The 57671-nt window shown below is 45.7% G+C and carries 55 protein-coding genes, 1 tRNA gene and 3 pseudogenes (1 of these 59 running past the window's edge); 15 read left to right on the forward strand and 44 right to left on the reverse strand.

Annotated features, from left to right (window positions below):
- From AC1DLI_RS21120 to AC1DLI_RS21140, 5 genes are all read right to left on the reverse strand, one after another.
- Positions 1-685, reverse strand: a 685-nt coding sequence (locus AC1DLI_RS21120; protein WP_477606130.1) for an alpha-amylase family glycosyl hydrolase, incomplete at its 3' end; no start/stop codon positions are given.
- A gap of 195 nt (positions 686-880) precedes the next feature.
- Positions 881-2503, reverse strand: coding sequence for a glycoside hydrolase family 5 protein (locus AC1DLI_RS21125; RefSeq protein WP_477606131.1), 1623 nt, complete (start codon positions 2501-2503; stop codon positions 881-883).
- Between the two features lie 24 nt (positions 2504-2527).
- Positions 2528-3385, reverse strand: coding sequence for a carbohydrate ABC transporter permease (locus tag AC1DLI_RS21130; RefSeq protein WP_477606133.1), 858 nt, complete (start codon positions 3383-3385; stop codon positions 2528-2530).
- A complete protein-coding gene (locus tag AC1DLI_RS21135; protein WP_477606135.1) occupies positions 3385-4269 on the reverse strand; it encodes a carbohydrate ABC transporter permease in 885 nt (294 codons plus the stop codon). The genes AC1DLI_RS21130 and AC1DLI_RS21135 overlap by 1 nt, the downstream gene beginning before the upstream one ends.
- A gap of 33 nt (positions 4270-4302) precedes the next feature.
- Positions 4303-5625, reverse strand: coding sequence for an ABC transporter substrate-binding protein (locus AC1DLI_RS21140; RefSeq protein WP_477606137.1), 1323 nt, complete (start codon positions 5623-5625; stop codon positions 4303-4305).
- A gap of 355 nt (positions 5626-5980) precedes the next feature.
- Between AC1DLI_RS21140 and AC1DLI_RS21145 the strand changes: the two genes are divergently transcribed.
- From AC1DLI_RS21145 to AC1DLI_RS21160, 4 genes and pseudogenes are all read left to right on the forward strand, one after another.
- A complete protein-coding gene (locus AC1DLI_RS21145; RefSeq protein ID WP_477606139.1) occupies positions 5981-6835 on the forward strand; it encodes an ABC transporter ATP-binding protein in 855 nt (284 codons plus the stop codon).
- Positions 6828-7481, forward strand: a complete 654-nt coding sequence (locus AC1DLI_RS21150) for an ABC-2 transporter permease (protein WP_477606141.1) — start codon at positions 6828-6830, stop codon at positions 7479-7481. The genes AC1DLI_RS21145 and AC1DLI_RS21150 overlap by 8 nt, the downstream gene beginning before the upstream one ends.
- Positions 7481-7846, forward strand: a complete 366-nt coding sequence (locus tag AC1DLI_RS21155) for a GntR family transcriptional regulator (protein ID WP_477606143.1) — start codon at positions 7481-7483, stop codon at positions 7844-7846. The genes AC1DLI_RS21150 and AC1DLI_RS21155 overlap by 1 nt, the downstream gene beginning before the upstream one ends.
- Before the next feature lie 351 nt (positions 7847-8197).
- A pseudogene (locus tag AC1DLI_RS21160) lies at positions 8198-9634 on the forward strand (MDR family MFS transporter).
- Between the two features lie 290 nt (positions 9635-9924).
- Here the strand turns inward: AC1DLI_RS21160 and AC1DLI_RS21165 are convergent.
- From AC1DLI_RS21165 to AC1DLI_RS21180, 4 genes and pseudogenes are all read right to left on the reverse strand, one after another.
- Positions 9925-10170, reverse strand: a pseudogene (locus tag AC1DLI_RS21165) (SDR family oxidoreductase); the annotation flags it as partial.
- Between the two features lie 147 nt (positions 10171-10317).
- Positions 10318-10737 (reverse strand): annotated as a pseudogene (locus AC1DLI_RS21170) (SDR family NAD(P)-dependent oxidoreductase).
- Positions 10738-10775: 38 nt separating this feature from the next.
- A complete protein-coding gene (locus AC1DLI_RS21175) occupies positions 10776-11216 on the reverse strand; it encodes a nuclear transport factor 2 family protein (protein WP_477606145.1) in 441 nt (146 codons plus the stop codon).
- An 85-nt stretch (positions 11217-11301) separates the two neighbouring features.
- On the reverse strand, positions 11302-11991 hold the full coding sequence (locus AC1DLI_RS21180) for an SDR family NAD(P)-dependent oxidoreductase (RefSeq protein ID WP_477606147.1): 690 nt from the start codon (positions 11989-11991) through the stop codon (positions 11302-11304).
- Between the two features lie 162 nt (positions 11992-12153).
- Between AC1DLI_RS21180 and AC1DLI_RS21185 the strand changes: the two genes are divergently transcribed.
- Positions 12154-12759: a TetR/AcrR family transcriptional regulator gene (locus AC1DLI_RS21185; protein WP_477606149.1), complete on the forward strand. Its 606-nt coding sequence runs from the start codon at positions 12154-12156 to the stop codon at positions 12757-12759.
- A 238-nt stretch (positions 12760-12997) separates the two neighbouring features.
- On the opposite strand, the gene AC1DLI_RS21190 is transcribed toward AC1DLI_RS21185, so the two are convergent.
- The 11 genes from AC1DLI_RS21190 to AC1DLI_RS21240 all read right to left on the reverse strand — a co-directional run bounded on the left by AC1DLI_RS21190 (position 12998) and on the right by AC1DLI_RS21240 (position 22135).
- Positions 12998-13525 carry an SDR family NAD(P)-dependent oxidoreductase gene (locus tag AC1DLI_RS21190; protein WP_477606151.1) on the reverse strand — a complete coding sequence of 176 codons (528 nt, stop codon included), beginning with the start codon at positions 13523-13525 and terminating at the stop codon, positions 12998-13000.
- Positions 13492-13701 (reverse strand): SDR family NAD(P)-dependent oxidoreductase, encoded by a 210-nt coding sequence (locus tag AC1DLI_RS21195; protein ID WP_477606153.1) that lies wholly within the window; start codon positions 13699-13701, stop codon positions 13492-13494. Before AC1DLI_RS21195 ends, AC1DLI_RS21190 begins: the two co-directional genes overlap by 34 nt.
- 58 nt (positions 13702-13759) lie before the next feature.
- Entirely contained in the window at positions 13760-14335 is a 576-nt protein-coding gene (locus tag AC1DLI_RS21200) for a cyclophilin-like fold protein (protein ID WP_477606155.1), read from the reverse strand.
- A 180-nt stretch (positions 14336-14515) separates the two neighbouring features.
- Positions 14516-15649, reverse strand: a complete 1134-nt coding sequence (locus AC1DLI_RS21205) for an MFS transporter (RefSeq protein ID WP_477606561.1) — start codon at positions 15647-15649, stop codon at positions 14516-14518.
- 22 nt (positions 15650-15671) lie between these two features.
- A complete protein-coding gene (locus tag AC1DLI_RS21210) occupies positions 15672-16175 on the reverse strand; it encodes an SDR family NAD(P)-dependent oxidoreductase (RefSeq protein ID WP_477606157.1) in 504 nt (167 codons plus the stop codon).
- A 247-nt stretch (positions 16176-16422) separates the two neighbouring features.
- A complete protein-coding gene (locus tag AC1DLI_RS21215; protein ID WP_477606159.1) occupies positions 16423-17502 on the reverse strand; it encodes an alkene reductase in 1080 nt (359 codons plus the stop codon).
- A 97-nt stretch (positions 17503-17599) separates the two neighbouring features.
- Positions 17600-18298, reverse strand: a complete 699-nt coding sequence (locus AC1DLI_RS21220) for an SDR family oxidoreductase (protein ID WP_477606161.1) — start codon at positions 18296-18298, stop codon at positions 17600-17602.
- Positions 18299-18589: 291 nt separating this feature from the next.
- Positions 18590-19168 carry a TetR/AcrR family transcriptional regulator gene (locus AC1DLI_RS21225; protein ID WP_477606163.1) on the reverse strand — a complete coding sequence of 193 codons (579 nt, stop codon included), beginning with the start codon at positions 19166-19168 and terminating at the stop codon, positions 18590-18592.
- Between the two features lie 160 nt (positions 19169-19328).
- Positions 19329-20114, reverse strand: coding sequence for an SDR family oxidoreductase (locus AC1DLI_RS21230; RefSeq protein WP_477606165.1), 786 nt, complete (start codon positions 20112-20114; stop codon positions 19329-19331).
- Complete coding sequence (locus AC1DLI_RS21235) at positions 20111-21121, reverse strand: NADP-dependent oxidoreductase (RefSeq protein ID WP_477606167.1); 1011 nt, start codon at positions 21119-21121, stop codon at positions 20111-20113. Before AC1DLI_RS21235 ends, AC1DLI_RS21230 begins: the two co-directional genes overlap by 4 nt.
- A 12-nt stretch (positions 21122-21133) precedes the next feature.
- Positions 21134-22135: an NADP-dependent oxidoreductase gene (locus tag AC1DLI_RS21240; protein WP_477606169.1), complete on the reverse strand. Its 1002-nt coding sequence runs from the start codon at positions 22133-22135 to the stop codon at positions 21134-21136.
- A 252-nt stretch (positions 22136-22387) separates the two neighbouring features.
- On the opposite strand from AC1DLI_RS21240, the gene AC1DLI_RS21245 reads away from it, so the two are divergent.
- On the forward strand, positions 22388-22936 hold the full coding sequence (locus AC1DLI_RS21245; protein ID WP_477606171.1) for a TetR/AcrR family transcriptional regulator: 549 nt from the start codon (positions 22388-22390) through the stop codon (positions 22934-22936).
- Between the two features lie 822 nt (positions 22937-23758).
- Here AC1DLI_RS21245 and AC1DLI_RS21250 read toward each other — a convergent pair.
- The gene (locus AC1DLI_RS21250) at positions 23759-24034 is read right to left on the reverse strand and encodes a hypothetical protein (RefSeq protein ID WP_477606173.1); all 276 of its coding nucleotides are present in this window, start codon (positions 24032-24034) and stop codon (positions 23759-23761) included.
- A gap of 93 nt (positions 24035-24127) precedes the next feature.
- Between AC1DLI_RS21250 and AC1DLI_RS21255 the strand changes: the two genes are divergently transcribed.
- A complete protein-coding gene (locus AC1DLI_RS21255; RefSeq protein WP_477606175.1) occupies positions 24128-24688 on the forward strand; it encodes a site-specific integrase in 561 nt (186 codons plus the stop codon).
- Positions 24689-24853: 165 nt separating this feature from the next.
- Here the strand turns inward: AC1DLI_RS21255 and AC1DLI_RS21260 are convergent, their stop codons facing one another.
- From AC1DLI_RS21260 to nrdR, 3 genes are all read right to left on the reverse strand, one after another.
- On the reverse strand, positions 24854-25222 hold the full coding sequence (locus tag AC1DLI_RS21260) for a DoxX family protein (protein WP_477606177.1): 369 nt from the start codon (positions 25220-25222) through the stop codon (positions 24854-24856).
- Between the two features lie 322 nt (positions 25223-25544).
- Positions 25545-25620 (reverse strand) — tRNA-Ala (locus AC1DLI_RS21265).
- A gap of 43 nt (positions 25621-25663) precedes the next feature.
- Positions 25664-26146, reverse strand: a complete 483-nt coding sequence (gene nrdR, locus AC1DLI_RS21270; RefSeq protein WP_308999348.1) for a transcriptional regulator NrdR — start codon at positions 26144-26146, stop codon at positions 25664-25666.
- A 142-nt stretch (positions 26147-26288) separates the two neighbouring features.
- Here nrdR and AC1DLI_RS21275 point away from each other — a divergent pair, with 142 nt between their 5' ends.
- Positions 26289-26507 (forward strand): alpha/beta-type small acid-soluble spore protein, encoded by a 219-nt coding sequence (locus tag AC1DLI_RS21275; protein WP_169085206.1) that lies wholly within the window; start codon positions 26289-26291, stop codon positions 26505-26507.
- 108 nt (positions 26508-26615) lie between these two features.
- On the opposite strand, the gene AC1DLI_RS21280 is transcribed toward AC1DLI_RS21275, so the two are convergent.
- The 14 genes from AC1DLI_RS21280 to AC1DLI_RS21345 all read right to left on the reverse strand — a co-directional run bounded on the left by AC1DLI_RS21280 (position 26616) and on the right by AC1DLI_RS21345 (position 43493).
- Complete coding sequence (locus AC1DLI_RS21280) at positions 26616-27182, reverse strand: lytic transglycosylase domain-containing protein (RefSeq protein WP_477606563.1); 567 nt, start codon at positions 27180-27182, stop codon at positions 26616-26618.
- On the reverse strand, positions 27179-27775 hold the full coding sequence (gene coaE / locus AC1DLI_RS21285; RefSeq protein WP_477606180.1) for a dephospho-CoA kinase: 597 nt from the start codon (positions 27773-27775) through the stop codon (positions 27179-27181). The genes AC1DLI_RS21280 and coaE overlap by 4 nt, the downstream gene beginning before the upstream one ends.
- Before the next feature lie 15 nt (positions 27776-27790).
- Positions 27791-28507 (reverse strand): MntP/YtaF family protein, encoded by a 717-nt coding sequence (locus AC1DLI_RS21290; RefSeq protein ID WP_477606182.1) that lies wholly within the window; start codon positions 28505-28507, stop codon positions 27791-27793.
- Positions 28508-28660: 153 nt separating this feature from the next.
- Entirely contained in the window at positions 28661-29491 is an 831-nt protein-coding gene (gene mutM, locus AC1DLI_RS21295; protein ID WP_477606184.1) for a DNA-formamidopyrimidine glycosylase, read from the reverse strand.
- Between the two features lie 48 nt (positions 29492-29539).
- A complete protein-coding gene (polA, locus tag AC1DLI_RS21300; RefSeq protein ID WP_477606186.1) occupies positions 29540-32218 on the reverse strand; it encodes a DNA polymerase I in 2679 nt (892 codons plus the stop codon).
- A 102-nt stretch (positions 32219-32320) separates the two neighbouring features.
- Positions 32321-33547, reverse strand: coding sequence for an EAL domain-containing protein (locus AC1DLI_RS21305; protein WP_477606188.1), 1227 nt, complete (start codon positions 33545-33547; stop codon positions 32321-32323).
- Positions 33544-35076: a GGDEF domain-containing protein gene (locus AC1DLI_RS21310; RefSeq protein ID WP_477606190.1), complete on the reverse strand. Its 1533-nt coding sequence runs from the start codon at positions 35074-35076 to the stop codon at positions 33544-33546. The genes AC1DLI_RS21305 and AC1DLI_RS21310 overlap by 4 nt, the downstream gene beginning before the upstream one ends.
- Before the next feature lie 245 nt (positions 35077-35321).
- On the reverse strand, positions 35322-35981 hold the full coding sequence (phoU, locus tag AC1DLI_RS21315) for a phosphate signaling complex protein PhoU (RefSeq protein WP_477606565.1): 660 nt from the start codon (positions 35979-35981) through the stop codon (positions 35322-35324).
- 51 nt (positions 35982-36032) lie between these two features.
- A complete protein-coding gene (gene pstB / locus AC1DLI_RS21320) occupies positions 36033-36788 on the reverse strand; it encodes a phosphate ABC transporter ATP-binding protein PstB (RefSeq protein ID WP_308999341.1) in 756 nt (251 codons plus the stop codon).
- Between the two features lie 44 nt (positions 36789-36832).
- The gene (pstA, locus tag AC1DLI_RS21325; protein ID WP_477606192.1) at positions 36833-37708 is read right to left on the reverse strand and encodes a phosphate ABC transporter permease PstA; all 876 of its coding nucleotides are present in this window, start codon (positions 37706-37708) and stop codon (positions 36833-36835) included.
- A gap of 1 nt (position 37709) precedes the next feature.
- Positions 37710-38573 (reverse strand): phosphate ABC transporter permease subunit PstC, encoded by an 864-nt coding sequence (pstC, locus tag AC1DLI_RS21330; protein WP_477606567.1) that lies wholly within the window; start codon positions 38571-38573, stop codon positions 37710-37712.
- Between the two features lie 189 nt (positions 38574-38762).
- Complete coding sequence (locus AC1DLI_RS21335; RefSeq protein WP_477606194.1) at positions 38763-39764, reverse strand: PstS family phosphate ABC transporter substrate-binding protein; 1002 nt, start codon at positions 39762-39764, stop codon at positions 38763-38765.
- 99 nt (positions 39765-39863) lie between these two features.
- Positions 39864-41117, reverse strand: coding sequence for a methyl-accepting chemotaxis protein (locus AC1DLI_RS21340; protein ID WP_477606196.1), 1254 nt, complete (start codon positions 41115-41117; stop codon positions 39864-39866).
- Between the two features lie 306 nt (positions 41118-41423).
- Positions 41424-43493, reverse strand: a complete 2070-nt coding sequence (locus AC1DLI_RS21345) for a beta-galactosidase (RefSeq protein WP_477606198.1) — start codon at positions 43491-43493, stop codon at positions 41424-41426.
- A 134-nt stretch (positions 43494-43627) separates the two neighbouring features.
- On the opposite strand from AC1DLI_RS21345, the gene AC1DLI_RS21350 reads away from it, so the two are divergent.
- From AC1DLI_RS21350 to AC1DLI_RS21370, 5 genes are all read left to right on the forward strand, one after another.
- Positions 43628-44476, forward strand: a complete 849-nt coding sequence (locus AC1DLI_RS21350; RefSeq protein ID WP_477606201.1) for an AraC family transcriptional regulator — start codon at positions 43628-43630, stop codon at positions 44474-44476.
- Between the two features lie 133 nt (positions 44477-44609).
- Entirely contained in the window at positions 44610-45797 is a 1188-nt protein-coding gene (locus tag AC1DLI_RS21355) for a M20 family metallopeptidase (RefSeq protein ID WP_477606203.1), read from the forward strand.
- Positions 45798-45836: 39 nt separating this feature from the next.
- Positions 45837-46589, forward strand: coding sequence for a threonine/serine exporter family protein (locus AC1DLI_RS21360; protein WP_477606569.1), 753 nt, complete (start codon positions 45837-45839; stop codon positions 46587-46589).
- Positions 46590-46624: 35 nt separating this feature from the next.
- Positions 46625-47053: a threonine/serine exporter family protein gene (locus AC1DLI_RS21365; RefSeq protein WP_308999352.1), complete on the forward strand. Its 429-nt coding sequence runs from the start codon at positions 46625-46627 to the stop codon at positions 47051-47053.
- Positions 47054-47089: 36 nt separating this feature from the next.
- Complete coding sequence (locus AC1DLI_RS21370) at positions 47090-48031, forward strand: phosphotransferase (RefSeq protein WP_477606205.1); 942 nt, start codon at positions 47090-47092, stop codon at positions 48029-48031.
- A 10-nt stretch (positions 48032-48041) separates the two neighbouring features.
- Here AC1DLI_RS21370 and AC1DLI_RS21375 read toward each other — a convergent pair whose 3' ends face one another.
- On the reverse strand, positions 48042-48893 hold the full coding sequence (locus AC1DLI_RS21375; RefSeq protein ID WP_477606207.1) for a lipoate--protein ligase family protein: 852 nt from the start codon (positions 48891-48893) through the stop codon (positions 48042-48044).
- A 201-nt stretch (positions 48894-49094) separates the two neighbouring features.
- Between AC1DLI_RS21375 and AC1DLI_RS21380 the strand changes: the two genes are divergently transcribed.
- Positions 49095-49961, forward strand: coding sequence for an AraC family transcriptional regulator (locus AC1DLI_RS21380; protein ID WP_477606209.1), 867 nt, complete (start codon positions 49095-49097; stop codon positions 49959-49961).
- A gap of 29 nt (positions 49962-49990) precedes the next feature.
- Here AC1DLI_RS21380 and AC1DLI_RS21385 read toward each other — a convergent pair whose 3' ends face one another.
- The 3 genes from AC1DLI_RS21385 to AC1DLI_RS21395 all read right to left on the reverse strand — a co-directional run bounded on the left by AC1DLI_RS21385 (position 49991) and on the right by AC1DLI_RS21395 (position 53660).
- Positions 49991-50713 (reverse strand): response regulator, encoded by a 723-nt coding sequence (locus AC1DLI_RS21385; protein ID WP_475747642.1) that lies wholly within the window; start codon positions 50711-50713, stop codon positions 49991-49993.
- 115 nt (positions 50714-50828) lie between these two features.
- Positions 50829-52604, reverse strand: coding sequence for a two-component system histidine kinase PnpS (pnpS, locus tag AC1DLI_RS21390; protein ID WP_477606212.1), 1776 nt, complete (start codon positions 52602-52604; stop codon positions 50829-50831).
- Between the two features lie 72 nt (positions 52605-52676).
- Entirely contained in the window at positions 52677-53660 is a 984-nt protein-coding gene (locus tag AC1DLI_RS21395; protein ID WP_477606214.1) for a bile acid:sodium symporter family protein, read from the reverse strand.
- 110 nt (positions 53661-53770) lie between these two features.
- Here AC1DLI_RS21395 and AC1DLI_RS21400 point away from each other — a divergent pair, with 110 nt between their 5' ends.
- Positions 53771-54913 carry a YfbR-like 5'-deoxynucleotidase gene (locus AC1DLI_RS21400; protein ID WP_477606216.1) on the forward strand — a complete coding sequence of 381 codons (1143 nt, stop codon included), beginning with the start codon at positions 53771-53773 and terminating at the stop codon, positions 54911-54913.
- A gap of 746 nt (positions 54914-55659) precedes the next feature.
- On the opposite strand, the gene AC1DLI_RS21405 is transcribed toward AC1DLI_RS21400, so the two are convergent.
- Together AC1DLI_RS21405 and AC1DLI_RS21410 are read right to left on the reverse strand one after the other, a co-directional pair.
- Positions 55660-57324, reverse strand: a complete 1665-nt coding sequence (locus AC1DLI_RS21405) for a glycoside hydrolase family 3 protein (protein WP_477606218.1) — start codon at positions 57322-57324, stop codon at positions 55660-55662.
- On the reverse strand, positions 57308-57671 hold the end of the coding sequence (locus AC1DLI_RS21410; protein ID WP_477606220.1) for a response regulator transcription factor. The gene runs 1280 nt beyond the window's last position; only the last 364 of its 1644 coding nucleotides appear in the window; its start codon lies beyond the right edge, outside the window; it ends in the stop codon at positions 57308-57310. Before AC1DLI_RS21410 ends, AC1DLI_RS21405 begins: the two co-directional genes overlap by 17 nt.

Here is a 57671-nt window from a genome sequence, read left to right on the forward strand (position 1 = left end):
GATCTACGCTTCCGCGATTCATTACCCAATCCATAATGACCTTCATTCCATTTCCATGCGCCTTAGCAATCAGTGCCTTTAAATCTTCAGCTTTGCCCAAACTGCTGTCAATGGAATAATAGTCTTTCACCGCATAGGGATCGCCGTATTTCCCAATTCTCTTTTCCACGCCAACTTCATGAAACGGCATAATCCACAGCGTATTAACTCCGAGTTCTTTCAAGTAATCCATTTTATCCGCAAGGCCATTAAAGCCGTTATCATTAAAGGCCCTAATATGCAGCTCATAAATAACTGCCTTTTTTAACCACTCAGGGCTTTCGATAGCTTGAAAATTTTCATACATATGTCCTGGACTTTGTTCTGTAATGTTGGTTGTTCTTATGAGTACATCTCCATTTTCGGTTACCGTAATGGCCGAATTATTCTGCCCATCCTCGGAAATATTCGGGTTGAGAGGATCTGTTACCCACTCTTTATCATCCACAGCGATTTTGTATAGATGCCTTCCTTTCGGTAAGCTCAGCTCAAGCTCCCAGCAATTGCTCCCCTTTTGGTCCATTTTATGTTTGGTATGATCCCAGGAATTAAAGGTTCCTGCTACTGAAACAACCTTAGCCTGATTGTCTGATTGATAAAGAAACTTTACTCCTTGCTGTCCTTTTGCCGGAAAGTCCTGTCTCATATTATTCTCCTTCATGAAGGTTTTCGTTATAATGCCATACCTCATCAATTAAAAATAACATGTAAAGGGGACAAAACCTGTCACCTTTCCGAGGGTTGAGAGATTCTTTTTTGGAATCTCCCACCTATCCAGACAAAAAAAACCTCCGCTTGGAGGTTTTTTGATGCTATTGGTGCAATTACGACCTCTTTCTTTTTAAACGGGTACTATTCGAAGCCATTGAATGGCAACAGGCTGTCCTTTTGCCTTCAATACTAACCGATGTAGACCATCATTAGCACTGAAATGTTTGTGAAGTTTAATTGAGCTCCAGTAATCTCCACATGTACCGGCTACACCGATAAGGGCATCATCTACAGTAACTTCGATTAACCCCAATTCTGCTGTTTGAACAAATAATTCTAAGGTAAACTCCAATGTGGAACGGAATGAAGGAACAGTAAATTCATAAGCAAGCCAGTCATTCGGAGCAAGCTGTACATATAAAAGCTCATCCGGCTGCCATTCTTCACCCTTCATATGTTGAAAATGAGGTTTATCTTTTTGTTCTTTAACAAATCGGATATCTGTTCCGTCATTTACTCTAAAACCAATCTTCTTATCACATGGTTTCCCAATGCCGAAACTTGTACCCTCACCTTTGTAACCATAAAAAATTGCAGGAATACGAACTGGAGGCCTACGGAATAAAGCATTAACGACTTCTGGTCGATACACACAATGTTCAAACAACATATTGTTTAGGTATTCCCACAGGATCCTCTCTGCCGTTTCCGCATTCGGTTTAATGCCGCCCTCCAAATAGTCAATGAGCAACTGCCAGTCATATGGCTTATTTACAGAACAAGGAGAATTAGTACAGTCCATCTTTTTCCATGTCCAGAAGTTCCAGGATATATTGTGATCTTCATATAGTCGAAATACTCCTGCAAACCAATCGCAGTTGTTCTCACCGCCTTCGCCCATGAAAATCGGTACGTTCCACTCATCCTGTTTATCCAAAAATGTCTGAATACTTTCCGTATCCGGGTTATTCCAATATTTATGGAATTGAAGCATGAGATTGTCATCAAACTTCTCATCGAAAATGGACCAATTGGTAGCCCAATGCGCACCTTCTAAAATAATCATATGCCTGTCATCCACTTCTCGGATGGCGTTCACAATCTCTTTATAAAGCGGCATAACTTGATCGTTATATTCCGAAAACCATTGCGGAAGCGGCTCATTCAGCAGGTCATATCCTGCGACGATCCATTCATCTTTATAGCGTTCCGCGAGCATTTTCCATAAGGCAACCGTTAACCGTTTATTCTTATCATCCATGAACAGTTCCGGCTTATCATGTTCAGAGTCGTCGATATTCGTCCCCGTTTGTCCACCGGGAGCACCATGTAAATCAAGGATGACATAAAGCGAATGTTCACGGCACCAGTCAATAACTCTGTCAATAATCTCGATACGTCCTTTGATTAGACGCAGCGGTTCTCCATCCTCGATAAGGAATCTAGCGTTAATAGGTACACGAATGGAGTTGAATCCTTCAGCCGCTATTTTTTGTATATCTTTTTCCGATGTATAATTTTCGTAATACATATCCCAAAACTGTGCGGCTTTTTCTTCTCCGACTAATTCTTTAATCATACGTTCGATTCGGCGAGGACGGTCACCTTGATCAGGAAACCGCCACATATAGCCTTCTGGCAGCATCCAACTGCCGAAGCCGACGCCTCGAAACAGGATTTCTTGACCGCTGCCGTTAATGATTTTTTTTCCGGAGGCTTTTACGAAACCTTGTACTTCTATGGATTTTCCCATTGTCTCAATCCAAATCCTTTCCTATTAGCCTTTAATTGCACCTTCTGCTATACCGCTTAAAATATATTTTTGCAGGAGCAGATACAAGACAATAATCGGCAGCATCGTCAGCACCAAAGAGGATAGAATAGCCGACCAGTCGTTGTTATACTCGCCAAATAGCATGTTCGTAGAAATCAACAGTGTATAATATTTGGAATCGGTTAACATAAGCAGCGGTAAAAGAAAATCGTTCCACATCCACAGAGCATTTAATATAGCTACTGTTGCCGTTATTGGCAGAAGTAATGGCAAGATAATAGAAAAGTAAAGCCGAAATTCACCGCATCCATCCATCAATGCTGCTTCGTCCAGATCCCTAGGAATTGATTTTACGAATCCATGGTACAGAAATATCGCGAGAGCTACCCCCAAACCAATATAAATCAATCCCAGACCGTATGAAGTTCCTTGCACTTTCAGTTCCTTAGCGATTTTGACCAGTGAAATGATTATGGAATGAAACGGGATTAATGACGATAAGACAAATAATCCAAACAGAAAACTGCTTAACTTCCCAGGTGTCCTCGACATCTTATATCCGGCCATGGAAGCAAAAAGAATGATCCCTGCTACCCCGATAATCGTAACGACAATTGTATTTACAAAACTGTTCAAATAATCGATCTTTTGGTATGCATCAATATAGTTTCCAAAGTCTAATCGGGTAGGAAACGACATGATATTCGTCAGCATTTCCCCATCCGGCTTAAAAGAATTTAATAGCGCCATGTAAATGGGGAAAAGCGTGAAAATAGAAGCCATAATTAAAACGAGAAAAATAAAAGCATTTCCGGCCCCGCGTCCGATCGATCTATTGCTCGATTGCCTCTGTGCCGCCATTATGCCTCTACCTCTCTTCTCTTCATAATTAATAATTGGATGAGTGTAATTAAGAGGACCATCAAGAAAAGGATAATCGCTTTTGCGCTGGCATATCCGAAACGCTGGTTGAAACGAAAGGCTTCTTCCACTATGTTTATCGCGATGACCTGCGTTGACCTTCCCGGCCCTCCTCTGGTTAATGCAAATACAGCGTCAAACACTTTAAATGAAGTGCTAAGCGCTAAGAAAATACCGATTGTTAGCGCCGGATATATCATGGGGAACGTAACATGACGAAAGATCTGAACGCTACTTGCCCCATCAATAGCAGCTGCTTCTTTCAATTGCACGGGTACACCTTGTAGAGCGGCTATATAGATAACCATCTGATAGCCTACCCCGCCCCATAATGAAAGGATGATGATGGAATAGAAGGAATAGGTCGGATCGCCAATCCAGGATTGGTCTAGAAAGTGGATACCGGTAGACTCAACAAAAGAAGGCAGCACTTTCGTAAAGATGAACACCCACATGAATCCGCCGATGATCAAGCTGAGCATGTTCGGCATAAAAAATATGGTTCGAAACCATACTTTGCTCTGCCGCCTGGATTCCACAAAGACTGCTAAGAGCAAAGCGATGACATTTTGCAGCACAACCATATAGATCACATATTTCAATGTAAACCCTATTGATTTCATGAAATAAACATCCTTCAGTGCCTCGGTATAATTGGAGAATCCCACCCAGTCATAGGTGGGATCCAATCCATTCCAGTCCGTCAAGCTGTATAACACGCCCCCGATTGTAGGGGCGATGGTAAATACAGCATAGAATAATAATGCTGGAAATACGAAGGCGAGAAGGATGACCGTTTGCTTGTATTTTTTTGAATAATTCATAATCCGTCACTCCCGGTCACCTGTTTGTCATGCCTATTGCGCTGCTTTAATTGCAGTTGCCCATGCCTTATCCATCGTGCTGATGAATTGCTCCTTGGTAACCTCTTTAACGAAATAGCTTTGCAGCAATTTGGCCTGTTCGTCTGTAACACCATTAGGCAGTTTGAGATCTTGGTACGCCTTACCTTGTGCCACATAATCGGAAGCTTCATTTACCCAAGGGAATACTTCATATTTGTGAACGCTCGATACTGGATTGAACTTCAGTTCTTGGAACAATGCCGACGAATCTTTCTCATCCAAGAGATAGTTCAAGAGATCAAGCGCCACTTCTTTATTCTCGCTGGTTTTCGATACAGCAAGCGTTGTGGAGGTCGACAAGTTGATCATCGTTCCAGCGGCATTGTTGCTAACCGGGAGTGGAGCTACGCCAAACTCAAACTCAGGATTTACTTTTAGAAGCGTTTCTGCATTCCATGGTCCTTGTATCCACATCGCAGCTTTTCCGTTTGCAAATTCAGTGGAACCCGCTTCATTGCCTACTTCAAAGGGTTTATCTGTTCCATTTGCATTAATGAGATCGATAATATTGAATATCCCTTGAACATCTGCATAAGAAGCTTCGCCTTTGTTCATTTTTTCGATCCAATCCGGATTTTCAGAGGAAATGATTCCACCAAGAGAAAGAGCTGTCATTAGTTGAGGCACCCAAGACTCTTGGAAAGCGAGCAAGAATGGCTTTATTTTAGCCGCATTCAATTTATCTACAGCTGCTTTCATTTCATCAAGCGTTTGTGGAGGCGTGATTCCTACATCGCTAAAGATTTTTTTGTTGTACAAGTACCCCCATGCCAAGCTCTCAAGTGGGAGAGCCACAACTTTGCCATCAAGCGTAACGGTATTTTTCACGCTATCATATAAGGTTGCAATTGCCGGTTGACTCGTAAGATCTTCCAGATAACCAGCTTTTTCATACGTTGTAAGATCGTTGGCATGTATATCAAAGATATCGGGTGCATCATTAGAAGCCAGGCGCGCTTGAAGAACTTGCTTAGCCTGGTCCGGATTCGGCATTTCGAGATCGACCGTAACATTGATATTTTTCTCTGCTAATTCTTTGGCTTTAAACTGTTCAAAATACTTTTCAAATTGATCCTTGAAACGCGGTGATCCTATTTGCACTTTCAGTTCGACTTTCTGTGCCTCTGCCTTCGGTTCTTCCGTATTTCCGCCAGCAGCTCCATCATTGGTAGCCTGGGCAGTTTCTCCATTGTTTTGCGTGTTGTTAGTGCTGCAAGCCGTAATTGACAACATCAACATTACGCTAACAAGTCCCAGATAAAACGCTTTCTTCATTGTGTTTATCCCCCTTCAATGATTAGTACACCCTTAGTATAGGGTAAGTTTGAAGGAGGATCATTAGAGCCAATTAGCAACTATTGTTGCACAATATTGATAACGCTTACTTATCGATAGACACTCGAATTTCTTTCGATTTGAGGTGTATTCATAACACGTGGCACACCCCATAAATGAGGTTCGTCCAACCGTCGCCGGCGTTGGAGGAGATAATCGAGGCTAGCTCAGAGGCAGCACCTACCTGTTACCTTTTGAGTAGATATGGACTTGATAAAAATAATTGACATAAGAACTGTCCTGATGATATATTGTGCATGCACAACATACACAATTTAAAAAGGAGGTTGTCTATATGCTTGCGTTAGATATTAAAAATTTAAATAAAAAATATGAACATTTTCATTTAAAAAACATATCTTTTCAACTGGAAAAGGGTTATATTATGGGATTTATCGGAGCCAACGGTGCCGGTAAAACAACCACTATAAAATCAATTTTGAATATGATTCGTATGGATAGCGGCGAGATCCGTATTTGGGGCAAGGAGATGATCGAACACGAAATCGAATTGAAGCAAGAAATTGGCTTTGCATTTGGAGACATCGATTTCTATACTCGGAGCAAAATCAAAACGTTAACTAACGTAATCAAAAAGTCCTATCATAATTGGGATAATGAAGCCTATTACAATTATCTAAAAAGATTTAATTTGAATGAAGACAAAAAAATAGCTGAATTATCAACCGGAATGAAAGTAAAATACAGCTTGGCCCTTGCTTTATCACACGGCGCAAAGCTTCTTATTCTTGATGAACCAACAAGCGGACTTGATCCGGTTGCAAGAGACAATTTGTTAGATATTTTTCAGGAACTGGTGGAAGATGGAGAAATCAGCATCCTGTTTTCGACTCATATCACAACCGACTTGGAAAAATGCGCAGATTATATTACTTTTATCGATAACGGACAAATTATCAACAGCTCTGAGAAAGAAGAATTTATTGATACCTATCGCTTGGTGAATGGGAAAGAAGACCAATTGGATTTGATAAAAGACCAGTTAATTGCCTACAAAAAGAATTCATTTGGCTTTACTGGCTTGATCCATACTAGAGACTTTGATCCATCTTTGGATATGAAGTCAACTCTGCCTAATCTTGAGGAGATTATGATCTATTTCTCGAAAAAGGAGGGTATGCATGTATAACTTACTGATGAAAGAATTAAAGTTAGGCGTAAGTCCTTTCTTTTATATAATGCCCTTCTTGACAGGCGCCTTAATGCTAATACCTGGATGGTTATATTTCCTTGTCCTCCTTTACTTTTGTTTTATCACGATACCGAATATGTTTGCAGGGTATAAAACTCAGAATGATTTGATATTTTCAACCATGCTGCCAGTAACAAAAAAAGACATTGTAAAAGCAAAGGTATCCGTTATTGTAATCCTGGAATTAATGCACTTTGTTGTTGCAATGATATATGGCATGATTAGTATTCGCTTATATCCGAATTTGACCTACTATTTCTTCGAACCATCCTTAGGTTTTTGGGGACTATGTTTCGTCATGATTGCGATCTTCAATATTATTTTTATATCCATGTATTATAAGACAGCGTATAAATACGGCGCAGCAACGATTGCATCCATTACAGCTGCGATGCTGTTTGCTGGAGGCGCTGAATGGCTCGGAATACAGAATTCGTTCGTGTCTAATCTTTTCAAAGGAACTGGTACTGAGCATTTGGCTACTCAATTATCCATCCTGATCATGGGCATCGTGATATTTGCGGTATTTACGATTATCGCTTATCATATTGCCATCAAACGGTTTGAGAAAGTGGAACTATAATGAACATAGCTATTTCGAACACATCTGATAAACCCATCTATCAGCAGCTTTTTGAACAAATCAGCGCACAAATTCTCAAGGGCGAACTAGAAAATGGGTATAGTTTGCCACCTATACGTCAAGCGGCCACGGAGCTTCGTGTTAGTATCATTACCGTAAAAAAAGCGTGGGAAGAACTCGAACGGCTTGGTTTGATTTACACCGTAACCGGCAAAGGATGTTTTATAGCCGAGCTCTCGGCCGACGAGATGCTCCAAAAACGTAATGAAATGATCTTGAAGCAGATGGTTATCGACACATCGTATTACAAATCCTTTGGCCTCACGATAGAAGAAGTTTTTGAGCTTTTGAAGGAAATTTATTGAAAATGTAAAGATGAACAACCAACCACGTCCATAGGACGTGGTTGGTTGTTTATTGGTGGAGCCTAGGGGGATACAGCTCGTACTAACTCGACTTAAAGGCTTCTACCACATTCAATCACTTATTAATTTTATCTGTAATTATAATATTCAACAATGAAAGATAGCACTCCATTGTCAATGTCCTTATTTCTTGGATTTAAGAATTACCCACTCGACTATAATCATGTTAAGAATTAGACCTACCCATATATTTATATTCAAAACCTCTTCGACCATCTTCTCTCTCCCAGCAGGAAGGGAAAATCCATTTAATAAATAGTATGTTGAGAAATATGGAGAGGGATGGAAACAATGAGTACCAACAAGGAGCCCGTCAGCAGTTCTGTCAAAAAAGGACCCATTTTGTTTATTATGATTTTAGGCGCTTTTCTTGCAACATTGAATCAAACCATCATGAGTGTAGCAACACCGGAATTAATGAACGATTTTAATATCTCCGCCACAACCGCACAATGGTTGACGACGGGATATATGTTAGTCAATGGTGTGATGATTCCCATTACAGCCTACTTCATGCAGCGCTTCAGCACAAGACAGCTATTCCAGGCTTCCATGATTATATTCTTAGCAGGGACAATCGTCTCCGCGATCGCAACAGACTTCTCTGTTCTGCTTACTGGCCGTTTGATTCAAGCAGCCGGTGCGGGTATTATTATGCCGCTTCTGACGAATGTCATTTTAGCGTTATTCCCGCCGGAGAAACGAGGATCCGCAATGGGGATGATGGGTCTGGCCATTATTTTTGCTCCGGCTATTGGACCGACACTTGCTGGTTACGTTCTTGAAAACTATGCTTGATTTTTTTACGAAATGTTTCGGAACGCGTTGACACCAGGTTCGATAGCCTAAGCATGGTACTTTCCACCATTGGTTTCGGTACATTGCTCTATGGCTTCAGCCAAGCGGGAAATGCAGGCTGGTCGAGCGCTGAGGTTATCATTTCTATTGTAGTAGGGATCGTGGCTCTCCTATTATTTACATGGCGTCAGTTAGTTTCCGCGAATCCTTTACTCGATTTACGCGCTTTCAAGTATAGTATGTTTTCCTTAACGACAATTATCAACATTGCGGTAACGATGGTCATGTATGCAGATATGATGCTGCTGCCGCTCTATTTGCAAAACGCACGCGGGTATACCGCTTTAGAGTCGGGATTTCTAATGCTTCCCGGCGCACTTGTAATGGGCTTTTTAATGCCTGTTACCGGCAAACTGTTCGATCGTTTTGGCGCAAAATGGCTAGCCATCGTCGGAATGATTATTACAATCGTTACTACGCTTGGTTTTATTAACTTAACAGATTCGACCAGCTACACCTATCTGCTGCTCATGTCTAACGCGCGCCGTATTGGTATGGCGTTGCTTCTAATGCCGATTCAAACCTTAGGCTTGAATCAATTACCAAGCCGATTAAATGCGCATGGTACTGCAATTACGAATACCGTTCGCCAGGTTGCCGGCGCTGTGGGCACTTCGCTGCTCGTGACCATCATGACAAATCAAACAAAAAATCATTTGGAAGATATGATGGCTACCGGCGGAACAGAAGGAGCAACCCAGGCTCAAATCGTCGGGAGCAACCATCCAAGGCATTAACGATGCCTATCTCGTGATTGTAGGAATCGGTGTTATTGGCTTGCTGCTCTCGTTCTTTATCAGACACGTGAATCGAACAGCCAGTGAACCTTCCGCCGCTAAAACGAAACAACCTGTCATAAACAGAGCATAATATTGAACCTAATGAAAAATCCGGCATGTCACCTTTAGAGACTCGTCGGATTTTTCAGTTTAAGAAGTCGTAAAAACGCTAGTCAATATGCCGAAATATCAACATTCATTTCTTAGCACTATTGATATAGTAACGATAATTAAATCATAAGAAGATTCTTTAGATGCGGAATACAGTACGAAGTATAATTGCTTTTGGCACACTGCTGCTTTTAATTTCGAGTGTTTCGTTATATGAGCTAATCATGACCAAATCTCAAAACACGCAGTTAAGGAAAGTAAACGAGATCAAGTGTTGATCGCTGCTTGATAAATAGTTGCTGTGCGGATGTTAGTACCTTCTTGGGCAGATTCCATACGCAAAACCTCCATTAAATCACGAACAGCCCACTTTGTTGCGCCATAAACCGCACCACCCGGGTAAGCTTTAAGCCTCGCTACTGATGAAGTAGTGATAATATATCCAGACTTTTGCGATGTGAATGGTGGCAATACGGCGACGATACCATTCAATACACCCTTAATATTAACTTCAATCCATATCTGTCTGTACTTTATACAAATGAGCGAAGGCTACGAACTGTTTCGGTAGCCTTCGCTCAACTCAATGGATAAAAATTATATAAGTCCTATTTGGGGTCCCGCCAACATTTTAACTAAAATTAACGCTAAGCATTAAGCGGATTAATGACCCTTTGACTGTTCAAACATCATATTGTTTAACTGGGTCACAAAAATACCTTCGTTCGGGCCCGGGTTATTTCGAAACAATTTCGCTTCTTTCACTATAACCTCGTCCGCATCCGTACCGAGTACCTTCAACGTTTCTTAAATGAATGATGCTAGTAGCATAGAACTCGGATCGTTATTGGACTCCGTCTGAACCCCTGGCGGCGCAATTTCTAGGACTTTTACCGATGTGTCTTTAAGCATATACCTTTGGGACAGCGTATAGGAATGGAGCGCTGCTTTCGTCGCACTATAAACAGCAGCCATCGCCAGTGGCACGAATCCAAGTGACGAAGTCGTGTTGATAATAACCGCTTCTTCTTTGGACTTAAAATGACCTTCGTGTGTTTGCATTATTCTACAACACACAAACATTCTATCTTTAAGCTTTGATTTTACAAGTATTAATCAAATTAGCTTTGCAATATTCTTGCTTCTATAATTGAAAAGTGAGCAGTACGTTCCTTTATTAACCAAGTTCCGTTTTGACGTACATATACATCATCATATTTAACACTATAATCAGTGATAACTTCTTTGCCCTCTTCTTCTCTCACCATTTTCATTTGAGAGTAAGAAACGCCTGTTGCAGTATCGCCATCCACTTTCACAACGTGTTGTGCGTTAATGGAGAAATAACGTTTTACAATAGAAGCGTGACCTGTGAACTCTTCTTCTAATTGTTTTGTTCCAGAAACATCAGACACCAATTGGCCACCGAAGTAAACCATATATCTAGTATCAGGCGTAAATAAAAGCATTTGTTCTGAAAGCTTTTTTTCATCTCCCAAATTTGAAAAAGCATCCACTAATTCTCTTAATTCTAATTTTGCTTGTAAAATTTCTAACGACATAAATTTTTTCCTCCTCTAATTTCTGAACCGAACTGTATAAAATAATCAAAGAAAAAAGCTCAATAAAGAAGTTGCTACTTTTTGTTTAAAATACGACGGTTTGAGGAGAAACGCCTTTTGGATACTCTTCCTCCCATACATTTTTCTCTACGTAGGCTTGGTACCACATATTTGCAATAACATCTGGATCATCAAATGTGCCAGCCCCTGGTTCCTTAATAAACAAACCTAAGGATCGATGATAAACAAAAATGCCTTTCGGCGACAGTTCAGTTTGAAGATTGGCAATATAATTGCGTAAACCCGACATTGCGATACCGATATTTCCCATCATTGGAACGGGATACATGGCTGATAGTCCAGTTGTAAATAACAGGAGTCCTTCTTTCCTCGTCAGCATATCCGGCAATACGGCATTAACGACATTGATGGCACTGGCAACATAGCCTTCAAATTGGTCCCTTGCATTTTCCACCGTTAATTCCAATACAGAAGTCGGAGGAAAATTACCCGGTGTAGGACTGAATTCCAGCACATCGATTTTGCCATATTTTTTCTCGACTCCGGCAATAGCCTGTTCAATTTGTTCTTTACTGTAAATATCAGCTGTAAAAGAAGCAGCTTCGATACCAGCGGCTTTTAGTTCGTCTGCCATTTCTTGAAGCTTTACGGCATTTCGCGCAAGTAATGCTACTTGAAAGCCTTCTTTACCAAAGCGCTTGGCCAAGGACAATCCGAGCCCCCTACCTGCTCCAACTATCGCTAATGTTTTCATACGTTATCTCCTTTTTGAATTGATGAAATTTTATTGGGTTTGACGTTTTTAATTGTAGAACGTAGAATTAAACCATTCAATGGTCGATATTCATCGTTATGATAATTAATAGTCACATTATCTTTATATGACCATTATCTTTATTGAATGGAGAGTTCATAAATGGCTAAAGATAAGGTAGATCTACGTATTCTAAAAACAAGGAAAGCAATTAAAGAAGCCTTCGTGACGCTTATTCAAACGAAAGGCTACGAACGGATAACCATACAGGACATTGCCGACGAAGCCATAATAAATCGAAACACTTTTTATTTACACTATATGGACAAACCTGATTTGATGGAGAATTTATGTCAGGAAAGCATGGAAGAATTAAATGCTTGCTTTAACATGGATATAAAAGATAAAGATATCCATGCAATAGATAAGGAAATGTTTATCTTAAGCTTAATCGAAATGTTTAAAGCTCTAGAAGCGAACATTGTTTTCTTTAGAACAATGCTTAGTCAAAATGGTCAACCTAACTTCTCAACTCATTTAAAAGAAGCATTAAAAGATTTTATTCTTTCCGGTATTGGTGATCATTATCATAATCAAAAAATGAAAGTCGGACTGGAGTACATTATTTCAGGGTTAGTAGGTGTGATTTGTATGTGGATTTCAGATCCAGAGCATTTGGGAGTTAAAGAGGTCATCGAACATTTGAGCGAAATTCATTTTAATAACGTACTGGACTTGTTAAAAACATTTAACGGCAATGACACTTGAGGGATACCTTATTGAACTAATGGTGAATAATTTGATATATGACTTTTTAATTTATATAAATTAACCATTTGGTGGTTCCTGCGATTAATGGTGAGCATTAGCAGGAAACTGTCCTTTAATTTTGAAAAGGCAGCCGTTTATTAATTTCCGGCTGCCGCACGCCGCACTGTCCTTTGGACTAGTTATTTCAATTGAAAATCAAGTAATACAAATATCTCCTGTAATGCATCGTTTAATTTTACCAATCGATTGGTTTGCCATCCCTGAAGAACCCACCACGAGGTCCTTCCGAACCCTTCATCGCTAACCGGAGGATCAGATCGGCAGCACATTTCGGAGTTCTCGGAGCAGAGGGTCCTCCCATATCCGAGCTTATCCAGCCCGGATCGACTGCAAAAATTTTGATATCTCCTCTGAGTTCTGCTGCTGCCAGTCGGGTCAATGCATTCATTGCAAGTTTGGAGATCTTGTACGCTCCTGCGCCTTCGGACGACATTTCACTCATGGCTCCATATTCCGAGGAAACATTAATAATTCTTCCATATCCCCGCTTTTCCATGAGTGGAATAAATGAGCGCATAACATGGTAGACGCCGAAGAAATTCGTGGACATCGTTCTCTCTAGAATCGCAGGATCCATGGTTAATACTTTAGCGTTCTCATCCAAATATACACCTGCATTGTTTATCAATACATCCAATCGGCCAAAGGTCTCGGTAATGGTCATTGCTGCTAGACGGATGCTCTCTTGATCTGTGACATCCATGACGACGAAGAAACATCCAATCCAGTCTCGGCAAGTTGTTGCGCTGCTTCAGAACCCTTACTAGGATCCCTGCTAGTCAAAATGACCTTGAACCCCATTGAAGCCAATTGTTTAACCAATTCATATCCGATTTCTCGATTTGCCCCTGTGACAAGAGATACCTGCTTATCTTGCATTATTGGAAACCTCCAATCGACTGTACATGAAACTTCTTGGAATAAATCGCTGCGATACTTAATATTTCATTTTTTGAATGTTTACCGTAAAATCATCATGCATAGCTTTAAGCTTTTTTGTAAACTCTTCGACACCGGATTCGATTCTCCCTAATTTAATAAGTCCTCTCGAGTAATTCCAGTCTGTATAATACATGTTCATATCTTTCCACGGAGCGTAATAACCGATATCTCCAACTTCCGGATCGCTTCCTGACGGCGCATCTTCCGTAGTCAATCCTTTATCCAAAATGCTCAATTTTTCGAAGCCACCATACTCCTTAAATGAGAGTGTCAACGGGAGCCTTGACAAAAAATCCTGGCTTGTCGGATTATCATACATCTTTACAATGTATTCCTCATTATCAAATATCAATTTGATCCTCACATCCGTCGAACTGTCATTATCTACAGTCGGTGAAACAGAAGGTTGGCCAACCGGGTTATTCGTTTCATTAGTCGTACCTGCTTGAATAGTGGTCTTGTTATTGGTTGCATTATCATTTCTGTTGGAGCTGGACTCATCTTTACCGCCACAAGCTGAAAGTGAGAAGACCATTACCAATGCGAGAAGCAAAGTTAACACTTTTCTCATCTTGATGTTATCCTCCTAATTCATTTTTGAATGGTTATGGTATTTCGGATTTATTTTTTTCAATAACTCAAAATGGAATCTATGATCTGGCTCACCGAAGAAATACAGCCAAGACAACAATGGTTAGATATCAACCGGTATTCCCAAATTTGACATATTGATTTTTCCACTCCTCACTCTTCAGTGAATCTCCAATCGGCTGTAGTTAGAAATCCTTGGATAAACTGCAGCGATGCTTAAAATGAGAAACAAGATTCCCCCAAGTACGACGTATTGCGTACTTAATCCTGATATGAATAGTCCGCATACACTCGCTCCAATCGTTGTGCCCAAGTTGGCGGATGTTAGAAAGAGCCCATTCGCGAATTCAGGAGCCTCTGGCGCTGCAGTCACAATCCAATATTGAGTAATGTTGCCTCCTATTCCACCCAATACCCCCCAAATCAAAATAATACAGGCCATTGGCACACTGAACTGTCCCATGATGAAAAGCATGATGTAAACTGCTCCTAATCCATATAGATAAAACTTTACTGTTCTTAATGCATGTTTTGTAAGCAGCTTTCCTGCAATCATATTTCCAACCATGTTGGCCGCACCGTATAGGAATAGCATCAAACTGATTGTGTTCCAGGCATAATGGGTCACGGTTTTCAGATACTCGGAAAGGTAGCTGTACACCCCGAATACGGCTCCGTTCATAAAGATCACTGCGGCAATGGAGAGCCAGGTCATGGATCTTCTTAATACGAGTATCTGAGTACCATAAGAGACCCTTGTCTTAACAGGCATCGATGGTACAAACAGGAGTGTGGCGATGAATGCGACTGTCGTTACGGCAGCAAAAAACAACATCGCATGAGCAAGCGAAGTGGCGGTTGCAATCAAACTTGAGACAGGTACGCCAAGCACCATCCCAGCAGACACACCAACGAAAACTTTGGCTACTGCCTTCGAAGCGTCATCCTTGCTGACCGTCGAAGCTGCGACGGTAAATGCCAATGAACAATAAACAGGATGGAAAAAAGCCGGAATGACACGTGCAATCAATAACACGATAAAGTCTGTTGTGATAGCGGAGACAAGATTGCCTGCTATAAATATGCCAAGCACAAGCAGCATCACTTTCTTGCGGTTCATGCCCGAAAACACTGAAGGCAATATTGGGCCAGAGACGGCAACCGCAAGCGCAAAAAGACTCACGATTAACCCTGCGGTGGAGATGCTAACATGAAAGTGGTCCGCTATCAAAGGCAAGATTCCGATTACGCCCATCTCGATATTCAAGATACTAAATACACCCAAGGTTAAAATATAGACAAGCTACTGATTTCGTTTAGTCGTCATAGGCCATGGATGTCGAGAGATCACGGTAGGCATTGATCTGCGTCTGGAGGTCGACAATTTTCTGCTCTGCAATGCCTATCGCGTCGGCGCCTGCTATGAAGCGTCGCGGTGGTTGCGATTCGCTTGCAATCATGAGGAGTGCCTTGGCAAGCTTGTTCGGATCACCGGATTGTTGCCCATTCTGTTCATTAAAAAATGCCATATAACTAGCTCTGCGTTCCGCATAGTCCTCAACGGACAGCTTAGCGTAAGTCGACGACGTCTCCGTAAGAAGTTCCGTACGGAAAAAGCCCGGGTTCACAATAGTCGTATGAATGCCAAAAGGTGCTGCCTCAGGAGCCAACGACTCCATCCACCCCTCAAGCGTAAATTTCGAGGCAGAATAGGCGGAATTAAACTCGAATCCAGAAATGCCTGCACCTGAGGAGATCGAGATGATATGACCGGAACGCTGCTTGCGCATGAAGGGCAAGACCGCCCGGGTAACGTTCATAGGGCCGAGTGTCTTCCAAAAGTCTTAGCCAGTGAGTACCCAGACCTGGTCCTGCACCGATTATAACTATTGTTTTCAATTCATATTCACCTTCTTTAAAGACAATAGTAAGGCTACTTTCGTGGGTGCGAATTTCTCAAAGCCAGATGAGTTGCAGGTAAATTCATGGCGTACAACTTTCAGTTGTACGCCAATGTAAAGCTTTACTGTCCATAGGTAAAATTAATGTCTGTGATTCAGCCTATACTTAGCCCTTCTGCGATTCCAATTCTTTCAACGTAGGATAATCCGTATACCCCTTGCTTCCGCTGCCGAAGAATGTTGCAGGATCTGCTTCATTCAATGGAGCTCCTAATTTAAGTCGTTCTACTAAATCCGGATTAGCTAATGACCATGCACCGACAGGCACCATATCAGCCAGTCCTTTATCAAGATCGATACTTAAATCTTCTAAAGCTCGTCCAGCACGATTAATTAACAAAGGATTCGTCCAGATTGAGCGAATGTCTTGAAGCAGTTCTTCGTTTCCAAGATGCATGATATGGAGGTAAGCTAAATCCAACTGGGCTAATTCTTTTACAAGATGGCGATAAAGTTCAGGACCTTGTTCACCATCATGTATCCCACCAAGAGGTGTCCCTGGCGAGATCCGGAAGCCTGTTCTTTCTGCTCCAATTTCTTCGACGATGGCTTTCGTTACTTCAATCGCGAAGCGAATACGATTTTCAATAGATCCTCCATACTCATCCGTCCGTGTATTCGAATTTTCTCCGATAAATTGATTAATCAGATAACCATTGGCTCCATGAATTTCAACACCATTCGCGCCTGCTTTAATAGCCGCAGCTGCTGCTTTTCGGAAGTCGGCAATGGTCGTTTGAATATCCTCTTTACTTAGCTCACGCGGGACTGGGATGTCCTGCTTACCTTTAGCAGTAAACATTTCTACACCTGGCGCGATTGCAGATGGCGCAACAGGTTGACGATGATGTGGGGTATTGTCTGGGTGCGACATACGACCGGCATGCATTAATTGGATATATACATATCCACCTGCTTCATGCACCGCATTGGTAACCTTTTTCCATCCTTCAATATGCTTATCCGTATATATTCCAGGTGACCATAAGTACCCTTGACCATCATCAGAAGGCTGTGTACCTTCTGTAATAAGGAGTCCCATTGACGCTCGTTGAGCATAGTAAAGGGCTGTTAATTCTCCAGGTGTACCATCTTCATTCGATCTACTACGTGTCATTGGTGCCATTGCCAAACGATGAGGTAATTCCAAATCCCCAATTTTTGTTTTGCTCCATAATTTATCCATTTTTAACACTCCTCTTTAAAATTCGTTACCAGTGGTGTGGTGTTTGCTGTTACGTATTGGTTTGATATCTTGGATGTTACTTTATTAGTTATTTGTATTAGGATAGATGTGGATATATTGTAGATACTCCACCGGCAAGAATACTTTGGATATGCCGGCTCGTGTCATCCGCAATAATTTCAAAGCTGTCAGATTCTATACCATCAATAGCAATTTTTGCGATGTCCGCAGGGTTTGACTTGGGAACTTCTAAGCCCGACGTCATGTCTGTCTCCATATAGCCCACATGTAATCCAGCTACTCGCACATTTTGAGGACACAGATTTAAACGCAGGTCGTTCGTCAATGCCCACTCTGCTGCCTTTGCAGCTGTATAACCGCCAACAGCTCCTGAACTAAACCAAGATAATGCAGAAAGAATATTCAGAATCGAACCACCGCCGTTATTTGCTAGGATCGGTGCAAAGGTGCGCACCATAGAAAGTGTGCCAAAGAAATGCGTATTAAATTCTAAATGGATTTGGTCAATTTCACCGTCAAGCAAGGATGCACCAGTAGATGATCCTGCATTGTTGATTAAAAGGGTACTATCCTTTGCAAAATTAGCGGCTGCAGCTACCTCTTGAGGATTCGTAATATCAAGCTTCACAGGTATTACACCGGGAATATCAATGGTCTCTGGATTTCTTGCTCCAGCATAAACCTTAGCCCCTCTGGATAGAAGTTCAAGCGTGAGCTCTCGGCCAAGGCCTCTGTTCGCACCAGTGACAAAAGCGATTTGTTCAGAAATTTTCATTTTAGGTTGCTCCTTCTATTATGTGGTATGGGTACAACAATGTTTTCCTCTTTAAAAAGTTCGCAATTAATGAACTTCTTAAAGTATTGGGCGGAGGGTAATCCAAGCATATGGGAATGATCGTTCTAAAATAAATATAAGAATGGTCAATTCATAAAAAGAACCTTGTTTACTCAAAATATGAGAACGATCATTCTAGAAATATATTAGAAATGTTGTCCTCATAGGAGTAAGCTTCACAACACAGCTTAAAATTATACATATAAGAACAATCATTCTAAAAATATCAAACTATTTCGCTAAAAGTTTTATGGATATGTTGGCTGTACGGTGTAGTTTTTCTTTGGCAATGGAGGTTCTTGTCATTACCCTCAATCCAACACATACTGCATGCATATGCTCCGCCAGCTCTGCGGCATCGTAAGCTGTGGTGAATTCTCCATTCCGCTGCCCCCACAGAATAATATCCTTAAACATTTGCTCTGATAGTGTAAACGATTCAGTGGATTTGGAATCTACTTCAGGATCACGCATTGCCAATTCCACCGCCGAATTCACCATTAAACAACCAGAGGGTGAGTCTTCTTCACCATATATCATAGCACTAATAATCAACTGAAGAGCTTCCTCGGCAGTCTCGGAGCGTTTAATTACTCCTGTAAGCTCCGTATTGATTTTAGCGCGAAATCGATCCATTGCTTTAAGAAAGAGCATATGTTTGTCGCCAAACGTGTCATACAAACTTCTACGATGGATCCCCATATGCTCCACCAGATCAGTCAACGATGTCTTCTCATATCCTTGTTCCCAAAAGAGCTTCATCGCCTTATCCAATACTACGCTTTCCTCGAATTCTTTGCTTCTTGCCATTCCATTCCCTCCTCCCATTCTCAATATAACATATTGAGAACGATCAGTAAAGAATAAAAAATTATGCATATCAAATTATTATCATATGCAATAAAACGATCTATAGTTCAAATAAATAAACGCCACATTCTCGGCGATCCGTAAGGGGTATAAGTTTAGCTTACCTCGTATTAATTTGCTTAAGAATCATTTGACCCCAAGTATGCGTGATAAAATCCGGAGCGAACTTCATTGAAAAGCGCATAACTTTGGTAAAACCTGCGTTCACGCGTAGTTTATTTTTCAACATGCCTTTAATACCAACATTAACAAGCTTTGTTAAGGGTAAAGAGATCAATTTATTCAGAAACCCTTCATCATAAGTGTCCGTGAGATTGGTTTCAGAAATAACTGGTGGACAAAGTTCCATCACATGAATATTTTTTCCTTTATAACGGATTTGCTCACGTAATGCATCACTGAACATGTGTATGCCAGCCTTCGTTGCAGAATAAGTCGGTGCGTTGGCAACTGTAATATTAGAAAGTAGTGAAGTAACGTTTACAATCATTGCCTCTCTTTGTTTGGCTAGCAGTGGCAACAAAGCCTTGGTGACATATATTGTACCATTCAAGTTTGTGTTGATTTCTGCAGTAAGGTACTCGTAGTTAATACTTTCATCAAATAAGTCAAACTCGTGTATAATACCAGCATTATTGAATACAATATCCAGTTTCGGATAGTGTTTAGCTAGTTCATTGGCAAGCTGCTCAACGCTTATAGGATCACTAACATCAGCTGCCATCCCAATGAGCCCGGGATTGTTCTTTACTGCCTGATCAATGCGTTGTTGTGAGCGCCCCGTGATGATCACGGTATTTCCCATCTCAAGAAAACGTTTGGCAAAAGCAAAGCCAATTCCAGACGTGCCGCCTGTCACCAATATCGTTCTATTTTTCAATTTCATTCTTCATCATCTACTTTCAATATGACTTTCTCTTGACTATGGCCCGTTGCAATCTTAGTAATTGCGGCATTCACTTGATCAAAGGGGTACTCAGAATCAATCACCGGCTTACAGTTTGCTTTTTCAAGATACTGTGTGAAAGCTGCTAATTGCTGGCCACTTGGTTGCACGTATGTGAAGTCATAACTCTTCTTTTGCCATTTTGCAAGCCCATCAAAAGGCGATCCCAGTAAACTGAAAAGAATCTTTTTCACCGTTGCCAAGTCTCCGCTTCGATTAGCGAAACGGGTATTGGGACCAGCGTTTAACGACAATAATTTGCCACCGGGCTTTAGTATCTTAATTTGTTTACTAATTTCACTGGCGCCTCGGGTATCAATAACATAATCATAACCTGTCAGTATGTCAGTATAGTCCTGCGTTTCATAGTCGATGAACTCATCTGCCCCGAGTCGATTGGCCAAAGCACGCGCTGCTCCACTACCACTAACGGTCACAAACAGTCCTTGTGACTTCGCGTAAGGAATGGCAATCTGACCAAATCCCCCCGTACCTCCAGAGATAAATAATTTACTGCCTTGCTGAGCATCTAAAATATCTAATGCCTGGACGATCGTCAAAGCAGACAATGGCACGGCCGCTGCTTCTTTAAAGGAAAGATTAACTGGCATCTTAGCCACAAATGACGCATCTACTGCGACATACTCGGCAAACGCCCCCATTTTATCTAGCGGTGGCATGGTGTACACATGATCACCCACCTTAAAATTTATGACGCCGTTGCCGACTTCGACCACTACTCCAGCCAACTCGTTGCCCAGAGTCAATGGAAAGTCGTAATGATCAAACAACTTAACTTTGCCTTTAATCGCCAAAACGATGTGTGGATCAACACCAGCTGCCTTAGTCTTGATTAAAACCTGAGTTGATGTGATTGATGAAACATCGACTGTGTTGATTTGTGCTTCCAGTATTTTGGAATACCGCGAAATTTGTGCAGCCTTCATTAGGTACTCCCCTTAAAATCGGATAACGACTTTTCCTTTAGGATGACCTGTAGCAACAAGATTCAGTGCTTCGTTAATATCTTCAATGTGAAATTCTGTTGGGTCTACCGCTGGTACAATTCCGTTATCTTCAATAATCTTGGTAATTTTCCTTAATTGTTCGCCATCACTGCGAACAAAAATGAAATGATATTGAATTTTCTTTTTCTTCGCTTTGTAATCATACTTAGCACCTGCAATGGTGAAGAGCTTTTGTTTCCAACCTGGCAAGCCCAGATCTTCGGCAAACCGTTTGTTAGGACCAGTCCGCAGAGAAAGAAGGCGACCCCCTGCTTTAATAATTGAAAGTTCATGATTAAATTCACTTGGTCCCAAGGTATCAATCACATAATCAACGTCACTAAGTTGTTCCCAATAGTTCTCAGTCGTGTAATCAATATATTGGTCTGCTCCAGCCGCTATTGTCCGTTCACGCGCTTGCGGATTTCCACTGACGATGACCTCAAGCCCCATGCTTTTGGCGATAGGAATAGCCATTTGGCCAAATGACCCAGAGCCCCCGGGGATAAACACAGTTTCGCCAGATTTGGCAGATAATTCTTCATGCAAACCTTGATAAGCAGTCAAACCTGTTAATGGTGCAGCAGCACCGGTCACAAAATCGAGATTAGCGGGTAAATGTGCGATGGCATCCTCATTTATCGCCGCATATTCCGCAAAGGCACCAATTTTTTGTAGTGGGAGGCGTGAATAAATTGCATCGCCAACTTTGAAACCATGGACCTTCTTTCCGACTTTCTCAATAACACCCGTCAGTTCATTACCGAGTACCAATGGGAACTCATAATCCTGAATCAGCTTTACGCTTCCGGTACCGATGAGCAACTCCAAATGATTAACCGCCGCTGCTTTCACCTTGACCAAAACTTCGTTATCATTTATTTCCGGGACTGGAATATCGTTAACCTCTACTATGAACTTTTTTGAATATTTGGTAATCTGTGCTGCTTTCATAATTAATGGCCCCCTATGCACTGAATAATAAGTAACATTTATTAGTTTTTGTAACTTGCACAAAAAGCATAATACCAAAGGTTACAAAAGTCAACAATTGTTACCCACCCGTCTTTATGCTAAGATATAGGTAACCGTACAAACAGATATTAAAGAATTTTTTTCAGAAAGAAGGGTTGACAGCACGGTGTTACGCGGGTGCTTGAAGTCAAATGATTTGCTCCAAAATACCCATATTCACCGTCAAAATTAATGGCTAAAATCACACAAGAGGTCATTATTGAAACAGCAGAAGCGTTAATTGAACGCACGAAAAAATCCGAAGTGACGCTCTCACAAATTGCGGATGAATTAAGTATCACCCACGCAGCGCTTTATAAACACTTTAAAAATAAGCAGGAACTCTGGGCAGCCGTGTCTAAGAGCTGGTTCAACCGGATGATTTCAGAACAAATTAAATTAGATATGACTAATTTGATGAATGCACAGGACTTGCTCCACGATTGGCTGTGGGCATTTGCTAACGCCAAAAAACGCGCGTATAACGAAAACCCCAAGATGTTCGCCTTGAATACGCAATACGTGGATAGCAATCCACTAGTATTACGTGACGTTCTATGGGACTCCTATCAAATTATTGACGGATTCATGGACTATCACGATCCCAACTTAGAACGGGCAGAGGCGATCCTATCTGCTTTTGCAGTGTTTAGCCTCCCGTCCTTCAAAGAATCCTGGAATTTACCAGACTACCAAGACAGGTTCGAACGCATCTGGAGTTTGATCAAACATGGGCTTTGAATCAATTCTTCTAGTTGGCTTTTCAACACTGTGTTAAAAGGATATAGGGAAGCTGAATACGTGGGAGTCACAACTTCTGATTATAGGTCATCAAGTTCTCGAAGTTCCTTCATCGGCAATAAGTAAAAAAGCTGAATCTATACCCTACCTGGACTCAGCTTTTTTATAACTTATTATATTTAATGGAATCAGTTATTGATTTGTACTTCGATGGCTGTTTTGTTATTTCTAGTATTTATTTATTCATTAACCCATTGAGTAAATGTTCTTGCTGGTCTGCCTGAAACACTCCTGCGCTTTTCAGATCTGACGACTTCCCGTTGAGCTAAACGTGCCAATTCAGGGATAAATATACGTGTGTTCTGATGTCAGATCCTGTTATAAAGGATTCGTAGCAGCTTACGCTCCGTATCGTTCATCGTTCAACATCGTTAAGCCCCATCTTTCCTTCGCGCTATTTCAACATCCACGATCCTATCGAGATTGAAAATACGGATGGCTGGTGCCTGAAAGCAATACGCTTTTAATCGGCCAACTTTCACCGAGTTAACACTTACGTCCCGAATACTTACCTCACGTTTCCGATCGATATAATAAGCTGTACAACCTTATCGATAAACTTCTCTATTTGATTCACCTCATTCAGAACATTCATTCCTCATAAATCCCAAACATACGTTCTTAGTGTAAGGTATGAAAAATCCATGAATTGATCTAAAGTAAAACTGTACAATATTCTTGGAAAACGCAACATGCTTGGCTTCCTCTACGAGACCACCACTGCTTACAAAAAAAGCCGCTCGAGTGAGCGACTTTAATTCCTTACAAAACGTTCTTTACTTCTTGAGTGAAAGCATCCCAGTCAGAAAATTCATCTAATGCTGGATAGTATGTGCCCACATAGCCAAAGGTTTTGTGATTACTATTGTCATGTACGCCGCCTCTACGACTTTTTCTCTCTTCTGTAGTAGCAATACCTATGTAATGATTTTCTAGTGCTGAAAGAACTTCATCAACGGGTACGCCGCTTACTTTCGAGAAGTTACCGACTGCATCAGCATATTCCTTGACGATATCGTTTGAAATAAAATATGCCAAATCATTACCTCGCTTTATAATTTCAGCGTTATAGATGATAAGGTATAATTTCAGGTTGAAGTCAAAGCTGGCGAATATATTTCTCCCGAGAAAATGACTTTCAATAAATTTGTTGAAGAATGGAGAAGCAAATACGGAATCAAACATCTAGAAGCTAAAACCCTCGAAAATTACAACCATTTATTGAAAAACCATATCTCCCCTGTCTTCGGTAACAAACGACTCGATGAGTTAAAACCTATTCATATTGTGAGCTTTATGAAAAATCTAGAGTTAGACGGAGCGCGAAAAGATGGAAAATCAGGAGGCTTATCATCAACGACAATTCGATTCGCCCATAGAGTTATGAAAGACATTCTTGATCGTGCTGTTGAGTGGCAGATATTAAAAAGCAATCCGGTATCCGCAACCAAACGTCCTAAGGTAGCACGATTAACTGTTGATGTTTACGATGAATTAGAAGTAAGTGAATTATTAAATGGATTAAGTAATGAGGCAGAACACTGGAGAATCATGATAAAAATGGCTATAACTACTGGACTACGCCGTGGAGAATTGCTGGCATTAGAGTGGAAACACATTAATATTGATGAAGGCTTCATTGAGGTCGTACAGTCACTAAGTTATGTCAATGGGCAAAATATCATAACTTAGTACTTTAACTTCTGCTCAGGGCATAAAAAAATAAAAAAACCCTTGATTATCAAGGGTTTTGGCAATTTATATTTGGTGGAGCCTAGGGGGGATCGAACCCCCGTCCTCATCACAGCCAGCGATGCGCTCTCCCACCATTAAGTATTCACTACCATAGATATGAACTTACCCAAAAAGATGGGGTAGTTCGTCTGCATATAAAATTACTACTGCAGCAGCTATCAAGAGATTCAATAAGGCCGGTATCACTTTTCCGATCGGATGTTTGACTCTGAAATGCGAGAAACAAGCCAATAGCATCATAATGCCTATCAATATTCCGGTCCATGCGGCAATCCCAGGATACCAGTAGCCGATAATGAGTCCTATGCATCCAACAATTTGAACGTAGCCCGTAATGACGCGGAACCATTGAGGCAGCTTAATCGAATCAAACAGTTCGACCTGATGCTTGGCTCCCGCAATCTTGCTTCCGCCAAAAAAGGCCATGGAGAAAAGCAGCCAACTTTGAAGAACGATGGTTAGTATATGCATTTGAACCCTCTTCCTTATTAATTTATTTTTATACGACACCGTTCAGTGTCCTATTTCATAATATAACACCATAACGTGTCCTGTAAAGCAATAATTTTGATGTATTGGGTGGAAACCTTCTCAATTGGCCAATTTGGATTCTTAATAAGCGGCATGCCAGCCTGTTAGATTCAGACGCCGTGCTCGTCCCGTTTGTAGTTATTGCTTTGAAGTTTACCATCCACTCCCTGTGCGCGGACTGAACCCCGGGATTCATCCCCTTCGAGCTTCCACCAATAAAACAGAAAACCACGTCCAGAGGACGTGGTTGATTTTGTTTTTTTGGTGGAGCCTAGGGGGATCGAACCCCTGACCTCTTGCATGCCATGCAAGCGCTCTCCCAGCTGAGCTAAGGCCCCAAATGACGACAAGATTGATCTTAACATACGGTCCTAAGATCTGTCAATCTTTATCTATCATACTGTTAAGCGGATGCTTGGAGAGCAGGTTGTTGAGCTCCTTCATGAACATATCGATATCTTTGAATTGGCGATACACGGATGCGAAGCGGACATAGGCTACCTCGTCTACCGGATACAGCTCATTCATCACGATGGAACCGATATCACTGCTATCGACCTCGGCATGTGCAGTCGTGCGAAGCTCCTTCTCCACCTCGGATACGATAACCTCCAGTCGCTCTACAGGCACCGGACGTTTCTCGCAGGCCCGAATAAGACCGCGTAATATTTTGTCACGGCTGAATTCCTCGCGGCTGCCGTCCTTCTTGATGACGATTAGAGGCGTTTCTTCAATCATTTCAAAGGTCGTGAAGCGGCGGCTGCACTTTTCACATTCACGGCGGCGGCGAATTGATTTGTTTTCGTTGGCCGGTCTAGAGTCTAATACTTTCGTACCGGCATAGTCGCAATATGGGCATTTCATGATGCGGTTAGCCTCCTTTCTTTGTCGAAAAGCCTTTGAAAATCAGCTCTTCAAAAATAATTTTAATTTCCATGTAATTCCTGTAATGAAGTTTTGATTTTTGCACATAATACTTTTACCAACCGCAAGGAGGTGAACATACATGAGCGCATCCCGCAGCAGTAACCAACTGGTAGTGCCACAAGCGACAGCTGCCCTTGATCAAATGAAATTTGAAGTTGCTCAAGAGCTAGGCATCGCAATTCCGCAAGACGGATACTACGGCAACATGGCTACAAAAGACGCAGGCTCCATCGGGGGATACATTACCCGTCGCCTAGTGCAAATTGCCGAGCAATCCCTTGCTGGTCAATACAAATAATGATTCATTAAAAGTTGTATGAATAACGGAAGCTTTGGCTGGGCCTGTCCTTGAAGAGACAGGCCTCCAAGGCTTCATTGTATTTTCGCATTCGCAATTGCTTGTCCATCAGAAAGTCGGATACAAATCCTTATACTTATTATAATAGTAAATGACCCGCTGTACATAGTGTCTAGTCTCACCGAACGGTATTTCCTTCACCGACTCGATCGTTCCATCCCATACGCCGGTATCCAGCCATTTCCGAACATTGCCTGGACCTGCATTGTACGCAGCTACGGCGGCAATTTTATTCTGATCAAACTGTTGGTTCAAAGATTGTAAATACCAGGAGCCAACCTCAATGCTAACATCTGCCCGGTGCCGAAGCGTATCCTCCGTTACATCCTTAAAGCCCGCTTTTTGAACGACCCACTCCGCCGTATCAGGCATAATTTGCATTAAGCCCAAAGCGCCCTTCTTCGAATCCCGGCCTGTCCGATAATTGGTTTCGCTGCGAATAATCGCAGCAACCAAATGGGGCTCAACTCCGTAATTTGATGCGCTTGCCCGAATATCATCCTTAAACTTAACGGGGTACATCCAAGTGCCAAGCCAATCGGATTTAAGGAACAGAATCGTCATTAATCCGAGCAGCAGCAACAGCAATACTCTTTTCTTCAGCAGCACTCTCATGGCAAGCACTGACTTTTCCAAAATTCGTTCAGTTGCCGCTTCGTCTCCGCAAGCGAACCGCTGTTATCAATTACCCAATCCGCTTTACTGCGCTTTTGCTCGATATCCATTTGCAGCGAGACTCTTCGAATGGCTTCTTCCTCTGAAACTTGGTTTCTTTCCATTAATCGAACCTTCTGTATCTCCGCAGGCACGTATACGACCATTATGCCATCGTAGAGATGCTCCTGCTTGGTCTCGTACAAAAGCGGGATGTCCGCTACGATTAACCGTTCGGGGAACTGCTCCGCATAGGTATGTATTTTTGCTTGCATACGCTCCCGAATAGCAGGATGCGTAATCGCTTCGAGCTTTGCTAGCGAGTCTTTGTCCCGAAATACAATTTCACCTAGTGCCTTACGGTTAAGCGAACCATCCGCCTCAAGTACGGCTTGTCCGAACGTAGAGGCTATTGCCTCTAGTGCCTGTTCACCTGGAAGCACAACCTCTCTTGCGACTTGATCGGCATCGACCAGCAGCGCACCGCGTTCCACGAGCAAGCTCGCGATAGTGCTTTTACCGCTGGCAATACCGCCGGTTAATCCGATTTTCATCCATTTCACCTCAAATTATAACAACTTCATGATTCCCATCATGATTAATAATATGCCTGGCAGTAAAGATAATGTTTGCATGCCTCTCCAAGAAGAGAAACGAAAACCAAAACGGATACCGCCGACTAAGAAAATCGCACTCGCAGCCGCTATCATTAAAGCTGTTAGCAGCGGAGGCAAACCGATCAATGCAGCACCGAGTCCTGCTCCGAAAGCATCAAGAGATAATGCAACGCCGAGCATGACCGCTTCCGATGCAGAAATGGTCCCCGATTTGTCGACATCCGCTGCCTGCGGCGTTCGCAAAATTTGAATGACCAGCCCAAGGCGTTTCAGTTCCACCATGACGACAAGCGCAGCGCTTGCGATTTCTCCGGCATGCGTTCTCACACTGCCTTCAGCGGCTTCTACGCTCTCTCGGCCGGATGCGTCTGCAGCTGCGTTTGCCTCATCATTGCGTTTTCCTCGCCTAAGCTGCAGAAGCGCCCAGCCACCGATCAGCATCAGCACGCATGCGCCAATGAGACGCGCAACGAATTCGGATAGAAAGCCGGTCAGCCAGCCTCCTACCTGCATGGACAGATAAATAATCAGACCAGAGCAGCAAGCAATGATAAGAACCGACAGCAACGGGATGCGGATTCTCCGCAAGCCATAGGTAACACCAACACCAAATCCATCTAAACTAACGGCAAAAGCAAGAACTAACAGCGAAGCAACATGCGCGAACAATCGTTAAGTCCCTCCCCGCACGGCGGTTATCCGGCTCACGTTAACGCTGTGAGTAGACATCCGCCTATTGTTCGTAACACACCTATCATATGCGGGGAGTATTTGTCTGTGCATGTCGATTAAGAAATGCTATTGCTCCGTTCCTTTCACTGATCAGGATAATGGCTGGCATTTATTGCAAATATGCGTGCCCCTGCCACCTACGACAAATTTAAAAATCGGTTTGGAGCAGGTCGGACAAGGCTCGTCCTTCTTGCCATAAACGAGCAGCTGATGCTGGAACATCCCCATCTCACCTTGCCCGTTTACATAAGATTTAATCGATGAGCCGCCCGCCTCAACGGCATTCGCAAGCGTAGAACGAATGGCTTCGTATAGCCGCTTCCACTCTGCCGGCTTTAATGTATTAGGCGTGCGTTCGGGATGAATGCGAGCTTGAAACAATGCTTCATCCACATAAATGTTACCCAATCCGACGATATGCTCTTGATTGAGCAGCAGCGGCTTGATCTTCGTCGCACGCTTCTCCAGCTTGCTGCGCAGCGCTTCAAGAGTAAAGGACGGCTCAAGCGGTTCTATGCCCAGCTTGTTAAGCGGGGGGAGCTCCAGCTCCTGCCCGGCTTGGAACAAATGCATCGTGCCGAACTGGCGCACATCCTTATAACGAAGATCCGTTCCATCCTCGAAATGAAAGATCACATGCGTATGCCGTTCGATCGGCTCATCCGACGCAAATACACCATAACGTCCTTCCATTCGCAAATGCGACACTAAAACCAACCCATCCAATAAGATTCGCAAAAATTTGCCGCGACGTTCAACGGTTTGAATCGTGTGTCCAACCAAGGCATCCGCAAATTGCTCTGGCTCTGCGGGACGCTGTATAATACGCGGGAGTCTGACGGTTACAGATTGGATCCGTTTTCCCGCTACAAGTTCAATTAATGTTCGTCTTACGGTTTCTACCTCTGGCAATTCAGGCATTTCTCCTCACCTCAACAACCATTATACCCGAAACTGCGCGCCAATGGGCTACTTTGCTTCATACCAATTGTCACCGAAGCTCATGTCCGCCTTCAGCGGAACATCGAGCTTGAGAGCTCCAGCCATAACCTCCGGCACAAGCGTCTTCATAAGCTCAAGCTCATCCTCCGGCACCTCGAATACGAGCTCATCGTGCACCTGAAGCAGCATGCGGCTCTTCAGCTTGCGCTCGCGCAGCGTAGCATCCATATGCACCATCGCCAATTTAATAATATCGGCTGCTGTCCCTTGAATCGGCGTATTCATGGCTGTCCGCTCTGCAAAGGAGCGCAGGTTAAAGTTCGACGCGTTGATGTCATTCAAGTAACGTCTCCGCTCCAGCAGCGTCGCCACATAACCGTCACGCTTTGCCTGCAGGACAATGTCGCTCATATATTGACGGACGCCTTTAAACACTTCCTTATAATCCTCGATGAATTTGCCAGCCTCTTTACGCGTGATGCCAAGGTTCTGCGATAGACCGAAATCACTGATACCATATACGATACCAAAGTTGACCGCCTTAGCTGAGCGGCGCATATTGGAATCGACTTGATCAGCAGGTACGCCGAATACGTCCATCGCGGTCTTCGTATGAATATCCATGTCCTTAATAAAAGCTTCCTTCATGTTCGTATCGTCTGCGATATGCGCAAGCACCCGAAGCTCGATCTGCGAATAGTCGGCTGCTACAATGGACCAGCCGGGCTCAGACGGAACGAATGCTTTGCGGATTTGGCGTCCTTCTTCCAAGCGGATCGGAATATTCTGCAGGTTCGGGAACTGACTGCTTAGACGACCCGTAGCTGCAATCGTCTGGCGGTAATAGGTATGGATCTTGCCCGTTTCCTTGCGTACCTCCTTCAGCAGCCCTTCTACATAAGTGGACTGCAGCTTGGAGAGCTGGCGGTAATGCAGGATTAGCGGGATTATGTCATGATAAGGAGCGAGCTCCTCGAGCACCTCTGCATCTGTTGAATAGCCTGTTTTCGTCTTTTTCTTGGCGGGCAATCCAAGCTTCTCGAACAAAACCTCGCCAAGTTGCTTTGGAGAACCAATATTGAATTCCATGCCGGCGAGCTTGTACACATTGCTAATAATGGTCGTAAGCTGTCCCTCCAAATTACGGCCAAGCGCCTCCAGCTCCTCGGATTTCACCTTAATGCCCTGAAACTCCATACCGGCGAGGATACGTGACAAAGGATGCTCCATGTCAAAATAAAGCTTGCTCATCCCCGTATTGCATAGCTCATCGGTTAACAGCGGCACCAGCTTCCGAACTGCTTCCGCCTTCAGAGACAAATGCCGGTACAATGTATCCGAATCTGGCACTTTGAACTTCGCGCCTTTCCCGTATACAGCTTCATCCGGCGGCAGCATAGACAGCCCTTGTTTCTCGTTGATGCCGCTCAGCGTCTGGCTCGCTTCAGTTGGATCAAGCAGATAGGCGGCGAGCTGAACGTCGAATGCTGAACCCTCAAAGCTAATTCCGCTCCACTTAAGCGCAAGCTCCACCTTGTGCAGATCAAAGCCGTACTTCGGCTTGTCCGCTTGCTCCAGCCACTCACGAAGCTTCGCGGCGAAAGGCTGCTTAAGCACATGGAAGGGAAGGGCAAAAACCTCCTCCTCCGTGGCAATCGCGAGGCCTATCAGCTCCGCGTGATGCGGATTTTCGCCTATGGCTTCGATATACAAGCCGTTTTTGTCCGATTTCCCTAGCAGCCCGACCAGCTTAGCCAGCATCTCCGCATCATTATCAGTCTCGATAATTCGAATATTCAGATCAGCTGCCGCCGCCTGCGCTTCCTCTTCCATATCCCCTGCTTCCGCACCTAGCTGCAGCCGTTCGATCAATGATTTGAATTCGAGCTTGCGGAATGCATCCGCTAGCTTCGAGCCGTCATAGCCCGCATAGCGAATCTCTTCCATGCTCTTTTCAAAAGGTACCTCACGGAATATGGTCGCCAGCTTCTTGCTCATCGCGGCATCATCTTTATGATTCTCGATGTTTTCCTTCAGCTTGCCTTTGAGCTTGTCCAAATTGTCCAAGACGCCTTCAACCGAGCCATGCTCGTGCAGCAGCTTAAGCGCCGTCTTCTCGCCAACGCCGGGCACGCCTGGGATATTGTCGGAGACATCGCCCATGAGACCCTTTAAATCGATAATTTGCATTGGCACAAGGCCGTATTTCTCTTGAATGGCTTCGGGCGTGTACAAATCAACCTCGCTGACACCTTTGCGTGTAACCGCAATAGTCACCTTATCGGATGCAAGCTGGAGCATATCCTTGTCCCCGGTAACGACGAACGTCTCCACGCCCTGATCGTCTGCCGCTTTCGTAAGCGTTCCGATAATATCATCCGCTTCATAGCCTGACAGCTCGAACTGGGAAATATTGAAAGCATTCAGCAGATCCTTAAGCACCGGGAATTGCTCTGACAGCTCAGGCGGCGTCTTTTGTCTTCCGCCTTTGTATTCCGCATAACCTTCATGTCGGAACGTTATTTTGCCGGCATCAAAGGCAACCAGCACGTGTGTCGGCTTCTCTTGCTCAAGCAGCTTGAGCAGCATCGTCGTAAAACCGAATATCGCGTTCGTATGGTTGCCGGACGAATTCGTAAGCGGCGGGATTGCGAAAAACGCGCGGTAAATTATACTATTTCCATCAATGAGCATCCATTTTTCCATAAGGAATCAACACCTTCTTTATGTAGCATTCATACCTCCCAGTATACCACAAAATGGGCTTTTCCCAAGCATCACTGCCATAGGAAAGCCCATTACGTACTTTTATTGCTTAGGCAAATGGAAAGCTTCAGGCTTGCCTAAGAGATATCCTTGCGCATACTGGGCGCCCATCTCGCGCACCTTCGCTAGCTCCTCTTCGAGCTCAATGCCTTCGGCGATAATGGAGATGTCCATTTTGGCGGCAAGCTGGATCAACGTATACAAAATATGCTCCTTCATCTCATCGAGATGAATGTTCTGGATGATGGAACGGTCCACCTTCAAATAATCAGGCCGCAGCTCAACGACGGACTGCAAGGAAGAGTACCCTGCCCCAACATCATCGATCGCGATCTGGTAGCCTTGGCTGCGATAATGCTCAAGCGTTTTTTTTACCGTGCCGAAATCCGCAATTGCACTTCGTTCCGTAATCTCGAAGACGACATGATGCGGAGACAAGTGATGCTGCTCCAGCAGGCTTAGCGTTTGTCCAGGCGAAAAGCTTGGGTCTTCCATAATTTGCGCCATCACGTTTATAAACAGCTTCTGGTTTGGCAAAAGCGGGATACAGCCGTCGATTGCTTTCTCCCTTGCCAAGCGATCCAGTGAGTATGTCAATCCCTGCTGCTCGGCAAAGAGAAACAGCTCCAATGGCCCCCCGAACCAAGTCGTATCCTCCGTTCGCGTTAGTGCTTCGTAACCAAACACCTCTCCCGAACGCTGCAGCGAAACGATTGGCTGGTATACGGGCTTGATTAGTCGTTCGCCGATCAACCGGTCGATTGCCCGCCGCTTTAAGCTGCGCACCATTGCGCCTGCCGATTGGCCGTGCAAAATCGCTTTTTTCATTACCTCGTACCAAACCAAGCCGTCTGCTCCAAGCAAATCATTTGAGGAAACGGCAACCCCGGCATGAAGCTTCCTTTCCACGTTAAGCCGTTCCCCGCAGTCGAGTCCTTCAATAAAGCGCCGCTCCCAATCATGAGTATGCTTATGGGCAAGCTCAAGCAGCCAGCCCTCAAGCAGCGGCTGGCGACCTGCAGGCAATCGCAAATGAATGAATAAATCCTCCTTCATCCATTGCAAACCCTCATAAAGCATGGAGCTGCCAAATGCAGCTTTTGCCTCGTGCTCCGCAAAAACGCGCCATTTCTCCTGCAGCGAGCAATCGCGGCTCCTCTGATCGCCAGCTGGAAACTGCCACGACAAATATATAATGCCAAGATAGTCTGCGCTCTGGTTCTTCCCGCCTTTTAGCCGCCATATCTCACTAAGTTGTCTCAATTTCACTTTCGTTCCTCTCCATGATGCATTCCTGATATTTGATCCATGACACATACGCTGCCTTTAAGTGCTTTCGCTTGCTTTTTCAGCTTAGCCGCCAGCCGTGGGATCTCCTCCGTCGAAAGCGGCACCTTTCCATCCCACAACATGAGCGACAAAGAGAGCGTTACGCCCTCATGCTCAATTAGGTTGCCATTCCGATCTTCGACAGTGGTGATCTCGGCACCCCCATAGAAGGGTTTAATGCCTTGATCAAATTTTGTGATCAATGATTTGCATAAGCTTTCAGCAATAGAAGCCTTTGTCACCGCTATAAAATCATCCCCGCCGATATGACCGATAAAGTCAGCGCTGCCGCCGAACTGATCAAGCTCTCTCCGCAGTAATTCTCCGAGGTAGCGAATCAAATTATCGCCCATGCCAAAGCCAAAGCAATCGTTATACCATTTAAAATAGTCGAGATCCGCATAGATTACTGCAAGCGGCTCCGCTTGGCCGATTCGCCGCCGCAGCTCGAGCTGGATTTCCTCGTTCCCCGGCAAACCCGTAAGCGGATTAGCCGTGCGTGCTGCCTCCGTTCGGAGCGTCGTTATGCACTCCAGAATGGATCTAATCGAAGCAGCACCCGCCATCTGACCATCCTTCGTAATGAGAACTACATCGTAAAGCTGCGAAAAATCCCGCGCCATCGCCAGCTGCGATACATGCTCGACAGTCAGCTGTTCATCCACGATGAGCGGCTGATTGTTCATGATTCGCTCGACCGGCCTGTTCCAATAAAGCGGAAGCCCGAATTGGCCGGCCAGCATCTGATGCAGCTTCTCCTTCATTAGGATTCCGATCGGTTTTCCTTGGTCGACAATGACAGCGCCCTGCGCCTTTGCATTCGTATCAAACAAGTAAGCGACCTCCGATACTCTAGCCCTAGCAGGAAATATCGGAAACGGAACTGCGAGCGTGCCAATTCTTACGGATTTACTGTGAACCCCCGATAAATATTGGTTATGCGAGGACTCACTTGCTGCCGCGAGCTGTCCGAAGTTCACCTTGTCCAATCGGCTAACCGGGCTGGATTCCCTATGCTCCCTGCCAAGCGAGATATGATATGCGCTCTGCTCCATCGCATCCAGCAGCATCCGGTATACAACCGATTCCGAGGAACGGCCGGTAGCTGGAGGAAAAGCGGTAGACATCCCCATGCTGACCTCAGCTTCGCATTCTGCGGCGTTGTCCTTTCCGCCAGCTGCCCCAGCTTTCCGTAATCTGCCGTGCAACCGCTCCAACGCTTGTTCAATGACCTTGACGATCGGATCATCCTCTTGCCGGCGATCAAACAAAAAGAAGTAGTCCCACTCAAGCCGTTGACGCCAAAAGAGTCTTTGCTCTCCGCTCTCCCAAAGATGCAATGCAGCTTCTGACAAGGCATGCCCTAATCGGAAGCGAACATAGATAACACCGATGCCGCCCTCATCCCAGCGCTCTTTGATGGTGCGGAGCATATCTCGATTGAATAAACCAATCCCGACTCCATTCATGATATTCCCCTCGTTCGACTAGCTTCTATTTCTGTCCTTTGTCACTTACTTTAGCACTCAATTGTGAATGGAGATGCATGAAAGGATTAAATCCCGGTAAAATTCGACATTTTTTTCACTCCGTATGTGCTGAAAGGCTTAAATGGCAAAGGCCGTTCGGCAGAAGCACATTAAGCTGTCAGATTTAACAAAAAAACCGTCCAAGCGCTTTGGCTTCGACGGTCTTAAGTATCGTTTACCTCATTTTATACGTTCAAATCCGGTCTATTACCTGTCACGAGATAAACGACGCTCTCGCCGATGTTCGTTGCGTGATCACCGAACCGCTCCAAATAACGTCCGACAAAGCTCAGCAATGACGATTGCGTGATGTTGCGGGGATTTTCCATCATAAGTGAATAGAGCTCACGGGTAATTTGTCCGTAAAGGGCATCAACCTGATCGTCGTCCTTCGCCATTTTGTACGCCAAATCCACGTTCTCCTGAATGAAGGATTGAATGGATTCATACGTCATCAATTGAACGATTTCTGCCATGCGTGGCAAATCGATCAACGGCTTAATCAGCTCCTGTCCTTCTAGGCGCAGGACAACCTTAGCGATATCGACAGCAAGATCGCCCATCCGCTCCAAATCACTCGCAATTTTGAATGCGGACAAAATCCGGCGCAAATCCTTGGCTACCGGCTGCTGCGTAGCAATAAGCTTCGAGCCGATTTCCGTAATTTTCTCTTCCATTTGGTTCAGTGTCGGGTCCTTCTCGATGACCTTCTTGGCGCGGGCAACGTCAACGGACTTTAGCGCCTCCATCGATTCTACCAACGCATTCTCTACGAATGTACCCATGTCGATCAACAGGTTATGAAGATGCTCAAGTCCTTGGTCAAATTCTTTACGTGCGGCCATCACAACGGCATTCCTCCTACAATATAAGTTACTTCCATGACTGACCGCGGCTTAGCCGAAGCGACCGCTAATGTAATCCTCCGTGCGTTGATCTGTGGGATTGGAGAACAGCTTCTCTGTATCCGAGTATTCAACGACTTCTCCATTTAGGAAAAACACGGTTTGGTTCGATACGCGGGCTGCCTGATGCATGTTATGAGTAACCATCACGATCGTATATTTATCCTTCAGTTCTTGGGCAAGCTCTTCAATCTTGAGCGTGGAAATCGGATCCAGGGCAGAGGTCGCCTCATCCATGAGCAAAATATTGGGATTCACGGCAAGTGCGCGGGCAATGCACAAACGCTGCTGCTGTCCGCCGGAGAGACCGAAGGCTGAGCGTTTCAAATGATCCTTTACTTCGTCCCAGAGCACAGCTGATTTCAAGCTCGTTTCTACGATCTCGTCAAGCTCCCGTTTGCTTGTAATCCCATGCAAGCGAGGTCCGTATGCGACATTATCATAAATCGACTTCGGGAAAGGGTTCGGCTGCTGGAACACCATGCCTACCTTTTTGCGAAGCGTCTCTACGTCCACTTCATTGGAATAAATCTCGGTTCCGCCGATAGCGATACCGCCCTCGATGCGAGTGCCTGGAATCATGTCATTCATACGGTTCAGCGTACGAAGCAGCGTTGATTTGCCGCAGCCGGAAGGTCCAATGAAAGCTGTGATCGCTTTCTCCGGAATCGTCAGCGTTACGTCCTTCAAAGCGTGGAAAGCGCCGTAAAACAAATTCAGCTTGTTAATATTAATAAGTGCTTCCATATCGTTTTCCTCCTAAAATGGTATGCTCCTGCCAGCGATGCTCATTAAACGTTTTTCTGATATTTATTGCGAAGCAATATAGCCGAGAAATTCATCAACAGCAGCAGCGCTAGCAAAACGATAATACCGCTGGCCGCCAGCTCCTTGAACTCAAGCTGAGGCTTAGACAACCAGTTGTACACTTGAATTGGAATAACCGTAAACGAATCCTTGAGACCCTCTGGCAAAAATGCGACATAAGTCAGTGCCCCGATCATAACGAGCGGTGCCGTCTCGCCAATCGCCCGCGACATGGCAAGAATAACGCCAGTCAGAACGCCTGGAAGCGCAGAGGGCATAACCGAACGGGACACGGTTTGCCATTTGGTCGCGCCGAGCGCAAACGAAGCATCGCGGCGTGATTTCGGAACGGCGCGGATCGCTTCCTGCGCCGATACGATAATAATAGGAAGCACGAGCAGCGTCATCGTGAGCGCGCCGGCGATGAGACTGCGGTCAAGCGCGAGCAGACGGACGAACAGGGTCAAACCCAAAATCCCGTACACGATGGATGGAACGCCCGCAAGCGTACTGATATTAAGCTGAATCATCCGGGTGATACGGCCCTTCTTCGCATATTCTTCGAGATAAATGGCCGCTCCCACTCCGAAAATAAACGAAATTGGCGCCATAATAAGCAGCATATAAATCGTACCGACGAGCGCGGATTTCATTCCCGAGCCATCGGCCTTGCGGGATGGGAAGTTCGTGAATAAATCAGGCTGAAGCCTTGAAATACCGTCGATCAAAATGTCTATGATTAGCGCACATAACGCGAGCACGCCGATTGAGGTTGCCACGACGAACAGCATATGAAGCATCCAGTCCGTTTTCCGCCGACTCGCAATTTGCTTGCGATTCGCATCTTGAAATATGTTCATCTTAGTACTCCTCTCTGAATTTTCTTGCGATATACTGGGCAAGAATATTGAGCAGGAACGTAATGACGAACAACGTCATGCCGACCGCGAAGATCGATCCGTACTCAACCGTTCCGTGCGGCGTATCTCCAAGGCTGACCTGAACGATATAAGCCGTCATGGTCTGGATACTATCGAGCGGATTAGCGGTCATATTAGGCGTGGAGCCCGCTGCCACTGTAACGATCATCGTTTCGCCGATCGCCCGTGAGAAAGCGAGAACCGCTGAAGCTACGATACCGGAGAAAGCAGCTGGCACAACGATTTTCAAAGCAACCTCGAAGCGTGTTGCTCCAAGAGCATATGCGCCATCGCGCAGACTGCGCGGAACCGATGACATAGCATCCTCGCTTAGTGAGCTAACCATCGGAATGATCATAATACCGACTACGATACCGGCGCTTAATGCGTTGAACACGCCAGCGCTGTTGAATAGACTTTGGATAAGTGGCGTAACCAAACTTAAAGCGAAGTAGCCGTATACGATTGTCGGAACGCCTGCAAGCACCTCTAAAATAGGCTTAACGATTTTGCGAACCCGCTTCGGCGCATACTCCGATAAGTAAATGGCACTCGCAAGTCCTAGCGGAATAGCAACTAAACAGGCGATAAACGTAATCATAAGCGTGCCTGACAGGAGCGGAAGAACGCCGAAGCTTTTGGGCGCGATTAACGGTGACCATTTGGTCCCAAACAAGAAATCAAAAATCGGTATTTTCTGAAAAAACTGATAGGTTTCCGAGATGAGAGTGACGACAATACCTATCGTTGTAAGAACGGATACGGATGCACATAGAAACAATAGGATTGGCATCACTTTATTCATGATGCTTACGCGTTTATTTTTGAAATCATAGATTTCTTTGCTGGATGTTTGAGCCTTACTGACCGTTTGCAGCCCTTGCCTTGGCATTGCGGCGTCCTCCTTCTTGCCTTTACAATTCGTTTACATATGTGCCGAGAAAAATGTGATGTCCCTCGAGACACCACATTTTTTCACTCAGTCAGTTACTGTTTATTGGATTTTTGCTGCTTCTGTCGCGTACTGCTCATCTGGAAGGGCAACATAACCAACTTCACCAGCAAATGTTCCAATGTTATTGATGTAGTATTTCACAAATTCTTTTACTTCTGGACGCTCAAGCTCTTTATTGTTTGCATAGATGTATAGCGGACGGGACAATGGAGCGTAGCTGCCGTCTTTAATCGTGTCATAAGATGGCGTGATTGCGCCGCTGCCGCCGTCAATCGGAACAACTTTCAATTTGTCTTGATTTTCTTCATAGTAAGCAAAACCGAAGTAGCCGATTCCGTATTTGCTGCCGGATACGCCTTGAACGAGCGCGTTGTCATCTTCGGAGAAGCTGATTGCTTTATCGTTGCGAATGCCTGCTTTATCTAAAATTGCTTCGTTGAAATAGTCATAAGTTCCGGAATCAGCGCCTGGCGAGAACATCACGATTGGTTCAGCAGGGAAAGTATCACGAACATCTTTCCATGTTGTAACTGTGCTGCCAGTTAGGAAAATTTTGTTCAACTCTTCAACCGTCAAGTGGTCGATAAAATCATTGTCTTTGCTAACGACTACGGACAATCCGTCAAATGCTACGGAAAGCTCAGTGTACTCGATGCCTGCATCCTTACAAGCTGTTGCTTCTTCTTCTTTGATTGGACGGGAAGCATCTGCGATTGCGATCTCGCCTGCGCAAAATTGTTTGAAACCGCCGCCTGTGCCGGATACGCCGACTGGAACGCGTACATCCGTATGCTCTTTGTTGAATTCTTCAGCTGCTGCTTCAGTTAGCGGGAAAACTGTGCTTGAACCATCGATTTTAATTTCGCCTGACAATTTGACTGCATCTTCTGTTGGAGCGTTTGTTGCTGTGTTATTCGAAGCGCCTGTATTTTCTGAACCGTTATTTGCGCCGTTTGTATTATTTCCACATGCAGCCGCAAATGCCAGCAGCACCACCATCGACAACATCAAGATCCCCTTAAAGCCCTTTTTCTTCAACAACTCTACCACTCCTCTTATTTTTCTCTTAGGGTCATCCCCCGTGCCTCTTATACTACTAGCCGTTTGTAAACCTCGTATTCTGTTTTTGTAAACTCCATGTTAAAAATATGATTGCTGCAATTTTGCCATTTCGCCGGCTACATGAACGGACTGCTGATGCGCTTGCTCCGTCAATGAACCGATTAGCTGCGCGCTGTTCCGGTTATCCGCCGCTGCCCGGAACAAACGATTAAATGCGTCTACCGCTTCATTGACATTGGCTTCGCTTGCAATGGTCTCCGTTCGGCCGGTTTGCGCTAGATTCGCCGTTTGTGAAATAGCTTCTACGATGGTTCTCGTCAAGGTTGTGATTTCATTCGCGAATTTCTTCGTTTGGCCCGCGAGCTTCATCACTTCGCCGGCTACTACTGCAAAGCCGAGCCCATGCTCGCCTGCACGCGCTGCTTCTATAGAAGCATTAAGCGCAAGCAAATTGCTTTGCTCCGCAAGCTCTTTGATTAACAAGGACACTTTGCTGATGGAACCTGCTTCCGACTGCAGCTCGTTCATGCGTTTTTCTTGCAGCTGCGAGTTTGCGGCAATCGCATCAAATGCTTTCGTGACCTTATCCAGCTCGTTTTTGCCGCTTAGGGTTAAATCAACCATCTCCACAGACAAGGACTCGCCCTGCGCTGTGGATTCGCGAACGCTGCTAACTGCCTGTTCAATCTCCTTCACTCGCTGCTCTGCGGAGCGAATCGTGCTCATTTGGGCAGCAACCGCTTCCTGCTGCAGCATGCTGGACAGCTTAAGCAAGTCGGATACGGTCAAAACGCCAGCCAATCCGTTGTTAGCCGTGACGATGACGCAATCATAAAGGACGCTGTCATGACGGCTTAAGGCGCTGTCGATCAACCGCTGCGGCTCATCCTCATGGTCTACCAGCAAAGGTTCTGCATCCATCAGCTTCATAATTGGCTTATCATCATACAAGTCAGCGCTAAAGCGGTGACCCAGCTTCAAGAAGAAACGATTTCGCATCATTAATCCGATGGGAGTCCCTTGTTCGTCAGTCACAATGATACATTCGCTTTCCGGATGCTTTTTGAACACCGCGATCGTCTCCCGGCAGGTCCGCTCTGCCCCTATTGTCGGAGCTTGACGCAAAAAATGCTTCAAGCGTACAGTCTGAGACACGGCTGGCACTGGCTTTGCGGTAAGCTGCTGAGCCATTTGATCATTGGCTTGTCCAGCAGCCGTCTTCTCTACTTTTGCTTGCTGCGGATCTTTTCCGTTAAGTGGTGCTTTCGGATCAGTTTTCACATTTTTCTCGTTTACCAAGTGGTTCGTTTTATCCAGAACAGTCGCTGTCACTCCTCATCATCCTTCCTTCTATTTCCTTATTCACTCACTATAGGTCGGAAGCATCAACAGGAATAAGCAGAAATGTTATCGGAATGTTAAATTCGACAATATTTTTTTATATTCGATAAAATGATTCTTTTGGGAAACGCAAGCGTAAACGGCTGTCGCCGTCCTCTGTGGCAAAAGCAGTCGTTTCGCGGAGATATATAAGCATATTTATATGTGAAAACATATAAATTCTTATATATCAAAAAAAGCTGTGCGCAGCGTACAAGATCTTGTACGTTACACACAGCTTATTATGATGGATAATGCTTATTCGGAAACCCTTTTCAAAATACGGCAGCTGTAAGCGCCAAGATCGACGCTTTTCCCAGCCGCTTCCCCCGTTAACAAATCGGTATAGGCACGGCCATCTAGGGCAACCGAAGCCTCGTTCGCGCTAAAATTAGACACGAATACATAATCGCTTATGCCATCGGTACGCAGTTGTACAGTTACACCCTGCGGCAGCTCCGTATTCAGCACTTTCTTGATGCCCTCTTGCTTGACAATCCGCGCCAGCAGATCGTTTGTGAAGGCTGCTTCATTGCGGGAAGCAATATAGTAAGCCTTGCCCGCCCCCAGACGGTTAACCGTCAATGCCGGACGTCCAGCGTAAAAGTCTTCGCCGTATACAGCAAGCGCCTCTGCTCCCTCCAGATGGATGAGATCGCATAATTCGCGCGCCGTGTACTCGCCGCTCAGGCCAAGCGCGTTGCCGTCATTCAAAACGATGCGGTTGGAATCATGATCATGCAGAGAATCGATTTCCTCGGACCAAATCCCTAGCGTCTTCCGCAGAGGTCCCGGGAAGCCAGTCAGGAAGCATAAGTCATTCTCATCAACGATGCCTGTCCAGTAGGTAGCAACGAAAGTGCCGCCATTTTCGACGAAACGCTCGATCCGCTCGCCAACGCCTGGACGAACCATATAGAGCATTGGAGCTACCAGGACTTTATAAGAATCGAATGAGCATTCCGAATCGATAATATCAACCGGTACGCCTAAGTCCCAGAAAGGACGGTAATGGCGCTTCGCCGTTTCTTCATAATGCAGACCTCCGTTACGAGGGCCTTGCGAATCCTTCACTGCCCAGCGGTTCTCCCAATCATAAATAAGCGCAACCTCCGGCTTCACCGTCGTGCCGACAACCTCTGTCAGCTTCTCCAGCGTCTCACCCAGCTCGGCAACGTCACGGAATACGCGCGTGTGCTCATGCCCTACATGGTCAACTACCGCGCCGTGAAGCTTTTCGCTTGAGCCTCTGCTCTTGCGCCACTGGAAATATTGGACGGTGTCCGAACCATGCGCGACTGCTTGAAGCGAGGACAGCATATGCATGCCTGGGCGCTTCACCTTGCTGACCGGCTGCCAGTTCGTCATGCTCGGCGTGCTCTCCATCAGCATGAACGGCTTACCGCCGCCCAAAGAACGGAATACATCATGGTTGAATCCAATCCAAGCCGCCTGCTCGCTGTCATCTCCGCCGTTGTCATGCCATGTCGGGTAAGCATCCCATGAAATCATGTCGAGAAGGTCTGTAAACTTCCAATAGTTAAGCGGCTCAAAATCAAGCATGAAATTCGTCGTAATCGGCAGCTCGCTGTTTGCAGCGCGCAGCGGTTCGATCTCGTTACGGCAGAAATCAACCGTTTGATCCGTTACGAATCTTCTCCAATCCACATTTTGACCATGAACGGCCTTCTCGCCGCGCTCCGTCGGAGACTCAACTTGGCTCCAATCCGTATACGTATGGCTCCAGAATGTCGTCCACCAAGCATCGTTAAGCGCTTCGAGGGAACCGTATTTATTTTTCAGCCAGCCGCGGAATGCATCTTCGCAATACGAGCAGTGGCATTCGCCGCCGTATTCATTCGAAATATGCCAGCCAATGACAGCTGGGTGATCGGAATAACGCTCAGCCAGCTTCGTGTTCATAATGGTGACCTTCTCGCGGTAAACCGGCGAGCTAAAGCAGTGGTTATGGCGTGCGCCATGCAAATTGCGGATGCCGTTCGGTGCTACACGCAGCACCTCCGGATATTTTTGAGACATCCATACTGGACGCGCACCGCTTGGAGTAGCGAGCAGCGCATAGATGCCGTTAGCAGCAAACTTATCAAGCAGCGTATCCAGCCAATCAAATGTAAATACGCCTTCCTCAGGTTCTATAGCCATCCAAGCAAAAATACCAACCGACATGACATTGCAGTGCGCAAGCTTCATGAGCCGGATGTCTTCCTCCAGCACCTCGGGGTATTTTTGCCATTGATCCGGATTATAATCTGCACCATGCAGCATTTGCGGAATTTTTGAACTAATCGGCGGAAATTTCAAACTCATCTCAGCGACCTCCAGTTTCATCTTGATTGCAGCCATTATTGGATATACTGTTTGGATATACTATAATGATATTCATATTATAACTCGTTCAAATGAGTAACAAAATAACAGTATATTCGCATCACTTTAAAAATATGAAACTGGAGGCTGCGATTATTGATACGATGGTTTTTCCGATTTTAACCGAATCGGACACGACGCTCCCCGTCTATCTCACGAGTATTGGGCATTGGAGCAATCAAGAGCCGATCGACCGCCCGAACGGGTATCCTCATTTTCAATGGCTGCAGGTCATTGACGGCTCGGGCGAGCTGCATGTCGGCGATCAGAGGATGACGGTGCGGGCCGGCCAAGGGTTCTGCTTGTTTCCCAACGAGCAGCATCAATATTTTTCAATTCAAGAGCCGTGGGATGTGATTTGGATGAGCTTTCGCGGGGACTTATCCGACAAGCTGTTCAGGCAGGCCGGAATCACGCAATCCGGTGTCTATTCTACCGCTGATCATGATATGATTGTTACCCATATGAAAAACATTTACGCCATGACGCAATCCGGCCGTGCTTTTCTGGGGCTCGAATGCTCGAAGCTGGTTTACATGTTTTTGCTCGATTTGATGAAGGTTATTCTTGTGAGCTCGCATTCCGTGGAGCAGAACTACTTAAAGCTGCAGCCCGTCCTGCAATATATTGAAGCGCATTATAATGAGCTCATTACGATAAAGGATATGGCAGGCTGCATTGATGTAACGCCGCAGTATTTATGCCTGCTGTTCAAGAAAGCGTTAAAGATGCGGCCAATGGAATATGTCAACCGGGAACGCGTCAATCGGAGCAAAGAGCTTATGTTCCGCGAGAGTGAAATTAAGATGCATGAAATCGCCAGCCGCGTCGGCTTCGACTCCCCAAGCTACTTCAGCTCCGTCTTCAGGCGGCTTGAAGGACTAAGCCCCGAGCAATTCAAAAAAATACATGGCATGCGTTAGCGCTAGCGCTTCGCCGCTTGGTGTGAGTGAAACGTATAGCTCAAGCCTTTTACTTTTAGTGCTGTAAGCACACCCGTGCGCTTATCCTGCACATTTCCATGCTTCGAGTCTCTTTAGGAGGTTTAATAACAATATGACCGATAAAAAACTTGTTTTCACAGAAATTGATCAATACGCGGAGGCGTTTCGCGACATATCGCGGTCCGTAGGCAGCCGGCCGGAGCTAGGCCATCAAGAGTTTTTTGCATCAGAGCTGTTATGTACGGAGTTATCCAAATACGGCTTCGAGGTGGAGCGCGGTATCCTTGACATCGAAACGTCATTTATCGCCGTATTCGATACCCATAAACCAGGACCAACAGTAGGCTTCCTATGCGAATACGACGCGCTTCCGGAAATCGGGCATGCCTGCGGTCATCATCTGATTTGCTCCATGAGCGTCGCAGCGGCTGTCGGACTCAAAGCTGCGCTGCTTGCTGTCGGGATTGGCGGTAAAATCCGCATTTACGGCACACCTGCCGAAGAAACACGCGGCGCTAAAGTACCGATGGCGGCAGCGGGTTTATTCGATGACTGCGACTTTGCGCTAATGGCCCATCCGTACCATACGTTCGAGCAATCTGGCGAATCGCTGGCGCTCGATGCGATCCAATTTGAATACACAGGCCTGTCAGCCCATGCAGCGGCAAGTCCCTATGAGGGCATAAACGCGCTCGACGCGGTGCTTCAGCTGTTTAACAGTATCAATGCGCTTCGTCAGCAGACACGCAGCGATGCCCGTATTCACGGCATTATCGACAACGGAGGCAAAGCGCCGAATATCATTCCAGACTATGCTTCAGCCAAATTTTACGTCCGCTCGGCTTCCCGAACTTACACGGATGAGCTAACAGCAAAGGTAATGCGCTGCGCGGAAGGCGCTGCGCTGCAAACCGGCTGCACGCTGACGACTAATCAATTTGAGTTCTCCTATGACGAGCTGCTCACTAATGAAGCGCTGTCCGAGCAGTTTAACGCAAATCTCATTGAAGCCGGCATCCGTCCCGAACAAATCCAGATCGGCAAGGATCACGGATCCTTGGATCTTGGCAACGTTTCGGTCCGCTGCCCGGCAATCCATCCCTTCGTCAAAGTCGTTCAAGATCGGCTGCTGCTACATACGGAAGCGTTCCGCGATGCTGCCATGAAAGATTATGCGCTTGACGGGATGCTATTCGGTGCCAAAATGCTTGCTGCTACCGCGTTCGACGTATTTGCTGATCCGGCTCTGCTTGCGCGGATTCGCTTGGAATTCGAACAGCAAAAGAAAAGCGGCAAGTAACTACACTTCGCTTGGACAAGGAGGCAGGCCAAATTGAATATGAGCATAATAAACAGTCATGAAATCACTCAAATCTGCTTATTGGCCGGCAAAATCATTTTGCAAAACGGGGGCGAAACCTATCGTGTCGAGGACACGATGGTCCGTATTGCGGCAGCTTACGGCATTGAGAACTCGCATAGCTTCGTAACGCCGACAGGCATTATTTTTGCCATCGACGGTTCCTCCCAAATGACGAAGCTCATTCGGATATCCGAGCGTTCAACGAATTTGCTTAAAGTATCCCTTGTCAACGATATCTCTAGAAGAATAAGCACAGGAAAGCTTTCAGCAGGCGATGCGCATCGCCTGCTGCAAGAAATCGATACGAATGCCTTCGTGTATCCTACCTGGCTGAAAATTATTGCAGCGGCCATCGCCAGCGGATGCTTTCTCATCATGTTTCAAGGCAGCTGGCGCGACTTTCTGCCTGTCATGCTGATTGGCGGCATCGGTTTCGGTTTTCTGCTGCAGCTGCATCGTATCGTGCCAATTAAGTTTTTCGCCGAGTTCATCTCTGCCTTGCTGATCGGCTCCCTATCCGTGCTGTTTGTACATAAAGGCTTTGGTTTTGACTTAGATAAAATCATCATCGGTTCGGTTATGCCCCTGGTTCCCGGCCTGCATATTACCGCGGCAGTCCGCGACTTAATGGCCGGCCATCTCGTATCGGGCCTTTCAAAAGGGGCAGAGGCCTTTCTTACTGCATTCGCTATCGGAGCTGGCATAGCCGCCGTGCTGTCCTTTTACTAATTCATTAATTTGCTACCTGGAGGTGCATCATCTTGATGATGCTTGAACAGCTCATAACAAGCTTCATAGCTACGGCAGCCTTTGGTCTCATCTTCAACGTGCCGAAGCGGACGCTCCTGCACTGCGGCGCTGTCGGCATGATTGGCTGGCTGATCTATGTGACTTGTATTCAGCTCGATTTGGACTCAATTCCGGCTACCCTGATTGCCGCTTTTATCGTGACGGTGATAAGTCAGCTGTTCTCCAAGCTTTACAAAACACCTATTATTGTATTTAGTGTGTCGGGAATTATCCCATTAGTTCCAGGAGGTCTCGCGTACGATGCGATGCGGAATGTCGTCGAAGACAATTATGATATCGCGGTACAGCTTGCCGTGAAGGCATTTATGATTTCGGGGGCTATCGCAATTGGACTTGTATTCTCGGAAGTCATCAATCAGATCATTCGCAAAACCGAACGTTAGAAGCATTTGGTTAGATTAGCTGCGAGAGGAGAATTCATGATGCTTACCATCATAAAGCCTGACGGCCGGATCGATGACGAAAAGATATGGCGGAGAGTGAAGCTGTATCAGGGGATGAATGGGAGCTGTGTCGAGAGGATCTATGTCACGGCTGCCGAATCGCTCGTGTTTAAGCCGCTGACAAATAATGATCAGCTGGGTAAGGAGATTTGGGTAAATGAGCATATCCTATCGGCTCTTCCTCCAATTTATCCGCGAATGATATCTCATTCCTTAAGCTCCGATCCCAGCATGAATTGGATTTTATACGAGGATCTGGGTGAATTAAAGCATGTTTTCGAAGAAGAGACCGCGAGTGAGCTTCTAATCTATTTGGCACAGTGGCATGCACTGCCAACTGGCCACTTGCTTCAGGCTCCGCTTAGAGGACCGAAGCCAGCTGCTGAAGCTGTTCGAGCAGAGCTGCTTCAGCAAGTGCAAGAATCCGATCCCGAACAGGTATGGCCAGGCTTACCTTCACCGCTATGCAGGCATCTGTTTTCCCTGCTGAAGGAGGAAAGCTTCTCAGAGGATGAGCTTGTGCTCTCGCATGGTGATCTGCATCTAGGCAACTACGCCCGCGTAAATGGGCAGCTTAAGGTGCTCGACTGGGAACACGCGCATCTGAACAACCGATATTGGGATCTGTATCATGTCATCGATCTTTCTCATCCCTTATTTCCAAAGAGCATGTCTGCGGCCATACGAGAACGCCTGCTTGATCAATACATCGAATTAACTGCTCAAAATGGCTATCGTATCGATTCCAGCTCGTTTAAACAACGCTATTATTTATTTTCTTCCTTATTCTCGTTATGGATGCTCAGGCTGATCGCTGAAGATATCCGTGCCAATAAAGGGATCTGGCCACTTCACCAATTAAAGCAGCAGCTTTTCGAAACGACTGCAAACCTCATGCAATGCGCGGAATATCTATGAACAAGACCGCTTATTCCGCTTGAATGGCATACCTGGCCCGCATAAGCTCAGCCATAGACCGTATTTGCTCTTGGGATGGCATGACCAGCTTTGCCTCGGCGTCAATTATGCCCGCTTCCGTTTGCAGCGACCTGATAATCCGTTTCACAGATTCGACGAAAACTTCTCCCGCATCAGGGCCGTGTCCCGTCAACTGCTCCAAGCTGGCGGTGCTATCTGCATCGACGACGGGATAATCATTCGAATCTGCACCGACTGCTGCTTGATCATAAAAATTCCGCACAAAACGAGCCCTTTCCTGTCCGGACCCCTCTGTAATAATGAAAGCTTGTACAATGAAAGCATGCGTTTGCCGACGCTGCGCAATGCCGCAAAACTTATACCCGTTGATACTCAAATCAAAATCGCCAGGGCAATACGCTCCTTGTATTTCTCCTTTGTCGACTTGACAGCCCGTTTCCTGCAAGGCATGGCGAATCAGCCCGTACATCCGTTCAAAATCATCATGGAAATGAAACGATTCCACTGATGGCTTCGGCATAATCAATGAAATATTGATCACTCCCAAATCAAGCGGAACCGCCGCGCCTCCGGAGTTGCGGACGGCAGTCGCCCACCCCGCTGATTGAAGTTTTTGTTCTGCACTAGCAGCTTCAGGCAATCGACTATCCCGCAAGCCCATAACAAAGCCGCGTGGATGGCGCCATATATGACAAATTGACGGCCCGCCTTTCCCGGTGCTCCGGCACAGCAGCTCATCCAGCGCAAAGGAATATAATACATCCGCTTCAGACACCTCATCCCGACGATCCAGCACCAGAACATTTTCAAGCCCCAAATCCTTAAGTAATTCCTGTCCCATTAGTCTTCGTCCAGCCCTCTCCTGCTTTTCGTTCCCCATCATTGCTATGTAATCTATTCTAACGATAAATGCGCCATCATGCATCTTCTCTGGCGTTAACAGACAAAATACATTTTATTATGTTTTCCCCTTATTGCTAATGACGAACGCTTTCAATACAATAAGGATATTGTCATGCAGCGCCAAGGGGGAAGCAATACAGTGGAAGCCATAAACGAAAAAGTCGCATACGAAAACCCATTGCTGTCGCTGCGGATTTTTCAGACGATGCGCGATCTAGATGGATTAACAAACTGGCATTATCATAAACAGCTTGAGCTGTTGCTTATTCTTGAAGGCAATCTGGATGTCTATATCGATGAGGAAAGCTTTCATCTAACGACCGGGGATGTCATGCTCATCGGAGCCTCCGAGCTGCACCGCGATCGCAGCCATAGCCTGCTCGATTATATCGTGCTCCAATTTGATTTGGAGCCGTTTTTTGACCAGAGTACGATTCCTTATATGCGTTATTTCTCGGAAACCCAAATGCCGCTAAGCAAAGCGAATTACATTTTCCAAGAAAACAGTGACGTAAAGCAAAAAACCGCCTCCTGTATCCAGCAAATCTTAAATGAAGCGACCCGCAAGGAAACCGGCTACGAGCTGGCGGTCAGTGTGCTCATTAAGCAAATATTGCTGCTGCTGCTTCGTCATGATACCCGGAAGGTGCTTATTGAACAGGATAATTTCGACCGTATCCGGCTAAAGCCGGTGCTGGATTACATCGAAAATCATCTAACTGATCGCATCCAGGTCGAAGAGGTTTGCAAAATCGCCAATATGAGCTACTACTATTTCGTCAAATATTTCAAAAAGACGATTGGTCTTTCTTTTACGGAATATGTGAATTATCGTAAGGTGAAGTGGGCTGAACGGATATTATTGACGAAGGATTTGAGCATTTCAGAGGTTGGCGAACGGATTGGCATGCCGAATATGGCCCATTTTTATAAAATGTTTAAAAAATACAATGACTGCTCGCCGAAGCAATTCCAGCGTAAAATGCTCGTATGGAATCGGCAGTAGCCTCCGAAATCAGAAAAAGCTCGTCCACCCTACAATTTCGGGGTAACGAGCTTTTTTGGCATAACGAGTTTATAGCCCACGCCGCGGATTGATTCAATTTGAACCGATTGCTGACCCAGCTCGAGCTTCTTCCGCAAAGAACTCACATGAACATCTACCGTACGCTGACCGCCGATATAATCGAAGCCCCATACGACATTCATCAGATCATCCCGCGTAATAACCATGCCTGGGCGCTGTACGAGATAAAGTAAAACCTCAAATTCCTTTGGTCTAAGCGGAATCGTATCTCCGTTTAAAATAACCTCGTATTTCTCTGGATAAATTGATAAATCACCAGCCGTTATAACCTTTTCCGTCGATTCAATCGGCTTGCTGTCATCGAGCTGTGTCCGGCGAAGCACTGCAGATACGCGCGCGAGGAGCTCAGCTACGCCAAATGGCTTCGTGATATAGTCGTCGGCGCCATGCTTCAGACCTTGTACAACCTCTTCCTCTGCATTCCGAGCGGTTAAAATAATGACCGGTGTTCTAACGCCGTTTTGGCGAAGACGGTTCAAAATTTCAAAGCCGTTCATACCGGGAAGCATGATGTCAAGGATGACCAAATCGAAATTACGCTGCAAAGCGGTTTGCAAGCCTTCTCCGCCATGATCGATAACGGTCGTTTCATAGCCCTCTTGGGTCAAATTGTACGACAGAAGCCTTGCTAATGTCGGTTCATCTTCAATTACGAGCACTTTATGCGACATGTTACCTCCAACCTCGCGAATGGCAGCGCCTAAAAAGCTAGCGCCGCATCCGCATATTTAAGACGTTTAATGCTAGTTTATCATGGTTTCATGAAGAATAGGTAAATCTTTTTTTCTATTGCAGAACTGGCAGCTCAATTGTGAACGTCGAGCCAACGCCTACCGCGCTTGTAACCGAGATCGTTCCTTTATGCAGCTCGACGAGATGCTTTACAATAGACAAGCCAAGTCCCGTACCGCCTGAGCTGCGCGAACGCGCCTTGTCCACGCGGTAAAACCGTTCAAAAATACGCGGCAGATCCTTTTTCGGAATGCCGATTCCCGAATCAGTAATTTGAATACGAATGTAATCATCGCCGAGGCCTTCAATTTTTAAGGATACGCGGCCGCCTTCAGGCGTATAATTAATGCCGTTTGAGAGCAAATTCATAATGATTTGCCGCAGCCGATCTTCATCCGCTTCCACATATAAGCCTGGCTCGATATTCATGCTGAGCTCGATTCTTTTGCGGGCAGCCTCCGATTCCAAGAGCTTAATCGACTTCTCTGCAAAGGTATCTACTTCTACTGGAGAAAATACAAGCGGTACGCGGCGCGATTCGATTTTGGACAATTCCAAGATATCGCCGATCAGCCGGTTGAGCCGGTCACTCTCATCATATATGATTTGCAAAAAAGAACGCGCCGTTTCTTCATCATTAACCGCACCGCCAAGCAGCGTCTCCGCAAACCCCTTTACGGCGGTAATCGGAGTTTTCAGCTCATGGGAGACGTTCGCGACAAATTCGCTGCGCATACGCTCCAGTCGTCGGATAGCCGATACGTCCTGAAGTACAAGGAGTACGCCTGAGAATTCATTGCCTTCCGGATGAATCGGAACCAGATTAAGCTCAAGCAGACGCTCTTCCGGAAAATAAAACGTAATTTCCTCGCGTAAATGCGCTCTGCTCTTCAAGCCTTCTTGAATCATTTGCGACAGTTCGTATTGCTGCTTTGCTTCTGCAAAATGACGACCGACAAGCTCGCGTGCGGAAAAACCAAGCACTTCCTCTGCGCGTCTGTTCATCAATACGATTTTCCCGTTGCGATCAATCATCACAATTCCGTTTATCATATTTTCGAGAACGCTCTCGAGCTGATTCTCATTTTGCTGGATACGTGTCATTTGAACCTGTAAGCTGTCTGCCATTGCATTAATAGCATTGCCGAGCTCCCCAATTTCATCCTGCTTCGTAACCTTTACTCTTGCCCGGTAATCCATATTTTTGATCCGCTTGGCAACCTTCGTTATTTGCTCGAGCGGCCGTGTCAAACTAAGTGCAAGACGATAGCTGATTAATGCGGCAATAAGGAATAGCACCAGCAATCCGGCGAACAGAAGCGCCGTCAATTGGCGAATGCTTTCATCCACCTCCTGCAAGCTCATCGCCAACCGAATGACATCCGGAGATTGATTTGGCACGACCGTTACAGGGATCGCCACGTACATCATATTTTGCTTGATCGTTTCGCTTGCCCGAATCGCTCTCCCCGTTCCTGATTTGAGCGCTTCCTTTACTTCCACTCGATCAAGATGATTGTCCATTTCCTTCGGATCTCCGTCAGAGTCGCCAAGCACCACGCCGTCATTGCGAATAAAAGTAACCCGTGCGCCTGTATAATGCTTAAGCTCCTTCGCCTCATCCGTATAATAACCGTACAGTACTGGGAGCGCTCCTGACTTCCATTCCATTTTTGCCGAAATAATCTGCATCTCGCGAACCATGTTGTCTTCAAGCGCATTAATATGGTTTTCTTTAAAAGTTTTGACCATGAATAGCCCTGCTGCAATGACCGATAATGCGATCATCGCGATCATAATGAGCGTCAGCCTGGTGCGAAAGCTGTTCATCCGGTTCACTCCCTACGTTTTTACAAGCACAGGCCGCTTTCGTCGTACATCCCCTGATCTAACATACAACGTTTATCGTACATGCGCCGCCGTACTTTCGCCAGTCTTGTTTTTGTTAAGTTTTTGTAAAACATAATGATGTACCGTAGCGAGCGGCTGCTGAATGAGAATCGATAATACGACGGGCACAGCCGCAAGCGGACTGAAATAACCGAGCGCAAGTACGATGCCGAGCGAAATGTTGCGCATCCCCGTCGCATATGACACCGTCACCTGCTGCTCGTAATTCCGCAGCCCGGCAGTACCGATATAACCAAAAGCATAACAAATGCCGACAAGCACGATTACAACCGGAACGAGCAGCGCCATATCCTGCTTCAGCTTGTCCAGATGCGGCGCGATTGCCGAGGCATTCAACGAGACAACGGCAACAAAACAAAACTTGGAAAGCGGCGACGTGTAGGGTGCCACCGCATTTTGAATACGTCCGCGGCTCATCTGATTAAGTGCGACTCCGATAATTGTAGGAAGTACGATAATGACGAGCAAATCCATAATGATAGGACCTGCCTTTACCTCTACGGCCGAGTCAAAGAACAAATGAATGCCGGCAGGTACAACTAACGGGCTTAGCGCGGAATCCAGCACTACCATCGCCAGCATGAGCGGGACGCTGCCGCCGGACATCCCTACCCAAAGCACGGTCGAGACGCCAATCGGAATAATGGTAAATAGTACGAGTCCCACTACATAGGGAGAATCTGCTCCAAAAGCAAGCGTGCCAAGACCATAGGCAACCAGAGGTGAGAGCACATGGGCGATCAGGAAGGTTAGCGCCATGATCCCCGGGCGCTTCATCACCACTCGCAATTGGCCCAAGCCGCAGCCAATAGCCATAGTGAGCGTGACATACGCAAACAAATAGGGCACGGATTTAATGAAGGGTTGAAGCTGCGAAGCAAATATAAAACCAAGTACTAAGGAGCCTGGGATAATAATAAACATCCACTTCTCGAAATATCGATTAAAGGCTAAACCGAATTCACGCATCATCATTCCCTCATTTACCTCATCTAGTCGTTTCTATACATAAGCTTTATAATAACATAGACAATCCTGCACATGAACGGAATCTCTTGAACTTCGATTAGCTAAGGAGCCGATTTATGAAAAACGGAAAATTCACCAACACGATTATTCGCATGCAATACGTGCCGAGATGGAGTGAGCACGCTCCGCGTTTTGAAGACAATGCTTCTGCTCACAGCTTTAGATGCGCCGCTTTGTCCATTATGATAGGCATTATCGAGGAAAAGGTATTCAACGAGCCGATCGACAAGCTTAAGTTTCTCGGCAGATGCCTCTGGGGCGATCTTAAAAATACGGGTACCGGCTCAATTAAGCATGTCACCAAAAAGGAATCGCTCGTCATGAATCATATTCAGGATTTTGAGATGGAGCTGAGTAAGGAAATTGTTTCCTATCTATCAAAATCGCTGCAAGCACAGGCATTCGATTATATCGTCAATGCACAGGATGATACGCATATCGGCCGTTTAGTCGATGCTATCGATACGTTTGATGCTTACCTCTATTGTCACCGGGAATCGCGCCATGATACAAATCCCTTCTTTCATGCCAAGCATAAGGAGCTTGAGCAAGCATTGCAAGCTACAGAGCTGCGCTCCATTCTATGGCTTCTGGAGGAGTATAATAAGCAAGCCGGCTTATTTGAATTTATCCAGTACATCGTAAGTCTTGATACCGTAAAAAGATGGAACGGCAGCTATAACCTCGTGCCCGACAATGATGCGACGCATTCCTTCCGCGTTGCTTCGCTTGCTTTGTTTAACGGACTGCTCGAAATCGAGCGCTTTGGCAATAAAAGCATCGATCTTTATTCGCTTTTAGCGAAGGCTACGCTCCATGACTTGCCCGAGGCGCTGTCCGGCGATGTCGTTTCGAACTTTAAACACAACAATCCGGAGATCAAGCTAGCTTTCGAACAATACGAGAAAGAAACCGCTCATTTTATGATCAACAAGCTGCCTGAGTTTTTCCACACGGAGATGTTCGAGTTCATTGCGCACAGCAAATCCGATGACTATGTCGGAGAAATGGTCGATATTGCGGACAAGCTGGACGCGCTCATTAAAGCGAGCCTAGAGATGCGCAATAATCCTCATTACGCGGATACCTACTATAATCAGCTTATAAAAGTACAGCATCGCTTTGAGAATCCTTGCGTTATCTTCTTCYTGGCTTATATTTTACATGATTTAACCTATTCCAATCTGATTGGACAGTAGGAGGGAAGCTAAATCATTCGAAGCTATACGGCTGGCTTCGAGTGATCTTTTCTGCTGCAATTTTTCTCCTTATAAGCCACAAGGTGCTGCTTCCGGCTCCCCTCTGATGTAGTTTCTGCAACGTAGGCTGGGAAAAACGCGCTTCTGTTGAGCTACAGTGCAGTTTCTGCAACGTATGATGCGAAAAGCGTGCTTCCGTTGAGCTATAGTGCAGTTTCTGCAATAGAATCGCGTAGGAACCCCCATTTTTCTCGTCCATTCTTTGATTCTATTGCATTTTCTACAGCGTAGCCCCATCATTTGCAACCCATGTAAGGTTTTTGTTGCACAAAGTACAACGTACGACACCAGCATGCMGCCTCGCAAACCTAGCTGCACTCCCGCTCCACGGCCTCCTCAATTCGGCAACAAACCATTACACACTTATTCAGCAAGTAATGAAGCTCATGGACTGATGTGCTACAGTGCAGTTTCTGCAACGTAGGCTGGGAAAGGCGTGCTTCCGTTGAGCTACAATGCAGTTTCTGCAATAGAATCGCGTAGGAACCCCCATTTTTCTCATCCATTCTTTGATTCTATTGCATTTTCTGCAGCGTAGCCCCATCATTTGCAACCCATGTAAGGTTTTTGTTGCACAAAGTACAACGTACGACACCAGCATGCCGCCTCGCAAACCTAGCTGAACAAAAAAGACTGCCGAGTTCTCTCGACAGTCTAAACACGCTGAGCATATGGGGATGGCACAATTAACCGCTGACTGCCGTACTCCAGCCAAATGGGTATGCTGCCGAAATCTCTAAAGGCAGCTTACCCGTCGGCTCAAGGTCGCCAAGCAGGGCTTTCGCAGCTGCAGCAAGCGCTAAAGGCCTGCATTCATACACCGCCAGATAGGCTTTCACGTCCGGGTACAGCAATAAATCCAGCGGATTTCTTACCGATACGGCTATGGTCCGATCCGGCGCAAGCCGCACAGCCTCGCATGCAATATCCCGCTCTAAAGGATGCTTCGAAGCGTCGTAGGTCACAACAACGATTTGTGAGAAGCTCTCCAGATCAGCCAGCGGGTTAACCCCGTTCATCTGACGCTCAACTACATTCGCGCCGAGCTCCGTAAGGAATCTGCCTAACGAGCCGTCACCCGATAGCATCTCATCAGCTACCGATACCGGTACGATATCCGGCCATAGCACAAGCGTGCTTTCACTGCGGCTGATCGGCAGCAAACTGACCTCATTTTTAACCAACGTTACAGAGGCTTCGCTCCAACGTCTCGCCGCCGCTTTATTCGCCTCAGTACCAATTGTCGCTTCAACCTCGGACCACGGCAGCAGCGGCTCATCCAGCTCAAGCTTCTCCTTGAGCATCATGATCCGATCAAGCGCCTCGTTAATGCGTGCCTCGGCAAGCTCACCTTTCTCAACTGCGGCCTCTACTGCTTCTAACGCAGCCCATTGCTTCTCAAACGTGTGGCTGATCAGCACCATGTCGGCTCCTGCCCGAATCGCCTTGATCGCGCCTTGCTCCGGACCATAGCTTTTATCGATAGCATCCATCTCCAAGCAATCAGTTACGACAACTCCGTCATAACCCAGCTCCTTGCGCAGCAAACCGGTTATCACTTCCTCCGACAAGGTGGACGGCACTCCGGAAGGATCCAGCGCCGGCAAGCAAACATGTGCGGTCATGATACAATCCGTTCCTGCTTCGATTGCCGCTCGGAACGGTTTTAGCTCAATTGCATCCAAGCGTTCGCGTCCGTGAGGCAGGATAGGGAGCGCATGATGAGAATCGACCGCCGTATCGCCGTGTCCCGGAAAATGCTTAACTGTCGCAGCTACTCTAGCGGACTGATAACCTGCAACGGCAGCAGCGCCAAGCTCAGCAACCACATCCGATCGGTCGCTGTATGAGCGGACATTTATTACTGGATTGTCGGGATTGTTGTTCACGTCGATACAGGGCGCATAATTCATCGTTATGCCCAATTGCCTGAGCTCTTCACCGCAAATACGCGCCGTCTCACGAGCTCCCTCTGCAAGGCCCGCCGCTCCAAGCGCCATATTGCCAGGCATAAGCGTTACGCCTTTCACCAATCTCGCGACCATGCCGCCCTCCTGGTCAATGGCAACGAATAAAGGCGGGCTTCCCGCATGCTTTGCAAGGCTTTGAAGCTCTCCGCTCAGCTTATGCACCTGCTTCGCATCCTTCACATTGCGGGAGAAATAGATTGTTCCGCCAATACCGTTCGCTGCAATAAGCTTCTTCATTTGCTCGGTCGGCTCATAGCCATGAAATCCAAACACAAATAATTGACCAATCTTTTTCTTCAGGCTCCAGCTTTGCCACTCACGCTCTTTCGTCAATTCCTTCCCCATCCCTTCCGCATTCCAACCCTTAATACATAGGTTCAATCAAATCCTCGCCAGCTTGCGCGCCTTCTTGGCGCCTGTTCCGGTAGTCCGTCGGATTCTCCCCTGTATATTTCATAAATACCTTTGTAAAATAACGCCGCTCCGCATAACCGACTTCCTTCGCAATTAGAGCCACGCTCTTTGCCGTTTCCGCAAGCATCGCCTTTGCGCGTTCCATCCGCTGCCGCGTTACATATTCAATAAACGTTTCGCCAAACGTTTGTTTAAACAAAAGGCTAAAATAGGAGGTGCTCAAACCCACATGGGTAGCCGTCTCCTCTACGCTGAGGTCACGATACAGATTGCGGTCCAGAAAGGCCTTCGCCTCCGTCATCGAACGCTCCGAT

The sequence above is a fragment of the Paenibacillus sp. 01T443 genome (genome assembly GCF_056398325.1).

What these genes read in the sequence shown, in the direction of transcription:
- AC1DLI_RS21135 (WP_477606135.1), bottom strand. Translation starts at nt 4,269, where the DNA reads ATGAATTATTCAAAAAAATACAAGCAAACGGTCATCCTTCTCGCCTTC.
- AC1DLI_RS21140 (WP_477606137.1), bottom strand. Translation starts at nt 5,625, where the DNA reads ATGAAGAAAGCGTTTTATCTGGGACTTGTTAGCGTAATGTTGATGTTG.
- AC1DLI_RS21375 (WP_477606207.1), bottom strand. Translation starts at nt 48,893, where the DNA reads ATGGGACAGGAATTACTTAAGGATTTGGGGCTTGAAAATGTTCTGGTG.
- coaE (WP_477606180.1), bottom strand. Translation starts at nt 27,775, where the DNA reads ATGAAAATCGGATTAACCGGCGGTATTGCCAGCGGTAAAAGCACTATC.
- nrdR (WP_308999348.1), bottom strand. Translation starts at nt 26,146, where the DNA reads ATGAAATGCCCATATTGCGACTATGCCGGTACGAAAGTATTAGACTCT.
- AC1DLI_RS21260 (WP_477606177.1), bottom strand. Translation starts at nt 25,222, where the DNA reads ATGCATATACTAACCATCGTTCTTCAAAGTTGGCTGCTTTTCTCCATG.
- AC1DLI_RS21245 (WP_477606171.1), top strand. Translation starts at nt 22,388, where the DNA reads ATGGCTAAAATCACACAAGAGGTCATTATTGAAACAGCAGAAGCGTTA.
- AC1DLI_RS21225 (WP_477606163.1), bottom strand. Translation starts at nt 19,168, where the DNA reads ATGGCAAGAAGCAAAGAATTCGAGGAAAGCGTAGTATTGGATAAGGCG.
- AC1DLI_RS21155 (WP_477606143.1), top strand. Translation starts at nt 7,481, where the DNA reads ATGAACATAGCTATTTCGAACACATCTGATAAACCCATCTATCAGCAG.
- pstA (WP_477606192.1), bottom strand. Translation starts at nt 37,708, where the DNA reads ATGAACATATTTCAAGATGCGAATCGCAAGCAAATTGCGAGTCGGCGG.
- AC1DLI_RS21355 (WP_477606203.1), top strand. Translation starts at nt 44,610, where the DNA reads ATGACCGATAAAAAACTTGTTTTCACAGAAATTGATCAATACGCGGAG.
- AC1DLI_RS21365 (WP_308999352.1), top strand. Translation starts at nt 46,625, where the DNA reads ATGATGCTTGAACAGCTCATAACAAGCTTCATAGCTACGGCAGCCTTT.
- AC1DLI_RS21255 (WP_477606175.1), top strand. Translation starts at nt 24,128, where the DNA reads ATGACTTTCAATAAATTTGTTGAAGAATGGAGAAGCAAATACGGAATC.
- AC1DLI_RS21130 (WP_477606133.1), bottom strand. Translation starts at nt 3,385, where the DNA reads ATGGCGGCACAGAGGCAATCGAGCAATAGATCGATCGGACGCGGGGCC.
- AC1DLI_RS21215 (WP_477606159.1), bottom strand. Translation starts at nt 17,502, where the DNA reads ATGGATAAATTATGGAGCAAAACAAAAATTGGGGATTTGGAATTACCT.
- pnpS (WP_477606212.1), bottom strand. Translation starts at nt 52,604, where the DNA reads ATGAACAGCTTTCGCACCAGGCTGACGCTCATTATGATCGCGATGATC.
- AC1DLI_RS21360 (WP_477606569.1), top strand. Translation starts at nt 45,837, where the DNA reads ATGAGCATAATAAACAGTCATGAAATCACTCAAATCTGCTTATTGGCC.
- AC1DLI_RS21180 (WP_477606147.1), bottom strand. Translation starts at nt 11,991, where the DNA reads ATGAAAACATTAGCGATAGTTGGAGCAGGTAGGGGGCTCGGATTGTCC.
- AC1DLI_RS21345 (WP_477606198.1), bottom strand. Translation starts at nt 43,493, where the DNA reads ATGAGTTTGAAATTTCCGCCGATTAGTTCAAAAATTCCGCAAATGCTG.
- AC1DLI_RS21275 (WP_169085206.1), top strand. Translation starts at nt 26,289, where the DNA reads ATGAGCGCATCCCGCAGCAGTAACCAACTGGTAGTGCCACAAGCGACA.
- AC1DLI_RS21370 (WP_477606205.1), top strand. Translation starts at nt 47,090, where the DNA reads ATGATGCTTACCATCATAAAGCCTGACGGCCGGATCGATGACGAAAAG.
- AC1DLI_RS21185 (WP_477606149.1), top strand. Translation starts at nt 12,154, where the DNA reads ATGGCTAAAGATAAGGTAGATCTACGTATTCTAAAAACAAGGAAAGCA.
- pstC (WP_477606567.1), bottom strand. Translation starts at nt 38,573, where the DNA reads ATGAATAAAGTGATGCCAATCCTATTGTTTCTATGTGCATCCGTATCC.
- AC1DLI_RS21240 (WP_477606169.1), bottom strand. Translation starts at nt 22,135, where the DNA reads ATGAAAGCAGCACAGATTACCAAATATTCAAAAAAGTTCATAGTAGAG.
- mutM (WP_477606184.1), bottom strand. Translation starts at nt 29,491, where the DNA reads ATGCCTGAATTGCCAGAGGTAGAAACCGTAAGACGAACATTAATTGAA.
- AC1DLI_RS21195 (WP_477606153.1), bottom strand. Translation starts at nt 13,701, where the DNA reads ATGCAAGATAAGCAGGTATCTCTTGTCACAGGGGCAAATCGAGAAATC.
- AC1DLI_RS21350 (WP_477606201.1), top strand. Translation starts at nt 43,628, where the DNA reads ATGAAACTGGAGGCTGCGATTATTGATACGATGGTTTTTCCGATTTTA.
- AC1DLI_RS21175 (WP_477606145.1), bottom strand. Translation starts at nt 11,216, where the DNA reads ATGTCGTTAGAAATTTTACAAGCAAAATTAGAATTAAGAGAATTAGTG.
- AC1DLI_RS21200 (WP_477606155.1), bottom strand. Translation starts at nt 14,335, where the DNA reads ATGAGAAAAGTGTTAACTTTGCTTCTCGCATTGGTAATGGTCTTCTCA.
- AC1DLI_RS21235 (WP_477606167.1), bottom strand. Translation starts at nt 21,121, where the DNA reads ATGAAGGCTGCACAAATTTCGCGGTATTCCAAAATACTGGAAGCACAA.
- phoU (WP_477606565.1), bottom strand. Translation starts at nt 35,981, where the DNA reads ATGGCCGCACGTAAAGAATTTGACCAAGGACTTGAGCATCTTCATAAC.
- AC1DLI_RS21310 (WP_477606190.1), bottom strand. Translation starts at nt 35,076, where the DNA reads ATGAATGGAGTCGGGATTGGTTTATTCAATCGAGATATGCTCCGCACC.
- AC1DLI_RS21150 (WP_477606141.1), top strand. Translation starts at nt 6,828, where the DNA reads ATGTATAACTTACTGATGAAAGAATTAAAGTTAGGCGTAAGTCCTTTC.
- pstB (WP_308999341.1), bottom strand. Translation starts at nt 36,788, where the DNA reads ATGGAAGCACTTATTAATATTAACAAGCTGAATTTGTTTTACGGCGCT.
- AC1DLI_RS21280 (WP_477606563.1), bottom strand. Translation starts at nt 27,182, where the DNA reads ATGAGAGTGCTGCTGAAGAAAAGAGTATTGCTGTTGCTGCTGCTCGGA.
- AC1DLI_RS21220 (WP_477606161.1), bottom strand. Translation starts at nt 18,298, where the DNA reads ATGAAAATTTCTGAACAAATCGCTTTTGTCACTGGTGCGAACAGAGGC.
- AC1DLI_RS21385 (WP_475747642.1), bottom strand. Translation starts at nt 50,713, where the DNA reads ATGTCGCATAAAGTGCTCGTAATTGAAGATGAACCGACATTAGCAAGG.
- AC1DLI_RS21230 (WP_477606165.1), bottom strand. Translation starts at nt 20,114, where the DNA reads ATGAAATTGAAAAATAGAACGATATTGGTGACAGGCGGCACGTCTGGA.
- AC1DLI_RS21190 (WP_477606151.1), bottom strand. Translation starts at nt 13,525, where the DNA reads ATGGATGTCACAGATCAAGAGAGCATCCGTCTAGCAGCAATGACCATT.
- AC1DLI_RS21395 (WP_477606214.1), bottom strand. Translation starts at nt 53,660, where the DNA reads ATGATGATGCGTGAATTCGGTTTAGCCTTTAATCGATATTTCGAGAAG.
- AC1DLI_RS21210 (WP_477606157.1), bottom strand. Translation starts at nt 16,175, where the DNA reads ATGAACGTTACCCGGGCGGTCTTGCCCTTCATGCGCAAGCAGCGTTCC.
- polA (WP_477606186.1), bottom strand. Translation starts at nt 32,218, where the DNA reads ATGGAAAAATGGATGCTCATTGATGGAAATAGTATAATTTACCGCGCG.
- AC1DLI_RS21125 (WP_477606131.1), bottom strand. Translation starts at nt 2,503, where the DNA reads ATGGGAAAATCCATAGAAGTACAAGGTTTCGTAAAAGCCTCCGGAAAA.
- AC1DLI_RS21145 (WP_477606139.1), top strand. Translation starts at nt 5,981, where the DNA reads ATGCTTGCGTTAGATATTAAAAATTTAAATAAAAAATATGAACATTTT.